The sequence below is a fragment of the Bacillus marinisedimentorum genome (genome assembly GCF_001644195.2).
In the GTDB taxonomy this organism is placed as follows: Bacteria; Bacillota; Bacilli; order Bacillales; family Bacillaceae_O; genus Bacillus_BL; species Bacillus_BL marinisedimentorum.
This window is the reverse complement of sequence record NZ_LWBL02000052.1, coordinates 1-44,161: the sequence shown is the minus strand read 5'-3', so window position 1 is coordinate 44,161 and position 44,161 is coordinate 1. Positions and strand designations below refer to the sequence as shown.

The window sequence follows — 44,161 nt, the reverse complement described above, 5'->3', positions numbered from 1 at the left end:
CAGAATATAGGCACGAGCCCCAGCCTTCCATACCTAAAACAACAAAGAGGCGAAAATACAGGCACGGGAACCGAATTCCTGTGCCTACAAGGAGAACAATCCAGCAATCCACGCAGTGCCCTTCAATGGCCAGCACCCAAATCGAAACCATTTGCGGGCTGCGGTTCTCTCCCTCCTGTTCATTTCCCCAGTATCCTCATGACTTCCGCTTAAATCCACTCAGTTATTTAATCCATTAACCAGTTTAATGGAATACGACCGTATTCAAAGTAAAAACCCATGTACTGATTGACCAAGTTTTCTTTACCGCTTTAAGGAAAGGAGGCGCTCATTAAAATCTTCAAGCACTTTTTGCCGTTCTTCATAGTCCTCACCATCGGCTTCTTCCCACAGTTCCAGGTCGGCTCCGCGGTCAATGAGCTCTATAGCGGTTTTGCGGACTTCTTCCTGAAGCTCATTTTTCTCTAGCTGCACTGCCGCGAGGCTGATGTAGACGATGGACATGACTTCCAGATCGTCTTCGATGCTGAACTCCTCCTCGTATTCTTCGGTTATTTTAGCTGTTGCTTCCTGAATCGTTTTGCCTTCTTCCAGATAGTCGATGAATTGATCCCGGACATCGCAGGCTGTGTCATCCTCAAATATTCCTGTTCCCCAAGCGCCCATGTTCTTTTCCTCCAATTTTCAAAAAGTGATGTTTTACTTTTGTGATTCTTTCAAACCGTATTTCTTGATGAGCATCGTGCCAATATATATCACCAGCAAAGCTGCAGTGACCAAAAATGTAAGCTCTGAAGCCGTCAGGGAAAGTGCTTCTGCTGCCTCCACCGAATAGGCAAGGGTGAAGGCGGTAATGAACTTTGCAATCGCAGCTATTGTCAGAAACCGTTTCGGCGAGACAGCGCTTAAACCCGCCCCAACGCATATGACTTCATCAGGGAGTACAGGAATGATGAATAAAAGGACAAGTATGGCTGTCTCATTCTTTGCCACATAGTGATGATATTGCTCCAATCTTTTCGTGCTGACGAGCCTTCTGATCAGCTTGAGTCCGCCGACTCTTGACAGATAGAACATGATGGTGATACCGGCTAAAGTAGCGGGATAAGCAAGCAGAAAGGCGGAATGCGAACCGAATACCGAGCTCCCGGCAACCACAGTGACCGCTTCCGGAATCGGCAGCAGGATCGGCTGGCCGAAGCTGATCGCAAAGAAGATGGCTTTTGCCGTATGCTCATGCTCCTGCAGCAGTGTTTCAACACCATATCTATCTGTTAAAACGAGGAAACTGCTTGCGTAGTAAATAAGGAAAACGGCGGCAATAACCGCAAAGTAATAAATTGCGGCCAGCTTTGCAATATTTTTCAGCGATCTTTTGGCTGATTTATACGAAACAATGGATAATGTCATGATCAAAACTGAAATTGCGATGGCTGTCAATTTATAAAACGGATTCAAAGTTGGCAATAATGCAGTTAAGACGAATATCGGAACGGCAATGAACGCACTTTGCAGAAGCGGCCATTTGTACCTGGTTTTTTGGCGTTGGATCTGCATGATTATCCTCTTTTCCAGTTCGTTGGGATTGAATATGAGAATCATAATGGTGGTTAATTTAAGGATTGTCCCTATAATCAGCCCAGGACAAAATTAAAGTGCGATCCACCAAAAAACCGCACCTCTGAACAGCAAAGTTGGCACTATTGAGATTATTATACTTCATTTTCCAGTTTTTCAGGAGACCGAAATTTAATCATCTGGCAAACGATAGTCACTTACTGCTCCTTTACATGCATATAATAAGGAAAATACGCGGATAGAAAGGGCATGAACCTATGGCAGTTGAAAACATTGATCATGAACAGCGGTTTGCGGCTGCATTGAATGTTCTGTCAGGGGCAAACGTATACAGCAAGAGTTTGTATAAGGCTGACTTTTTGCAAAAAGCTGCCTGGCTTTTTGAGGAAAAGGGAGGCGTAGAGATTTTATACCGGTATGCGCCGCAATTTGAGCCTGCCGGCGTATTCAGCGGCGGGGCCTGGGAGGATGCAGCCGCCCTGCAGCCCAATCTGGTGGAGGGGACCATTAAAACAGAGGGGCCAGGTTCCATTATCGAATGCCTCAGTGAACTGAGGATGCTCGCAATTGCAGAAGGCGCCTGTCAGCATCCGCGTGTCAGTGCGGTTGAGGCCGCGGCATTCCTTGAAAAAGTGCTGGCGCTGAATGTGGAAATGCTGTTTCCTCCCCAGACGGAAACGGCCAGGATCGGGCAGACCGATGCTGTTGTACGGGCTCAGCTGCTGTTTTCTTTTTTGGGAAAACATGTCCGGAATGAAGGTGTTTTCGAGAGGGTAAAAGAAGAGCTGGACCGGCTTGCCGTCCAGCGGCCCATTGACGTTTCACGGATTGAAGAGATGATCAGGTTTTTTGACAGGGCCCGGACAGCAGCATGTCAGGTTGTGTCTGAAGGGGATAAGTATATCTTCGCACTTCAACCGACTGCTCTGTCACAGCGAAAAAGTGTGAAAGAATACGAGCAGCAACTCGAGCAGCTGCATGAAACCGAATTGGTCCTCGAGGCGGAACAGTTTGCAAGGAGTATGAAGAAGACCGGAATCGTATCACCTTATCATGCGGTTTTTATCCGGAAGTTCAACAGGGTACAGCCGGTTATTGTGAAAAAAGCGTTTGGCCTTTCAGACAGGGGCGCGGCGTTTTTACAAAGTAAAAGTGAAGTAGTGGCCGAGTGGATTGAAAAAGCCGTATTTCCTGGAACAAAACAGGCCGTGTATGGGTTTGCCTCTTTCCTGGAAAATAAGGAGTTGACTGGGGAAATGGAAGGGCATCTCAGAGAGCTCATGAAACAGGAACTTTGCCCGGAAGTCCATCATAGGCTTGAGAGAATGTGTAAAACAAATGGGGATTGCGGACCGAAAGCTTATCTCCTTGCAGGATGTGCGAGCGTGCTGGGCCAGCCGCTCGGAGTTGCCCAGGGCATGAATCCGAGCTGCCAGTCCACAAGGGCGATCAGCTTATGGGCCCAGCATAAGCCTGAATTTCTTATGAAGATCACTGCCGGTGCTGCCATTTTCGGCCGTCTGGAAATGGAATTTGAAGGGGAACCGCTTATTTCCACACAGGCCGGAACCCAAGTTAAATTGGACGGCACGATTCCGCTTGATGCTGTTTCAGTAGTGCTGTTGCCGCTGCTGCATGATTTATATCAGCAAATGCTGAAGCGCTGCCTGTTTAAAACAGGGGATGTCCACCGCTGGGTCAATCCGGCATTTTATGGAGACTGGGTGTTGAAAGGGTTCTGCAGCAGGACATATGGTAATTTGGTTGACAGCGCTTTTACTGAACGGTTTATCCGGAATTATCATCCGGGTCAAAACCCATCTATTAAGGCAGCGCTGCCCCAGCCGGCCGGCGTCTTTATTACGGACCGGAACGGCAAGCTGCTCGGATATCACGCCATTTCGATCCAGCGGGTGGGAAAAGGTCCTGATGGCACAGACCGGGTTTATTTTTACAACCCGAACAACGACAGCGGGCAGGTATGGGGGCGAAACGCTGTCTGCAGCATCAAGGGGAGCGGAGAACTTGAAGGGGAGGCGTCCCTTCCGATTGAAGAGTTCCTTTCGAGCCTTTATGCCTTTCATTTTGATGGATGAGATATCATGAAAAAAATAAAAAAATGCCGATTTACACCGGCATTTTTTTCGTTGTTAAGGAAATTATAAAATGTAAGCGTTGTGGATAAAAAACCAGAAGAGAATCGTCCAGTTCCAGGCGCCAGCGGCTATCGTCATAAGCGGTGATCCCCTCCGGGAGGAAAGAGCACCTCCCTGCGGGAACCCCCGCTTATGTACGTTTCTAAGCGGGGGCCTTGCGCATTTGTTCTGAAAACTGTTATTCCCCCTGGCCGACCCTCTCTGATAGTTCTTCGATCTGTTCTTCAAGATCGGTGATGAGGCTGATGTTTTCTTTTAGTTTATCTTCATAGTCGACAATCCTGGAAAGCAGCACCTGGATTTGCTTTTCGAGCTGTGAAATGAGAGTTGTTTGGTTTTGCCGGCCCTTTTTGGAAACTTTCATTCCCCTGATATTCAAGGAACCGATATTTTTTCGAAGCTCCTCAATTCTCTTGATCATTTCAGTTTGTTCCTGCTCAAGCTTTTGAATTTCGTTTTGCCGGGCATTGTTCGCTTCGGCAAGAGACTTATTTTCACTGATGAGGCTTTGTACCTTCGCATCATCATCACCTTTGATTTCCCTGCGCTTTTGCAGCTCGTTTTCGAGATTTTTTATTTTATCATTCAACTGTTTGTTATGCCCCTGCAGATTGATGATTTCTTCCTGATAAACTTGAATTTGGAGTTGAAGTGTATCAAGGTCTTCTGACATTTGCTGCTCGCCGGGCTGAAATGCGGGTTCGCTTTTTTCCAAGGATTGAATCTGCTGCTCAAGTTCTTTTACAAGACTGGCTGCGTCGATCAGCTGGCTTTGATAATTTTCAGCCTCGTCTTTATAGTGGGAAACCGCTGTTTCAAGCTGTTCATGTTCAGCTAGAAGGGCTTTATGCGTTTTTTCATTTTCCAGCTGTTCTTTTTTATACGCGTCAAGTTCGTTTTGCAGCTCCTCCAATTGTTCTGCAAAGCGCTTTTCCGCTTCCGGTTTATCGCGGGAAGCGTCCTTTTCAAGTTTTTCATATTTTTGGAGGAGCGAATTATAAGCTTTTTCGTTATCCAGTTGTCTCTGTTTATATGCATCAAGCTCGTTTTGCAGCTGCTCCATTTGTTTTGCATAGCGCTTTTCCGTTTCCGTTATGCCTCGGGAAGCGTCATTTTCAAGTTTTTCAAAGTTTAGAAGCAGGGCGTTATGAGCTTTTTCGTAATCCAGCTGTTTCTTTTTATACGCATCAAGCTCGTTTTGCGTCTGCTCCAATTGTTGTGAATAGTATTTTTCCGCTTCCGCTTTTTCTGTATCGAGGATTTTGATTTTTTTCTCCTGCTCGTGCTGGTTTTCCTTGAAAGCTGCAACTTCTTTTTGATAGTTTTCAATTTCTTTTTCGCCGGATGTGTTTGTCTTTTTCAACTGGTTGATTTCTGCGGTCAGTTTTCTATGGGCTTGTTCCTGCGTCTGGAATTTTCCTTCATAGGCAGACAGCTTCTGCTGCAGACGGGCAATTTCTTCTTTATCGTTTTTTTCAACAGCTTTGCGGCGCTGGATATCATTGCTGGAGTTGTAAAGCCGGCTGTTTAACGTGTCAATTTTTTGTTCAAAGGAATTGACCTTTTTATACTGGGCTTCAAGCTTTTCTTTAAGCTGTTCCACTTCTTCGGAAAACGTTTCAGCTGCCTTTTTTTCGTTTTGTGCAGAGACGTTCAATTCTTCATAAGCTTTAGCCAGTTCTTTATATGCGTATTGGAGATTTTCATGGTCGGATTCGAGCTGTTCTGCCTGCCCGCTTTTTTCGTGGAGGGATTCCTCCAGGTTCTTAATCTGGCTGATGGCGGCTGCCAGCTGGTTCTTTCGTTCAGCGGCTGCTTTTTCCATCTGTTCTTTTTGATCGATCATTACTGCCAGTTCATTTTCTTTGATGGCCAGCTGATTTATGGTGTTTTTTGCATTGCTGCTCAAATCTTTCGTCTGTTGTTTATACTCCGCAAGCCGGCCATTTTTTGCATCGAGTTCTTCATTTAACATGTCAATCTCAGCATGCATAGCTTTGTTGGATTCAAGCTCCTTTTTGTGGGCTTCTTTCAGCTTCTGCATGTTCTTTTTCTGTTCGGTGTATTGATCCTGAAACCGTTTATACTCTGATTCCAGCTCTTGCTTATTGTCCGTTGTCTTTTTCAAGCGGGCTTCCAAGTCAATTATTTTGCTGCGGGAGGCTGCCAGCTGTTTTTCCTGTTCGGCGGCTTTTTGTTCAAGCAAGTTCATTTGTTCGAGCAGGTCCTTTTCTTTCAAGGTGAGCTGTTTTGTCATGTTTTCTGCAGAATGTTTCAATTGTTTATTTTCCTGTTCATATTGGGCCAGCTGTTCGTTTTTTGTTTTTATTTCTTTTTCAAGTTTGGCGAGTTTGCTCTTGATTGCTGAAGCTGTCTCTTTTTCTTTTTCATATTTTTGCTGGAGCATTTTCCGCTGCTTCACTGAATCCGTATGTTGTGCTGTAAGCCTGTGACTTTCCGATTCGAGCTCGCGGATTTTTCCAGCGGCATCTTTCAGGCTGGCTTCAAGTTCTGTTATTTTCTTTCGGGAAACTGCAAGCTCTTTTTCCTGGCCGGCTGTTGTTTTTTCAAGCTGGTCTTTATGTTCCTGCAGTTTGGCAGTTTCATCTTTCGCCCGAACCAGCTGTTTTTTATAACTGTGCAATTCTCCGGTAAGACTGTCGATTTTAAGAGACAGCCGTTTTTGCGTTTCTCCGGCTTTTTTCAGCTCCTCCTGGTCTGTCACTCTCTCTTTCCTTAATTGATCGAGTTCTCTTCTGGCCGCTTTTAAGGAACTCCCGTAGTAGCCTTCCCGTTCGGCAATCGCCTGGATTTTATCCTGATATTCCTCGATGGACTTCTCGTGACTTTCCTTTTCTTGAAGGATGCGCCGCTCATATTCGGATCGCTCACCGATGAGCCAGGCGTTTTCTTCCTTTAATTTATCGAGCTGGCTGTAATGGTAGTTTTCCTGGTAGTTTTTCACTTTTTCTTTATATTTGGCAAGCTCCGCTTTGAAATGGATAATTTTTTGCTGCAGCTGTACCGGATCGGACGTTTCGCCTGAACTTCGTTGCGACCGTTTCATTTTCATGAAGCATACCTCCTGTTAAACCTTCTGAAAAATGGGCTTTTTACTTATCTATATGTTCTAAGAAAGGGGAGGTGAACGGACAATTCAAATTGCGGTGATTTCCTAAAAAGAAAACTGGATGCGGTTGTTTGCGATGAACCGGTCTTTCCCATCGTTGAAGTAAACAAAGCCGTCGATTGTTGTATGTTTGTTGCCGTCAAGGGGATGCAGGACAACCTGGAAGTTGCGCAGGCTTTCCGTTTCACCCGGCTTGATATGCACAGGCTGAATCGGTGTGATCCAGTACTCGCCTTTTGCTTTTATCCTTTCCATCCAGTCTTCGTATACATATTTCCAGCCTTTTTTACCTGTCTGGCCCTGGGTGCTGAGGGTGTCTGTCATGGTAGGGGGAACAATCTGGCCGCTCAGGCCCGCCCCGTTAATCGGATCGATGCGGATGCAAATGATTGGAGCATACAGGTTTGAATGGCCAGTGTTTTTTATATTGAAATGACCGGTAATGATGTATTCCTGGTCTTCCGAGTCGGAATCAGGCGGGTAAATCGTGTAATCGAAAAATGGTTCAGCCTTGATGTTCTGTCCGCTAGCAGATGTTTCAGGTTTGGGGCGGCCTGGATTATTGCTGCCTGCTGTCTTTTTGACAGATTTCTTAGGTGATGATGCCGGACTTGACGATTCTGCACTGGACACTTCACGTAACAAGTTTTTTTTCATATAAACGGGAAGGAAAGCTTCCGGTGCAGCGGCCTGTTTTTCTGTGAAATACCGGATAAGGGCACTTGCCAGGCCGGCAGATGCTGTTTTTCCAAAGTTTTTTACAAGGGCGGCTGCAGGCGTACACTTTATCGTCAGGAGCGGGCTTAGGGCAGTTTTCGCTTTCACTCTCAAAAAGGAGACGGAAATCGCCTGGTTTCTCAATTCTTTATACAGCAAGTTTTTTAGCTTGATATCAAGTTCAGGCCTATGTTCAATAAGCAAATGTGTGTCAGAAGACGCTGTGTGGCCGGAGGCGATACTCACTATTAAGTCGAAGTCATTTTGTACTGTGTTGTCATTTGATATAGAAAATCCGTGGTTTGCCAGGGACATGCTGAGGTTCTCGGCAATTTCATTGCTGTTCCCGTCGGCAGTACTGCCTGTGCTTGATATAAAAAAAGTAAATTTTTTAAGAGATGGAGACAGGTCCAGGCGTTTTTCATCCTGGTTCCATGCAGTATCGAGTCCCTGCTTATTGCAAAACAACATAAATCCGGCCAGCGCCTGGTCTGAAATGACTCCTATTGACTCGCCGCTGAAAAAAATTGTGTTTGTCATCCCGGCACCTCTTTCCATTTAGCTGCATATTTCTAAATCATGTATATGATTCTCCTTTGCAATCATGAGTGGGTATCAGGCTAAAGCGGATTTCCGCTGTAAATGTGCCTTTGTCCATTACGGCTTAAATTCCAAAACCATATCATGGTAATGCAAAACCATTTATTAAGGAAGGATGAGTGAATTTGGCGACTATTGCAGAAGTTGATGGCGTGCTGCTCGTAATAAATGATGCAGCTGAAGAAAATTGCGTGACCTTGACTGTGTTCAACAACAGCGGAGGTAATTTGCAAAGAGTTTGTTTCGATACCCCTGTTGATGTTGAGGTGACAGATTTCCCAGAAGGATGGGAGCTCAGGGATAACTGCCCGTCATGTGATCCGATTGAGGGTCCATTTGACGTGAATTTGGAGAATCCGCAAGGGCTGCCGACAGGGGGGAATGTCACTTTCACGCTGTGTGCAGCAATGGAAGCAGACACTCTGGAGCCTGAAGACTTTGCAGGTGAAGATGTTTGTGTATTTGTAACTGGAATTACGGGAGCGCCGTGCAGATGCGGTACATTCCAGGAAAATGGAGGCCCGGATCCCGATGAAGAAGTAATCGAGTGCATCCGCGTACAAAAAGTGTACGACTGGGTGATGGATGCTATCGGCACTGATCAGGAAGTTGCAATTCCTGCAGGCTGCATGGAGGCAATAGAGGATGCAATCGAAGATGGAAGAACTCCTCTCACCGTTGAGTGCGAGGGGCTCGAACCGGGAACATTCCCGCTCCTCCCTAAACCGCAGCCAGAACCGGAAGGAAATGCGATTTGTGTCATTTCCTCCAATATCAGAAGGCTTGAAGGCAACCTGGCCGTTGTTAAGGCTGTATTCCGAGTAAGGCCGCTTGTCATCATCCTTGACTGTGAGGGAGAGGAAATTTGCAGGTTCCGTCCGCTGATCAACCTGTTCAGAAAGGTTGTTGTGTGTTTGCCGGAAGAGCTTACAACGGATAATATTCTCTGCCGCATCACACGTGTTACATGTGATGAGAACTTTATTGCGGATGTGGCGCCGGATCTTGGACTCCAGCTTGAAATTAACGTATGCTTCGAAATTCAGGTAGAAGCAGAAGTTAAACTGGAAGTTGTTTCAACCGGATTCTGCATGCCTCGTGACATTATCCCTGTACCGCCTATCAGCCAGGAGTGCCCTGACTTCACATTCCCTGAACAATGCTTTGGCGTGTTCCCTCCGATTGATTTAAATGGAGGCAATGGTAATGGTAATGGTAACGGAAATGGAGGGGCTCCTGCATAAAGACGGCGAGAGTGTCACCATGAAAGAAAAAGGGTAAGCAGCAAGTGAAGCCGGTGAGCCTGCAAAGGCTTCCCGGCTTTTATAATTCAGTCAATGTCAATCCATCTTCACATTTTCCCCATCTCTGCATATTTTAACAATAGAACCTTTCCCTTGAAGGTGGGAGCAGATATGAAGAGCAGTAATATTTTGCCGTTTCACAAAAGAGATGAGACGGTCAGGACAGAATTGGCAGCATCTGAAGTCTTAGCGAAAATGAAGGCACACCAGGACCGTGTGCGGGATATAAAAAATAATTTGCATGCCATGCAGCGAGAGGGCAAAGAGAATATCCATCAGATCAATGAAATTCTTTCTTCTCTGCATTCGATCAAAGCGGACAAAGAACAACCCTGGCAAGAAAAAGTGCATGGACACTTTCCAGATGGATCGCCGAGACTCCAGTATTTTCACAAGCAGGCAGATGAACTCCAGGGCTCGATTGAAGAAGTTAGGCATGAACGCAGACGATTGACACGAGAAATCCATGCGAAAGGCAAAGAAATAAAGCAATACCAGAAGGTAAATCAAGAACAGGTCTATCGGCTCCGGCATGCATACCGGTTATTGGATAAATCTCAGGATAATGAACGCGATCTGTTCAAGGCACTTGAAATGAAAAGAAAAAATAACAAGCAATTGACCCATAAACTTAGAACAAAAAATGAACAGCTCCAGCGGCTTATTAAAGAAGTAGAGCATCCTTCAATGGCGGTTTCCGGCAGTCAGACCGGTAAAGGTTCCGAGCATCGGAATCATTCACTGGAAAGAAGTCCAGACAGCAGGGTCATTCATTCCACTTACAACACGGATGATTTGCAGAATGTGAAAAAAGGAGGGTGGCTCGGTATGTTCGGGTTGTCATGGGGCAGCAAAGACAAGGAAACGGAGTGCATCGAAAAAACGGAACAGCTCACCGCTGAGATTGCCCGCCTCAAACAAGAAATGAAGGAACATAAGCAGCTGTTTGAACGAGTGGTCGGTGATATGCAAAAGCATGAACAAACCGGCAGGAATGAAGCGGTCAAGAAAACTACAGAGCAAGTAAAGCACGATAATAACACGATGGCTGACAGACAAATAAATAAGCAGGCAAAGAAAAAAGACACCCAGAAAAATAAGGCGGACAATCAAGCATTGTCTTCTTCAGGTAAAGGCAGGACCGATGGTTCAAAACAGGGAACTGCAGGAAAAGGCAAGCGGAAAAAACAGCCGCAAAGCGGAAAAACGTTTAATCCTTCTAAATATTTGAAATAAGCCAGATAAGCATTAGAAAAGAATAAAGATAAGGAGTGGTTTCGTTGACACCGGAAGAAACAAGAAAACTTTATCGCCAGCGCAAGGGCGGCACTTCCCCAAGGAGCAGGCGATTAAAAGGAAAGGCAGCTAACAGGAGCCAGGCAGCAGCGCCCCGCAAAACCGGCGGCTGCGGATGCAAGAAAAAGTAATTCCCTAAAAGTGATTCTAATTGGCAGGCTGCTTATCATAACATAATCAGCCATTACTTCATCGAACTCCCCTATGAAGGATGTGGGCTCTTTCCAGGAAAGGAAAGCCGGAATGAAACAACACTGTCAGATGAAAAACATCGCAAGGAGCCCGGTTCGTTTAAAATGGATGAAAGAAACACCGCGGTGAAACGCTGACAAACATTTATCTTCACATCCGACTGTCCAGCCATTCCCGTCTCTTTATGATCATAAGTGCCATTACCTGCAACAGCTCGCTTCATCGTTTCATCCGTTTATGGAAAACAAGCAGTGAGATGTTTTATATAAAAGGTGCAAACATGTCTCCGCTTCACTTTACAATTTATTAATGAGAAAATGCCTGAAGATCAGCAGAATCTTTGGGCCTTTTCATGAGCCGTTCCTGCATCGGTGTCAGACCACTTCAATTGAAAAGGAAGGATTCCATATGACCATCACATGGCTGGAATTTTTTTTGCTGTCTTTAGCTGTCTTCCGTTTGACAAGACTGATCGTGTTTGACGCGGTAACCGAGTTTTTAAGGCGCCCCTTCCACGAAATCGCATTTGAGGAACTTGAGGATGGCACAACTTCGCCTTATCTGGAAATTAAGGGAGCGGGGCTGCGCCACTGGATCGGGGAATTGTTGAGCTGTTACTGGTGTACGGGAATTTGGTCCTCCGTTTTCCTGGTGGCCGGGTACTGGTACTGGCCTGGTGCATTCCAGTTTATTATTCTTATTCTGGCAGGGGCCGGTGCGGCTGCTGTTGTGGAGACGGCCGTGCAGCGGATGATGGATTAAGGACAGTAGTTTAACCGGCTGATTCAGCCGGTTTTTTGTTGGCAGGTGCGAACTGGATGGTTAAGTATCTTACTTGGACAGTAAACCCCGGAAATTGGACAGTGAAAGGGAAAAACTGGACAGTAATCCATCCGACAAGCGTTTATTCCGGAACAGTCTAGCCGGTTTGACGCCATATCCGTGGGACAGAAAGTCATTTAAATAAGGACAATTCACGATAACGAAGTTTACTGGCAAAACCACCGGCTAAACTCTGATTGCGACAGGAGTTCCCACTGGCACAGTCCGTGCCAGCTCTTCCACATCCTTATTGAACATCCTGATACACCCCTTTGAAACCGCCTTTCCGATCGATGAAGGGTCATTCGTGCCGTGGATGCCGTAATGTTCCTTAGAAAGGCTCATCCACATCGTGCCGAACGGGCCGCCGGGGTTTGGAGCTTTGTTGATGATAATATAGTCTCCGGTAGGTGTGCCATGAAGAATGCGTCCGACAGCAATCGGATAAACTTTTACAATTTGCCCGTTCCGTCTTAACGTCAGTGTCCGCTTCGAAACAGATACAGTGATCTGGAAAGGAATTGATTCTGCCGGGGGAAAGCCCGGTATCACCAGTTTCTGACCTGGAAATATCAGGTTGGGGTTCACCAGCCGGTTAGCTGCGATTATTTCCCGGAGCGGTTTTCGATAATCGCGGGCAATTTGGGAGAGGATTTCCCCGGGTTTTACAGTATGAATCATCAGCTGCTCCTCCTTTGCGTAAGTCACTTCACCAAAAGTGCTGTCTTAGAATTGCTATGCAAGCACCTCGGAATAACGCCAACGGAAAAATAAAAAGAGGGATTCCCCCATCCGCACCGTACTTAAAAATAGAGGAGGAAACATGTTGAAATTATACGGAGACTTTTCGAAACAGGATTGGCTTGACATCTTAAAGTTGGAAGAAAAGGAAGTGCCCGGAACTTTCATTCTGCACGGGGAATGGGAGCATGCCTGGAATCTGGAAAAATGGCGTGAAATCCTGGCCGGTAGTTGCAAAGAGACACACTGGAATACGGTTATCGGCCGGTATGAAAAGAGGCAAGTCGGATTTGCCAACGTGTTTGGCGGCCCGATGGCCGGTTCCATTGCCCACCAGTTTGCTGCAGCGGGCACAGAACAATTCATTCAGACGGGCTATTTCGGCGGACTGTCCAACAAAGTTGATTATGGAGATATTTTAATCGTGACAGCTGCTGAGATGCAAGATGGTGTATCGCACTGGTATTTGCCCGGTGAGAGAATCGTAAAAGCGGATGAAGTTCTTGTCAGAGAAGCAATCCGTTATTGTGAAGAAAAAGGATATACATATGTAACCGGATCTGTCATCACGACCAGTTCCCTCATGACAGAGACGTATGACATGGTTACAGGATGGTCGGCGAGAGGCCACATTGGGGTTGATATGGAGACAGCCGCCACTTTTGCTGTCGCTGAAAAGTTCACCAAAAAAGCGATTGGCTTTCTGAATCTTTCTGACCATCTTTTAAAAGGGGAGCATTTGTACAACAATCAGGAACTGCGGGAAGAGGTTGAGGAGGAAACGGATGAGCGCATCAGGGAACTTGCGCTGCATCTCGCTCAATTATCTTAGGGTGCCTGTCTAAGAATCGTCAAAGGGAGTGGAAGATGATGAAACTTGAGTTTTTGGGAACCGGCGGAGCAACGGTCATTCCGCGGCCGCTTTGCAGCTGCCGCGTGTGCGCAGAAGCGCGCGATAAGGGCGTGCCATACAGCCGCACGGGTCCGGGGTTGTTTGTGCACGGTCCGGATTTATTAATAGACACTTCAGAAGATATTAGCATTCAGCTGAATCGGTCACAGGTAAAATCAATTAAAGGGGTCATCTACTCACACTGGCACCCAGATCATGTGATGGGGCGGAGAGTGCTTGAATCAATGAACGCCGACTGGGTGAACTATCCGCCGAAGCACACGAGTACGGACGTTTATCTGCCCGAGCAGGTCACGATTGATTTTAAAGAGCGGCTGGGCAGCGCCGATCACTTAAACTTCTTTTCGTATATGGGCTTCATCGAGCAGCATGAACTGAAAGATGGCGACACAATATCCTTGAACGGGTATGACATATATCCGTTCCGGCTCGCTGAAGACTATGTGTATGCTTTTCTCGTTACAGAAGGGGAGAAGCGGGTCTTGATTGAACCGGATGAACTGAATGGCTGGCAGCCGGATGACAGCATGAAGGGGGTTGACCTTGCTGTGCTGCCGATGGGGCTTGCTGAATACCATCCCCTGACCGGTGAGCGTGTGTTTGCGGAAGATCATCCGGTGCTGAAACTGGAAGCCACTTTTAAAGAGACACTTGCCATCATCAAAAAACTGCAGCCGAAGCGGACAATTTTAACACATGTCGAGGAAATTGACGGCTTAAGCTATGATGATTTGAAAGAGGTAGAGAAGCAATTGAAGGCGGACGGCCTTGATATTGAATTTGCTTATGACACGATGGTTGTTGAAGTGAAATAATCGTGATCCGTGCCGTGATATGAAGAACGATCATTTCAATTCGTTCCATCCCTCTTGCTGATTTGCCTCTCTGTTTTTTTGGCGGAGAGGTGTTTTGTCCGTATTAGAGTATGAATTATTGCCAGGAAACATATCACGAAGTGGCCAATTTTATGAATATAAAATCATACAACTATGCTTCTGTCTTCACCTGAAAACTCGCCTGCCGGTGAGTTTTTTTGTTGGGGTGCCGGTTGTTATGGCGTGAAAACAAGGAGTTACGGCGTGAAATCCGGCCTGAACGGCGTGAAACAGTCGATCCGGCGGGAAAGTCGGGCACTGCAGCGTGAAATAAGGGATATTACGCGTGAAACTCACACAGTTCGGCGTGAAAGACACGCAATCCCGTGTGAAAGAGCATCACCCTCATCCCGGCTGTTCGTGTACGGCGTGAAAAACCGAGGATAAGGCGTGAATGAACAGTCATCCGGCGTGAAACACGTGAGCATGAACGTAAATAAAACATGCCTGGTCAGTTGGACACCGGCCAGGCAAACAAAAGTTTATAAAATGGGTGTAAAACAGAAGCTAAAAGCTGTTTCCTTCTTGTTTCAGGCAATATCCGGCTCAGCAGGCTTCAATTCCTTTTCCAGCCGCTGCCTTTTCGATTTCCGGAAGTACAGCAATTCATAGACTGTCGGAATGACAATTAAGGTAAGCATTGTGGACACTGCGAGTCCGCCGATGACGACAACTGCAAGGCTCTGGGAAACAAGGCTTCCCATTTCCGCTTTTCTGAATAACAGCGGCAGCATCGCAAATATCGTTGCGGTTGCTGTCATCAATATCGGCCGCATGCGTGTCCCTGCTGCTTCCAGGATGGCTTCGCGGATAATCATCGTTTCTTCGTTCTGCTTGACACGATCAAGCAAAACGATTGCGTTCGTCACAACCACACCGATTAACATCAATGCCCCGAGCAGGGCGGTGATATCGACAGGAATCCTGCTGACGATGAGGCCGAGCACCGCTCCGATGGTGGCAAGCGGCAGTGAGAACAGAATGGCAATCGGTGCCCGCAGGGTTTTGAAGGTGATGACCATAATTAAATAAACGAGACCGATGGAAACGCCCATGGTGATGAAGAGATCGGTGAAGTCTTCCGCTTGCTGTGCGGAAGCGCCGCCGACAAGAACGTCTATGCCATCGGGAATATCCATTCCTTCTCCAGGTTTTGCACCTTTGATCACATTGTTGATTTTTCCAGAAATGACTGACAGCTTTTTAGGGTCAATCGCTGCTGTTATCCGGATATAAGGGTCTCCTTCTTTGTGAAGGACCTGTGTGGATTTTTCTTCGCTTTTTATAGCAGCAATGCTTGACACAGGCACTATACCCGCCGGAGTCGCTAACTGGATGTTTTCCAAATCATCCTTTGTTTCCGGTTTAATGATCGGTTCAAGCATAACAGGTGTTTTTGTGCCTTCCATGTTAACGGTTCCGATCGGCATTTTATTGATCATCATTCCGAGCTGCTGGGATACTTGCTGAGGATCGGCGGTGCCGGGCTTGATGTCAAACGTGTATACCGTTTTTTTCTCGTCTTCGTTTGTTTCAAGCTTTTCAATGCCGTCAAAGCCTTTTATATTTGTTTGGATGGCGGCAGCGGTTTCTTCAATTTCACTCAAATTGGCGCCTGCAACATCGATTGTGATTGCACTGCCGCTGCCGCCCATGAGAGATTGCATAGCGGCTGTCAGTTTGGCATCGGAATAATACGGCTGCTGGGCACGGACATTTTTCATGAACGTTTCAGCATTGGCGCCTTTTTCCATGATAATCGTATATACTACAGTCGTCGGAGAGCCAACGTTCCCGTATTGCGCCATCTCGTCACTGTTTCCCATCTGGGTGAAGACATACTTTGGTCCGTCCTGGTCAAGAAGAAAGGCTTCCATTTTATCCGCTTTTTCGGTAATTTCAGCTAGCGGTTTGTTATTCGGATAGGCCAGTGATACATTAATGATTTCAGCATCAGAACTGTCTATGGCACCTTTCGGCATCATGAAATAGGCGCCGATTGATCCCGCAAATAACACAAAGGAAGTGAGCAGGATAACCCATTTATGGTTCAATGACCAGTTTAAAGCCCCGATAAATCGTTTTGGTGCCTGATGGACTGGCAGGCTTGCATTTTTCAAAAGTCCAGCACTCATAAGCGGCACGACCGTCAAAGCCACAACGAGTGATGATAACAGTGAGTATGAAACAGTCAGGGCGAACGGGAGGAAAAATTCCTGCAGGCCGGCGCCGACCAGACTGATCGGCAAAAATACTGCGACTGTAGTGAGAGTTGATGAAGTGATGGCCGATCCCACTTCCCTTGTTGCGCTGACAATCATTTTAACGGAAAACTCTTCATGTTTCTGCATGCGCCTGAAAATATTTTCAATCACGACAATACTGTCATCCACAAGGCGGCCGACAGCTACTGCAACTCCGCCGATGGTAAGTATATTAAGGGTGATGCCTGATTGGGATAAGAGAAACAAAGTGAAACCGAGTGACAGCGGAATCGACACAATCGTGATAAAAGTTGACCGCAGATTTCGCAGGAAAAACATGATGACGAGTGTGGCGAACAAGGCCCCGAGCAAGACTTCCCGCATCATGCTGTTTACAGAATTGACGATCATGTCAGCAGTTGCAAAGAAGACGGTTACCTCCGCTCCTTCGTATTTTGCAGTCAGTTCTTCGGCAGTTTTCTTTACATCCTCAACAACTGCGACAGCATTTGAATTGCTGTCTTTCGTAACTACGGCAACGAGCGAATCTTCACCGTTAAGCCTGGTGATTGTCCCTGTCTCATTTTCTTCTGTATTTATCGATGCTACATCCCCCAGCTTTACGCCCGGTGCCACACCAACATTCTTTAAATCATCGAGCCCATCGAGTGTTCCGGCCACTATTATATTACTGGTTTTGCCGTCGATGGTACCCTGTCCGACAGCGGCAGTGGTGTTTTGTCCTTGAAGCGCCCCAAAAATGGCTTCAGGGGTAAGTCTGGCTTTGGCCAGTTTTTCTTTTTCGATTTCTACGGTGACGGCAGAATGATTTTTCCCGTAAAAAGCGACACTGCCGATTCCATCAATATCTTTGAAAGCGGGTATCATCTTTTTATTGGCGAGTTCGAGGTTTTCTTTCGTCAGCCCGTCTGCAAAACTGATGGAAATGTCTGCAATCGGTATCATGGTTGTATTTAATTGAACAATATGAGGCTTTGCCGTTCCTTCAGGGAGCGAGATTCCATTCACCGCTTCCTGGACTTCTGTTTTTGCCTGCTTCATATCGGTTCCCGGTTCAAACATGATATCAACCTTTGAAAAACCGTCCCCTGTGGTGGAATAGACTTCCCGTTTGCCTTTCACGGCAGTAACCGAAGTTTCAATCGGTTCAGTTACTGTATTGACCATCGATTCCACATCATTCCCCTGACCAAGGACAACAACGGTCACCTGGGGATTGTCTGCTTCAGGGAGAAATTCCATCGGCATCGTAAAGTAGCTGACAACTCCTAAAATTAGAATAAGTACGGTTGTAAGACTGATTGCAGCTTTGTTGCGGAACGCCCACTTTGTTAACCAAGACATGCTAAAACTCTCCTCTCATGAATGCGCGGAAAAAGACAGGATGAGAAGGGTATGAGTCCTGAAACTTCTTCCGTTAATTAGTATATTTGACCTAAAAACGGATTTCCTTTTTTAAAATTCCAATAAATTTGTCTGAAAATAGACAATTAGGATTATTATTTTTTGACGATATTGATGAAGCAATTAAAATTCCTGCATAAGAAGAAGCGTATTAATCATTTTGGAATTCTTAAAAAACATCATTCAGCCAGAAACCGGCCGATTTGACGGCAATTATATAGTCTTTAAGAACTATAATTTGCTTGTTCAATATAGAGCAAATACTCCTATTGATATATTTTAGAATTTTCAGACAAAATCATTGATTTCCTGAGTTCCGCTTACGTATAATGGTAAATAAATAGAAAAGGAGGCGAGCCGAATGCAGGCCAAACGAAAAGGACTTGATGTGACCACCCGGGTTTACGGCAAATTGGAAGATGGCAGCATGTGCTTGTTTCTGAACAATGAAAAAATCGGCAGGATGGTTTATACCGCCGAAGGGGCGGAATATCATATGAATGAAGGCTATCTTTTCGAAGAAAACAGGATCTACCGATTTGAGGAGCCTGAGAGGGAACCGGTCATTCTTCAATATGTCGAAGGATGCGACCAGGGTTGGTGCTAAGAACAGTGCGAAAGCGCTGTTCTTTTTAATAGTTAAGGAAATTATAAATTTTAAGCGTTGTGGATAAAAAGCCAGAAGGGAATCTTCCAGCTCCAGGCGCCAGCGGCTATCGTCATAAGCGGGGATCCCACCGGGAGGAAAGAGCACCTCCCTGCGGGTACCCCGCTTATGTGTACGCCGCTAAGCGGGCGCCTTGCGCATTTGTTCTGTGTTCCCGGAATGTGGACTTATATAGGATTCAAGTCCTGAAGGGTGAAGATATTTGAAACCGACAGCTGAAGGAAAGGGCGGCAGGGGTGCCTGGAAACTGAAGGGAGGCGGAAGGGGATTTCCGATCAGAGGGACGCTAATCTCATGAGAGGCTGTGAATTCTGGATGAGAATGCAGGCGGACATCTTACATTTCCAATCTGGTTTGCATAACGTATACATGTAGCTAGACAGGAAGGAGGAAGAAGAGTCCCGATGAACGAAGATATCCAGAATTTGATAAATAGGCTTATTCAAATAGAACATGTTTCGAGTACGCTGTATCTCGCCATGTCGGCTTATATGGACCGGATCAATTACACCGGGATGGCGAGCTGGCTTAGAGCACAGTCAAATGAGGAGCGGACCCACATGCTTGTTCTCATAGATTATTTGAATGATAAAGGCGGAACTGTGAAGCTCGAAGCGGTCCCCGCCCAGCAGGATGATTTCGGGAGCCCTTTACAAACATTTAAACAGGTGCTGGCCCATGAACAGTATGTTACGAACGGGTATCGGCGGGCATATAACTTTGCTGTACAGGCAGACCCGCAGGCCGCTGTCATTATAAATGACTTTTTGAGGGAACAGATCGAAGAAGAATCACAGTCACAGCGGATTGTTGACCGCCTGGCGCTTGCTTCTGACAATCCGGCAGCGCTGCTGGTCCTGGATCAGGAACTGGGGCAAAGAATAAATGGGGCGGCAGCACAGCTTTGATAAGATCAGGTAAATGTGGGGAAACACAGGGGGAAAGGATAAGCCTTGTGAATGATAAATGGTTCTGTTTACGTGGAGCAGTAATGCTTGCTTTCCTCTAAACTGCCCAGCTCTATAGACGAATAATTTCATTGCAAGAAAGCCATAACGTAAAAAATCCGAACTAATGCGAAACTCTATTTAGAGCTTCGCAAGATAGTTCGGATTTTTCTTTGACTCAAATACGTTTGTCCAAGCCTCTTTTTGTATTGATTATAATGTTCTTTGATATGCAATTATCGGTGCTTTTAATGACCGCATTTAATTGCTTTTTCGCCTTTTTCCACGATATCGGTACTTCATAGGTGAATGAGGCTTGTCTTAACAAAATATCTTATTAGTCAAAAGATCTTGAAAGATTGGCCATCTCAATCGCAGTGGAAGCGGCATCCCAGCCTTTGTTGCCTGCTTTTGTGCCGGCTCTTTCAATCGCCTGTTCAATCGTATCTGTCGTAAGGACGCCGAAGACGACCGGAAGGCCTGATTTCATTGAAGCGGCGGCGACACCTTTTGCGACTTCGCTCGATACATATTCGAAATGCGGAGTGGACCCGCGGATGACTGTTCCAAGCGTGATGACGGCGTCATATTTGCCCGTATCGGCCATTTTTTGTGCGATCATCGGAATTTCGAAGGCGCCCGGCACCCATGCGATATCGATATTCTCATCTTCAACACCGTGGCGGATGAGTGCATCCTGTGCACCGCCGAGAAGCTTGCTAGTAATAAATTCATTGAACCGGCCCACCACGATACCGACTTTCAGCCCAGTTCCTACCAGATTTCCTTCATATACGTTACCCATTAAAATTCCTCCCTTGATTATCCAATCGTTTATATATTTTGTGCTGCATGTTAAATTGAGTTGGAGTTGCCCATTTTAAAAATGAAGCATATGGCCAAGCTTTTTGTGCTTCGTCCGTAAATACTTCTCGTTTTCCTCCTTGAATTCCATCTGAAGCGGAATTCGCTCGGTCACTTCCAGCCCATATCCGCTGAGACCTTTGATTTTACGCGGATTGTTGGTAAGGAGCTTCATCTTTGAGACGCCGAGGTCACGGAGGATCTGGGCCCCGATGCCATAATCACGGAGATCAGGCTTGAAGCCGAGTTTTTCGTTCGCTTCGACGGTGTCATATCCTTCTTCCTGGAGCTTGTATGCTTTCATTTTATTTAAAAGGCCGATGCCGCGGCCTTCCTGGCGCATATAGAGCAGCACACCGCTGCCGGCTTCTTCAATTTGGGTCAGGGCAGCATGGAGCTGCGGTCCGCAATCGCACCGGAATGAGCCGAACACATCGCCTGTCAGGCATTCGGAGTGTACGCGCACCAGCGTCGGCTCCTGCGGGTTGATCTGGCCTTTGACAAGGGCCACATGCTCTTTATCATCAAGTGCGTTGGAATAGCCGTATGCCCGGAAATCCCCGAACTCGGTCGGCAGCTTGATTTCAACTTCGCGCTGGACGAGTTTGTCTTTCTGATTCCGGTACTTGATTAAATCTTTGATCGTAACCATTTTTAGTCCGAATTCATCCGCGATTTCCCGCAGCTGGGGTACGCGGGCCATTGTGCCGTCCTCATTCATGATTTCACAAATGACGCCGGCAGGTTTTGCATCTGCCAGCCTGGCCAGATCGACAGCCGCCTCCGTATGGCCGGCCCTGCGCAGGACGCCGCCTTTTTTGGCGACGAGCGGGAAGACGTGGCCCGGCCGCTTGAAGTCAACCGGTTTGGCTTCTGGATCCAGCATGTTTTTAATCGTTGCGGAACGCTCGTACGCGGAAATGCCGGTTGTGCTCATTTTATGATCGATGCTTATAGTGAACGCAGTTCCGTGCGGATCCGTGTTGTGTGAAGTCATCGGGAACAGTTCAAGTTTGTCAGCAAGATCTTTCTCAATCGGGGCGCAAATGAGCCCCCGGCCGTGTGTGGCCATGAAGTTGACGACATCGGGTGTGGCCTTTTCGGCGAGAGCGATGAAATCTCCTTCATTCTCACGGTCCTCATCATCACAAACGATGACGACTTTTCCTTCTTTTAAATCGTTCACTGCATTTTCAATTGGATCGAACACGGCGAATCTCTCCTTTACATAAAACCGTTATCGGCCAGAAAATCCATTGAAATACCTTGCTTTTCTGGTGACGGCTTCTTTTCAGTTTTTGCTTCCAGAATCCTGTTGACGTATTTGCTGAGCATGTCGCATTCTACATTAACAGTGTCTCCCTTTTCCTTGGCACCCAATACGGTATGCGATCTGGTGTGAGGAATGAGGGAAACGGTAAAGCTGTGTTCAGTCAAGCCGAAAATCGTCAGGCTGGTCCCGTCTACGGAAACAGACCCTTTCATCATCATATAGGTGAGGAGACTGTCATCTGCCTCGATTTCATAATAGACCGCATTTTGATCGGCATTCTTATTTATAATCTTGCCGGTTCCGTCGATATGGCCCGAGACAAAATGGCCGCCGAAACGTCCGCCTGCTGCCATCGCGCGCTCGAGGTTCACTTTCGAGCCTGTCGTCAAGTCTCTCAGATTGGTGGCCTTCACTGTTTCAGGCATGACGTCGACGGTAAACCGGTTATCCGTGAATGATGTGACAGTCAGGCAAACGCCGTTGACTGCGATACTGTCGCCGAGCCGGACATCTTCCAGTACTTTTTCGGCGCCGACTGTAACAGCGATGGCTTCACCGGAACCGCGGATGCTTCTTATAGTGCCGATTTCTTCTATAATTCCAGTGAACATATTAATCCCCTCCTGATGGAGCCGGGTTTTCAGGAACTGCGATAATCCGCAAGTCCCGGCCTATTTGTTTAACTTCTTTGATTACAAGAGGCACAGTATCGCTCATTGAAGCGATTCCTTCGCCGCCAAAGGAGGAAGGGGCCGCTTTCCCGCCGATCAATTTTGGCGCGATATAGGTAATCACCTGCTGGAATGCCCCGGCTTTCAGGAAGCTGCCGTGAACTTCTGAGCCGCCTTCAACAAACAGCGATGTGATTTCTTCTTCCGCCAGTGTTTTCAGGACTTCTTCAATCTTAATCGGCTTTTGAGGCATTCGGAAAATGCGGATGCCGTTATTTTCGAATCGTTCGGCTTTCTTGGCGTCACTGTCAGCGCCGGTGAAGATCCAGACAGGAGCTGCAGTGTCAGTAACAATCAAGCTGTCTTCCGGTGTTCTGAGGCCGCTGTCCAAAATGATGCGGACCGGGTTTTTTCCACCTTCAGGAAGCCGGGTGGTGAGGGTCGGATTGTCTTTTAAAACCGTGTTGACCCCGACAAGGATTCCGTCATGCATATGCCTGAACTGGTGGACATCCTCCCGTGCCTCTGCGCCGGTGATCCATTTGCTCTCACCGGTTACGGTTGCTGTCTTTCCGTCCAGGCTTACGGCTGACTTGAGGGTGACGAACGGCTTTCCTGTGCTTATATAGTGGAAAAATATTTTGTTCAGTTCGTCAGCCTCTTCTTTCAGCAGTCCGGTGTCGACAGTGATTCCAGCTTTTCGCATCCGCTCGATTCCTTTACCGGCAACCTGCGGATTAGGGTCGGTCGTCGCCACGACGACCCGTTTCAAGCCTGTTCTCACAATGAGATCGGAACAGGGCGGGGTCCGGCCGTAATGGCTGCATGGTTCAAGCGTGACATAAAGCGTTGCATCACGCGCCTCCTCACCGGCCATTTTCAGGGCGTGGACTTCAGCATGCGGTTCGCCCGCTTTAAGGTGCGCCCCCATGCCGATGATCCGGCCATTTTTAACTGCGACTGCACCGACAACCGGATTTGGAGATGTCTGTCCGGCCGTATTCCTGGCCAGATCAAGTGCAAGTTTCATATATGCTGTATCATTCATTGCGCCGTCCCCTTACTTGATAGTGAAGATTGATTTCGGATGAATCTGGAATGTCTTTGAAATGACTGTTTTCAGGGTATAAAAAAGCCCGGATGGAATAAAACATTCCAATCCGGGGCAGTCGTACAAAAGCATTACAAAGCAGAGGGGTAAAAAAGGGTATACTTCACCCATTAAAAAGCCCTCGCTTTAAAAATTCCTTCTCCCATCCAGACTTTCACTGTCGGCTCTGGAGTTCCACCAGATCCACCGTTTGCCGTATGCGCCAAACGGGTCACGGACTTAGAAGCACGACGCTTCATCACCGCCGGTTGGGAATTGCACCCGACCCCGAAGGAAATTGTCATATTCGTTTGTTCCATATTATACAGGAATCCGAATGAAAAGGAAAAGAGAAGAAATTATGAACGTTTTTTATTTCAGAAAAATAAGCGGCAGAACCGGGTGGGGCAGCCGCTTATTGGAAGGATCGATTTATATGTCCTGGTCATCAGGGGATTGGGGAAGGTTATTTGCGAGCCATTCGAGCGATTTTTCCGCATTGAGGAAGCCTGCTCCATGGATATATGGATCGATGACTACCGGAGTGGGATTGTCGGCGCCGTTTTTAATTGAATCCTTTATTAAATCGGGAAGTTCCCGTTTCGAATTAAAAGAGTCGGCCGTTATGCCCTGGGAATGCAAATATTCAAGCAATAGTGCTGTGACACCTGCGCAAAGCGGGGTTGCCATTGATGTGCCCGATAAGCTCATATAACCTGTTCCGACCCGAGCCTGTTTCTGCAATTTATCAAGGTATGAACCGGGTGACCGAAGTGAAATGATATTTACGCCCGGTGAAAGTAAATCAGGTTTTGATGCGCCGTTTATCGTTGGTCCCCTGCTTGAAAAGCTTGCAGCAACATCATCAGTGCGCAAAATCGAGTTGCGGTCATCCGATGCACCGACGGTCAAAATCATCTCGCTTGTGCCGGGACTTGCGATTGTTTCGTAGTCTGGTCCGGAATTACCTGCGGCAGCATAGATGACTATGCCTTCTTCCCAGGCTTTTTCCACGATTTTGACCATCGGATCTTCTCCTGGCATTGCAGTGGAGCCAAGTGACAGTGAAATAATGTCAATTCTTTCATCTGTGCTGAACCGATTGAAATCCATGCACCATTGAACCCCTTCCATAACGGTGTCCAGTGAGCCCGATCCGTGTTTATCCAGGACCTTTACACCTACCAGATTCGCTTTATAAGCAGGTCCGGCAAAGTTACCGGAAGCGGCGGCATCTCCGGCACAATGGGTGCCGTGTCCATTGTCGTCATACGCGTTTTCGATACCGTCTCTGCCGTTGACCAGATCTTTGAAAGCGATGATCCGGCTGCTGATATCTTTATGCGGATGGATCCCTGTGTCAATGACGGCAATTGTCGTGCCCGCACCGGTCAGATTTCTTGCCTGATTGATTTCCCGGGCATTTGCGGAGAAGACGGCAACATCTAGCAGGGCTCTGACTTCCCTGTTCAAAAACACTTTCCTGATATGTCCGCATTCCATGAATTCTTCCAGCGCCGCCGATGTTACCTGACAGCTGCATGAATGGACAGCAGGGAAGTGTTTTAGGACTTTGCTGCGGAAATTTTTCTTGCATATATGTTCAACAGTTTGTAAACCAGATGCATATGCGGCTTTTTCATCATTGAATTCTACGATTACTGAAATCTTTTTCGTGCGTTTCAAAAAACCTTCCAACGAGCGATGCAGGACACACGGTGTCCAGTGAAAAGGCCTATACATATCGATCAGCTTCTTGCGTAACTCCAAATCAAGCCGATGGGCATGCTGGCGCACCATCTTAATCATTGAAAATCCAAACATCGCCTCACCTCCTTGAGTGTTATTCTCTCTAGCAGGATATGGCCAGCCGGAGAAAAAGGAGGCGGTGTCTGTCCCGTTGAAAGGGTCCATTTTTTATTAAAAATTTATATTAAGTTTTAAAAAAAGTTTAAAAAGAATGTTCTGTTAAACGCAGAATCCAAGCGGCGCCCTTTACCCTGTGCCAGCCAATCGGACCCGGCAAAATCCGTGCAGTTCGAGTCGCTGGTTCATTAGCGGGAAGCGGGAAGATTTCCCGAAATGACGATCCCAAAGAAGTTCATTTTCCGTATGGATGATTAAGTTGAGGGCGGCTGTTTATGAGAAGGGCAATTTCTATGCTGGCACATATCTTTCTGTTATAATTAAAACTTCGGATAACATTCGCACAGACAATCTAAAAGGAGATTTTCCATGAATCATAATTTGCCGTTTACCATTGATAAAACGGAAACATTTTTTGACAGGCTCGGTGATTATATCGGGGATGTTTTTTATGACATTTTGCCGGAACACGGTTATGAACTGCGTGATGAACAAATTTATATGGCCTTTCAGATCGAGCAGGCCTTTAAAAATAAAAGCGTCGTTTTTGCCGAGGCAGGTGTCGGCACCGGGAAGACATTTGTCTACCTGATTTATGCCATCATGTATGCGCGCTATACGAGAAAGCCGGCCATCATTTCTTGTGCTGATGAGACACTTATTGAGCAGCTCGTCAAAGAGGGCGGCGATATCGAAAAACTTGAAAAAGCACTCGGGCTGACTGTTGATGTACGTCTTGCCAAAGCCCGGGAACAGTATGTTTGCATGCGTAAATTGGACCGGCTTGTTGACAGGACGGATGATGACGGCATTTTACAGGTATACGATACGATTCCCGACTTTGTCGGGGAAACATCAGCTTCCATGAAGTCATTCACCCGGTATGGCGATCGAAAGGAATATCCATGGGTATCAAATGAAAAATGGCAGTCAATTGCATGGGATCCGCTCCAGCAGTGTTCGACATGTGACCTTCGCCACCGGTGCGGCCAGACACTGAACCGCGACTATTACCGCCGTGCCGGTGATTTGATCATTTGCTCCCACGATTTTTATATGGAGCATGTGTGGACGAAGGATTCCCGCAAACGTGAAGGACAGCTGCCGCTCTTACCGGAAGCAAGCTGTGTAGTGTTTGATGAAGGACATTTGCTGGAATTTGCGGCCCAAAAAGGCCTGACCTACCGTTTCCACTCTGCAACACTGGAAAGGGTGCTGACTGGTTACAGCAGCCAGGATATAAGGGAAGAGTCGCTGTATTTGATTGATGAAATCCTTGAACTGCATGATGAATGGTTCGATTTGTTCAGTGAAACAGCAGAAACGGTGGAAGGGTCGAACCGGAAAAACCTGGCCCGTACTGATGCAGTACTTGATTTGGCCCGCCGTCTCCATAAAAACGTACAGCAGCTCCTCGACCAGCTTGTGTTTGATGCCGAGCTGTTTATTGCCGATGACTACCAGGTGAAAATGATTGAAGAATACCTGGAGTTTTTCAGCTATGGCCTGTCGGTTTTCCTGAAAGAGAATGAAGGGATCTTTTGGCTCGAAGAATCAGATGCCGGACTGTCGCTTGTCATCATGCCGCGCCTGGTGGAAGATATTCTCGAAAAAGAGGTGTTTTCCAAACCGGTTCCATTCATCTTTTCTTCTGCGACATTGTCGGATGCCGGTGATTTCTCATATGTGGCCGGAAGCCTCGGCATAAACGATTATTCTTCATTAACAGTTGCTTCCCCGTTTGATTATGAGGAGCAAATGGAACTATTTGGCCACGTTTCCGACACAGAAGCAGAAAAATGGAGTTATATTGGCGAATCGCTTCGCAGCCGTAAAGGAAAATCGCTTGTGCTCTTTTCTTCCGCAGAGGAGATGAGTAGATTCAGGGAGCAGGCTGGGGTACAATCGTGGCCGTTCAATATATTATATGAGGGCGACCGGGAAATCAGTGAAACGGTCCGGCATTTTCAGATGGAAGAGGCGACTGTACTTTGCTCATACAGCCTTTGGGAAGGTCTTGATGTTCCAGGAGCCTCACTGTCACAGGTAATCCTGTCATCGCTCCCATTCCCGCCGCATGACCCGGTTTTTCAGGCGAAACGCAAGCATGCCGGCAATCCGCTGCAAGAAGTGGATCTTCCCTACATGATTCTCCGCCTGAGGCAGGGTGTCGGCCGCTTGATCAGAAGCAGCGAAGACCGCGGAGCTGTTCGGATTGTGATGACAGGGGAAGAGCGCGAAACATATCTTGATGAAGTGAAAAAAGTGCTGCCGATCGAGCTGGAGTGGGAGTAGGAAGCCGGAAACCGCTGTCAGGCCGTTCTGTACAACAGGAGGAATTGTTATGGAAGATTTTGTGATCAGGGATTCGCGGCCTGAAGATCTGCAGGGCTTGATGGAGCTGGACCTGCTTGTCTGGAACAAAACAAAAACTCCGGCTGTCATCCAGTGGGATTCGGTTGATGAGTATGCGGCGGCCCATCCGGCCGGGAGCCAGCTTGCGGCTTTTCATAATGGAAAGGTTTGCGGATACGCGCATTTTCATTCACCGACTCCGCTTCTTTCAAACCAGCATGTGGCAGAACTGGCGGTTGCTGTTCATCCCGGCTGCCAGGGAATGGGAGTAGGGAAGCAGCTGCTTGAAACTCTTGTTGAAAAAGCACGGTCCGATGGGAAAGTGAAGCTTGCTCTTAGAGTGATGGAAACGAATCAAAGTGCCGTAGAATTTTACAAGACGCTTGGTTTTGCTGAACAGGGCCGGCTTATAAAAGAGTTTTTCATTAATGATCAATATGTGGATGACATCCTGATGTATAAAATAATAAATCCAACATAACGAAAGCCCGGGCAATCGCCCGGGCTTTCGTTCTTTCAGATGAGCTGCTTCCCTTCCTGGGAAAGAGCGTACAATATGGCGTGTTTTAAGGTGGAGAAGCATTGGAGATCATTCACTTCTTCAGTCTGCGATCTGATCATTTCCATACTTAATTCAGGCGATATGCCCACAAGGATCGTTTCAGTTCCCATTAGTGAGACAGCAAGGGACAATTTATTCACAAGTGAGCCGAACGTATAATTGATTGCTTCGTCTAGTCCGGTCAAATCGAGGATAATATACTTCGGCTTGACTTTCGGCAGATTTGTGAGAGTGCGGTCCAAAAGGTCTTCAGCCCGTGTTTCATCGTACTTGCCAAGCATTGGAATAACAGCGATATGGTCAAGGACAGGAATCATCGGGGAAGAAAGTTCACGAACCATTTCCTGTAATTCTTTTGTTCTTTGTTCAACAAGCTGTTCAAGTTTAAAAATTTCGTTTTGTTCCTTTTCCCTGATGAGGGTATGAATGTTTTCAGCAGGTGTGATCGTTGAAGGGAAATACATAATCTCATCATATTCATCGCCAAGAAGCTGACTTTTGTTCATTTTGAACCAGATCTTTTCATCAAGAAGCCCGCTGATGACACCGGCATAGTGTGCAGCAAGGAATGTTGTTGGCGTTTTTCTGTTCTGCTGCTTATTGATTTTGTATTCCCAGCTGTTTTTCAGGCGGATTATTGCCGTATTGTCGGTTGGATCAAATTTATCTGTTTCTATGTAACCCCAGCCCGCAGCAGGATAGACCTTTTCCAGTATGGAAAGCACTTTATGGACACTGGAACCATCACCAAAGAAGTCGCTTACAATTTTACCCATCCGGAAACCGGCTGCTTCAAAGACAAGGGAAGCGGACTCGTCCCCTGAAACTTCTTCAATCGAGTCAAAAAAAGATTTCATCGCAGTGTCGATCCAAAAAAGGACAGCGTCACCGCCCATAAACTTAAACTCACCTTCATCCAGTTTCCAATCGAAACTGGATGGACCTACCTGCAGGCTATATTCATTTTTATTTTCATTGGACATTTCCAGCCCCCCTTATATATCAATCTGCATAAACTGACGCCGTCAAAAAATTGTGTATATAACTATATTAGTGACAGCCCGGGCAGAATGTCAAAGGGTTACCCTCTATACGGCAGAGGAAATGATTCGGAATGAATTATTATTTGGTAACATAAGAAGCGATCGCTTTTTGCACTTCGTAGATGCTTTTATCCTTTCGGAACTGTTTTGAAATCGGCTCAGCAGTGCTGGAGATCCAAATTTTCAATTCTGCATCCAGATCAAAACTGCCTGCTGTTTCAACGCTGAAGTGAGTAATGTTTTTATATGGTATGGAATGGTATTCGACTTTTTTTCCTGTCATTCCTTGTTTATCGATCAAAATCAGGCGTTTATCTGTAAAGACCATCATGTCACGGATGATCTTAAACGCTTTTTCGACTCTTTCTGTTTCGGTGACAATTTGTTCCAGATCCTCCTCAACTGATTGCAAATCGACCTCTGAAGCATTGCCCATCAATCCATCTAAAAAACCCATCATGAATTCCTCCTTAACTTGCCCTGTTTTCACTTTTTATTCTGGTCATCATGCTCCTGTCTCCATTGTGAATGATAGTGGGGGAAAATGGAACTAGCATGCTTATATTCCACATCATGCCAGTCCATGTTATGATAAATTGGTATTTTACAATATTGGAGGAAACAAAATTGAACATCTTTACAGCAGCTAAGAGATACAGTACAACTGGTAAAATGCTGTTTTCTGCGGCAGCACTCGTGCTTGCCCTCCTCATCGCCGTAACGGGATGTGCCGGTGAAGGGGTATCTCCAGAAACGGACGGAAAGATTCCCCCGGACAATGGAGATGGGAGCAAGGAAGCACAACAAGAGAAACCGATTCCCAATTCTCCTGAAGACAGCAGCAGTGATAATGAAGCGGAAAAAGAAGTTTATGATAAGCAATATATTCCCGCGTCCATTACAAGGGTTGTAGACGGCGATACGATGAAGGTCGAGCTTGAAGACGGCCGCAAAGAAACACTCCGCCTGCTTCTTGTTGATACCCCTGAATCCGTCCATCCTGATAAACCGGTCCAGCCCTTTGCACAGGAGGCATCCGATTATGCGAAAAATACACTTACAGGCAAAAATGTGGAGCTTAAAATTGATGTGAGTGAACGGGATAAGTACGGACGCCTGCTTGTTTATTTGCATGTAGATGGGTATGATTTCAACAAATCGCTGATTCAAAAAGGCCTTGCCCGTGTCGCATATGTATGGGCGCCAAACACATCCCGGGCTGATGAATACTACGAAGCACAGAAAATCGCCCGGCAGGAAGGCATAGGGATCTGGTCGATTGAAGATTATGCGAGGGAAGACGGCTTCAATGATAATGCTGCCGTTCCCGGGCAATCAGAAGAAGAAGCTTCTGCCGGAAGCGGACAGGTCATTGCAGGCACAAACACGAATGAAGAGTCCGATTCCAGCACGAATACAAATACCGGTTTGAGATATGACCCTGACGGTCCTGACCGTGATTGCGGTGATTTTTCAACCCAGCGCGAGGCACAGGCTTTTTATGAAGCTGCCGGCGGCCCCGCTGCGGATCCGCACCGGCTTGACGGCAGGGACGGAGACGGGATTGTTTGTGAGAGTTTGCCGTAATTATAAAGAGCGTGAAGTGATGTGATGGGCCGCCGGGGAATTGCGGGCGTTGGCGCGAAAAAACCGGGATGCCGCGTGAAAACGTGCACCGCGCCCCCGCGGGCCGTGGCGTTGGCGTGAAAACCGATCTATATGGCGTGAAAAGTACCAGTTTGCGCGTGAAAACGGGGGTTTGGCGTGAAACAGCGGCAGGTCAGCGTGAAAAGAGGAAGGTACGGCGCGAAAAGCAAGCTGTTTGGCGCGAAAAAGGCGGGATGCCGCGTGAAAACGTGCACCGCGTCCCCCGCGGGCCAGTAGTTGGCGTGAAAACCGAGCTATATGGCGTGAAAAGCACCGGTTTGCGCGTGAAAAGGGAGGTTTGGCGTGAAACAGCGTCAGGTCCGCGTGAAAAGAGGAAGGTACGGCGCGAAAAAGGCGGGATGCCGCGTGAAAACGTGCACCGCGCCCCCGCGGGCCGTGGCGTTGGCGTGAAAACCGATCTATATGGCGTGAAAAGTACCAGTTTGCGCGTGAAAACGGGGGTTTGGCGTGAAACAGCGTCAGGTTAGCGTGAAAAGAGGAAGGTACGGCGTGAAAAGCAAGCTGTTTGGCGCGAAAAAACCGGGATGCTGCGTGAAAACGTGCACCGCGTCCCCCGCGGGCCAGGAGTTGGCGTGAAAACCGAGCTATATGGCGTGAAAAGCACCGGTTTGCGCGTGAAAGTCCAAGCTTCAGCAAGAAAACAGAACCTCTATGTTGGTTATTATGTAGAAAAATAAAATTCACAACAGAAATCACAGGGTAAATGTGCAACTTTTAAACAACTAATACTTATAAAAAACGCGGAGGCTCTATATTTTGAATTTGTATTCAACTTAGAGCTTTTAGTTTAAGTGTATTTTTAAAAGAGTTTATTTTCCTATAAAATAGACTGTGAAGATGAAAGTATTCAATATGAATACGGATAATGGAATTAACGAAGTAAAGATAGATAGAACCATTTTTGTTATTTTGCGTTCTGCATTCGCTTTCACTAAGAAGAACAGCGATGCAATTACTAATAAATATGTAGACAAAGTTCCCGATAATAATACACTCTTTTTTAGTTCCCCCGTCAGCCACGCCAAATCTTCCACATTAAAAACCACGACTAAACTTATAACGGCTGATGACATTGAGGCTGTAAACCATTTAGTGAATTTACTCATTTACATTACCATCCCCTTCTGGTTACGCAGTTTGGCATCATTATTATTAAGTGTAACGTTTTACACATCCATAAATTTATTTTAACAATAAACTTTTTGCCTTTGTAATAACATCTTAAAAATATGTAATGCTCGTGCCTCAAAAACAATATGAAACAAGCGAATTTGTGTGCTAATCCGCTTGTTAATACACTTATTATTATCTCTCAACCGAACTGCATATTGAACCCGGCTGGCTCTTTTTCCGCAAAAATTATATCCACGGAATATAACTTACCGGATTGACGGTTACTGCATATCTGAATAGGTTGTTCATCGTACTGTCAATTCCCATGAAGGAAATTGATGTGAGCATGTACATGGCTTTGATTGTATTGAACTGGGAAAGTTCAATGACATAGACGATGCGGTCAGCCATCTCTCCGATTTGCCCCTCCGTCCACAGGATGCGGTCCGCCATAAAACCGATCTGATCTTCCGTATAAAGGACACCGCGCAGGGATTGCGTATAAGTGTCAGCCCCCAGCTGTCCTACGTAAATAATTGCATCACTGTATGCCATTTTCATCACCTCTCATGCTAATTTATGCCGGGGATTTGTCCGGGGTGCTATGACCGGTAAACGAATCAAAGAAGTAAAAGCGCCGGATTGACAGCTATGCCAATCAACATTAAAATTAAAAGTAGGATATAAGGCTTTTCACCTACTCTATCATACATATTTTGGTAAATGAATTAGCAACGGACACCTGGGAGAGCTTCATGAAGGGCTCTCCTTTTTTGTTGTTAAGGAAATTATAAATTTTAAGCGTTGTGGATAAAAAGCCAGAAGGGTATCGTTCAGCTTCAGGCGCCAGCGCCTATCGTCACAAGCGGTGATCCCCTTCGGAAGGAAAGAGCACCAACCTGCGGGTACTCCAGCTAAGCGGGCGCCTTGCGCATTTGTTCTGGTTTAAATGTTTAATGAAGGGAGGGCTGCTGCTGTTGGGTCCGCGTTTTCAAAAAGGAGGATGCAAGATGAGGAAATGGATTGTAAGTTCAGGGTGCATTGCTGTCATGCTGCTGTTTGTTACAGGATGCCAGACGGCAGTAAGCGGGGAGACGGAGGAATCGGATATTCTTGTTGAAAAGGATGAAGCCGTGGAGCTGGAAGTGGAACTGAAACTGGGAGCCGGAGAACTGGCAGTTTCAAGTGGTGCCCGTGAGTGGGTGGAAGGTACTGTTGTATATAACCACAAAGATTTTGAGCCGGAAACAACATATGATTCTAGAGGGAAAAAAGGAAAAGTAGTGATTGAACAAAAGAAACAGAGCCTGGGCAATATTTCGGTTGGCGATATAAAAAACGAATGGAACATACGGCTCAACAAAGAAATTCCGATTGAATTGGCCGTGAATTCCGGGGCATCCGACACAGAATTGGATTTGAGCGGCTTAAATCTTTCCGGCCTGGAAATCAATGCGGGTGTCGGTGATATATCCGTAGACCTTTCAGGCGATTGGCCGCAAAGTTTTGATGTCACCTTCGAAACCGGCGTCGGCAAGACAACCGTCATTTTGCCAAAATCGGCAGGTGTGAAAATCGAAACGCATAAAGGAATCGGCGAAACGAATATTGCCGGTTTCATCTCTGAGGGAGACGGCGTATACGTCAATGATGCTTACGGTAAAACAGATGTTCAAATTGAAGTTGAGGCCAATCTGGGTGTCGGGGAAGCAAATTTTGAATTAAAATAAAGTGAAGGTCCCGGATCACTAGTTAAAGTGGTTGGGACCTTTTTATGATTATGAAACTTCAGGGGCTTTCGGATGCCCGGAAGTTTTTTCCTGCTTGATGCCAGGCTTATGGTTTTTTCCCCAATAGGTGGCAAGCAGCGGCCCGGAAATGTTATGCCAGACACTGAACAGGGCGCTGGGTACAGCTGCCAGCGGTGAAAAATGTGCGGCTGCAAGTGCGGCGCCAAGTCCTGAATTTTGCATGCCTACTTCGATTGAAATTGCTTTTGAATCCGAGTGATCCATTTTAAATAATTTTGCGGCCCAGTATCCGATGAAAAGGCCGATCAAGTTATGCAGCATAACAACTGAAAACAGAAGAAGTCCTGTTTCTGCTATTTTTTCTTTGCTGAGGCCGACGACCGCTGCCACGATGGCGACAATCGCAATAACGGAAATGAGCGGAAGGATTTCTGTGCTTTTTTCCACAGTTGATTTGAATGCCAGTCTAACGAGAAGACCAAGAATGATCGGTATGATGACAATTTGGACAATTGATAAGAACAGGCTGCCTGCAGAAACCGGCAGCCATTTGCTTGCTAGCATCAGCGTGATTGCGGGCGTCAGTATGGGAGCAAGCAATGTTGAAACAGAAGTGATGGCGACTGACAGTGCTGTATTCCCCTTTGCGAGATATGTCATGACGTTGGATGCTGTACCGCCGGGACAGCTGCCGACAAGAATGACCCCCGCTGCAATTTCGGGAGGCAATTCCAGCAAAACAGCAAGTCCGTATGCGACAAGGGGCATGACCACAAACTGCGCGCCCACGCCGATCGCCACTTTTTTCGGCTGCTGTGCGACAGCCTTGAAATCGCTGAACGTCAGGGTCATGCCCATGCCGAACATGATGATGCCGAGTAAAATCGCTATGTACGGCCCAATCCAGGTGAATCCTTCCGGATACAGAAAGCCGAGGACAGCAAATAACAGAACCCAGACAGCAAAGGTGTTTCCTGCGAATGTACTCGCTCTGGCAAGTGATTTCAAAAAAATCCCTCCTAAAGTTTTAAATCCCATTATACGTACAATTCTGAATATTTCAATACTGAAATGCAAAAAAGCATTAAAGGATACACTGAGGTGAAATGTGACTGAAAAGGGGCAAAAAAAAGGCCGTTATATGAACACTATTGCCTGGGTGGAAACATCGCTGTTTTTCATTTCAACTTTCTGGTAAATTTGACGTAAGTTATGGAGAAAATGACTGCTTTATATTTTTACATAAGGAGAGGGATATGATGAAGGAAATCGAAGTAACTGCCGCAGGTTCTGAAAAGAAGGGATGCGGCTGCAAGAACAAGCATAAGCATGGAGGACATGGAAAGGGAAGCTGCAAAAGCAATCATGAGGGGCATCACCATAAGCATGGCGGGGGAGGATGCGGCTGCAGCCATAAACATGATGAAAAAACTGCTGAGTAGGAAGACATATCTCAGAGTAAAGTAAATCCGCCGGAATCTCGTAATAAACGTCAGCTATAAGGCGGACGAATGGGAATGCTGGCAGCGATATTCCTGAACATGTTACAGGAGGCGCGAAACAATTAGTTATAGAAACAATTAGCCGGGTATCGTCCTCTGGCGAGAGCTGGTTCAAATGAGAGGAACGGTCAGTCAAGAATCGTTATCTTTTTGTATAACAATCCGGCATACTTTAGAGATGGTACCCGGATAAATTTCGGTCTAACTGCCAGTTTTCAGAAAAATTGTTTTTTTTGTGCAACAATGTGCAGGTCACCCTATTTTTTGGCGGTTCGTATGGTACAATGGAAATATCAATAAGGTTATCAGGAGTGGACGAGAGATCTGGCTCTTTGACTCCACAGCAACCTGCCGAAAGGGACAAGGTGCTCCAACCAGCAAAGCTGCGCTTTGAATGATGGCAACGGAGGAAACTCTTTTTGCGCCAAAGCGAAAAGGGTTTTTATTTTCTCCGGAAACAGGATTCCTGTTTCGTTATCATACCTCTCTTGATACCTTGACCATATTCTCAAGGGGAGATTCTTGATGAACATCAATGGAACCGCACGAGGGCACATGGCGAAAAGTATGACGCCGGCCAGGTTCATCGGACATGTGGTGAATTTCATGGACCGGCAGCTTAAAGAGTTTGATGCTCATGCAGAAGCAACATTGAATCCGTTTTACAACCGCTTTTATGTCAAAGTTCTTTATGAAGGGCGTTATCATATCCTTTCCTTCTCGGATGAGTCGGTAAAAGGGTACCAGAGAAGAGGCCCTTACGCGCTTGACCGCGAAATGTGGAACAGCCTTTTTGACAGGGGATTGTATATCCCGGTAAAAGGCCGCTACTTGACAATGATGTACGCAGGATAATGGTATGTATTGAGCAGGCTGCAGCAAACAGCCTGCTCTTTTTTTTAGACTGGTTCCGGCACCCGCACGTGAAGTGGAGGAGGGATAATCCATCCTTTTTCTTTGTTGAGGCGGAGCATCCGGGCACCGAATTGCGCCTTATTCAAATGGAATTGGCCGAACATCATGGCAATGTCCTCACGTGTTGCCTGCCCCATGGCCTGGCTGCACGCGACAAGGCCTTCCGCCAGATTTTTGGAAAGGGCCGCGCTTATTTCCGGGTCGTTGATTCGTGCCCCCGCCGGGATTTGGTCAAGGCTGGCTTCCGGGCGTTCAGGCGGTACAGGCGGCAATGCAATGCCGTTTTCTTTCAGAACAGTTTCCACTTGTTCGATTTCCGGCTTCGAACTGCGAAGCATTTCATCGATCAAGTTACGGAGATCCTCATCCCCTGTATGGTTCATGTAAGTTTGAAGTGTGGCGACACCCGCTTTTGAAGCTGCATAGTAGCTCCACACCGCAAAGACTTCTCCATAATGAAGTGGCTCATCGGTTTGATTTCCGCTCAATACTCCCATAACGACACTCCTTAATGTTTTTAAATTCATGAAAAGGCTCCTTCGTGCAAGTGAATAGTGTTGCACGCATATATCTTTTGCGTATCGGGTGTTTTTTATCGAAGGGATTAAATTACAAAGAAGTAAAAAAGTACGGTTGACAATTTGTAGTTAGGTGCGTACACTGTCAACAAGATGTTTGAATATTCAAAAGCGGTATTCAAACATGCAGGAAAGAGCAGAGTACAGAGCAGAGCTGAGAATGAGAAGATGAGTTGAGGACAGTATAGAAGAGGAAAAGAGCAGAGTTCAGGAAGTGATCAGGGGCGGAGTGTGCCCATATTTCATCTTTTTTTATCCTCCATTTTTTACCTCAACCCCTCATTCTCCATCAACAATGGAGAGGTGAGTCTATGCATTCCTATTCCTTACAATCCTTTTTACGTGATGCTAAAACGCATCACACCATTCCTTTATCAACCGGTTTTTACAGTGACACACTGACGCCGGTCCGTATTTTCCAGAGCCTGGATGAAGAAGCGGCATTTTTGCTTGAAAGCAATGAAGACGGCCATGAGCGGTCCCGTTTTTCGTTTATCGGCTTAAAACCTTTTATGGAAATCCGCGAGAACACTGGAACTTTTCAAGTTGAAGAGTTAGAAACAGGGCATATCGTACAGATGCCTTCTTTTAAAGATGCTTTTGATTATGTACAGAACAAGCTTATAGTCAAAACACCCGGCATCAATGCTTCTTTTTCAGGGGGCGGCGTTGGTTATATGACTTATGAAGCAGTTGCCGATTTCGAAAAGATTCCGTTCCCGGTCACAGACCCTCATCCCCGTTACCGGTTCATTTTTTGCACAGACCTCATCACCTTTGATCATAAAACAAGGGAAGTGACGGTTGTCCATTTTGCCCGCTTAAACGGAAACGAAACAAGAGAGGAGCTTATAGACGCATATAAACAGGCGGAAAAGGAGGTCGGGGCACTCCTCGATAAATTGCGAAATCCGCCTGTCATGAACGAATCAGTATTGCTCCAGGATCATTTCCGCGTTACGGCAGGGCACGTGGAAAGCAACTATGAAAAACATGGATTCATGGCAGACGTGAAGAAAATCAAGGACCATATTATTAAAGGTGACATCTTCCAGGCGGTGTTATCACAGCGTTTTAAACGAAAGGTGACAGCGGCCGGTTTTGATATTTACCGGGTGCTCCGCATGCTGAATCCTTCGCCGTATTTGTTTTATTTGCGGATCGGGGGACGTGAAGTGATCGGAAGTTCGCCGGAGCGACTCGTCGGAATCGAAAATGGCATGATTGAAATCAATCCGATCGCCGGAACGAGAAGAAGGACCGGGGACCCTGACCGTGATGACTTGCTTGCAAAAGAACTGCTGGCAGATGAGAAGGAGCTGGCCGAGCATATGATGCTCGTTGATCTTGCCCGGAATGACGCCGGAAGGACAGCGAAGTACGGATCGGTAAACGTACCGTTACTGGCTGAGATCGGCCGGTTTTCCCATGTTATGCATATTGTCAGCAAGGTGACAGGGGAGCTCCGCAGCGATGTTCATCCGCTTGATGCACTTGCGGCCGCCTTTCCCGCTGGAACGGTTTCCGGCGCTCCGAAAGTGAAGGCGATGGAAATTTTGTGCGGATTGGAGCCGACGGCACGAGGCATCTATTCCGGCGGCATCATTTATGCAGGATTTGATGGGAATGTGGATTCATGCATTGCAATCCGGACAATGGTGGTGAAAGACGGGGAAGCCTCTGTCCAGGCCGGTGCCGGCATTGTGGCTGACTCCGATCCGGAGAAAGAATACATGGAAACGATCCATAAAGCAAGTGCGCTTTTGGAGGCGCTCGATATAGCTGAAGAATTGTTCGGGAATAACGAGAAAGGGGAGGAGCTAATTGCTGAGAAACGTGCTTGACAGGTTATTGGCAGGAGAACATTTAACAGAACAGCAGGCATTTGCTGTCATGGATGAAGTGATGGGCGGAAATGTACTGCCGACCCAGCTGGCCAGCATTTTGACTGTACTTCGGTTCCGCGGCGAAACAGCTGAAGAAATCACAGGGTTTGCAAAAGCGATGCGGGGACGGATGGCAATCCTCGATTCAAAGGAGCTGGATGTACTGGATACGTGCGGCACGGGCGGTGACGGACAGTCTACGTTTAATATCTCAACTGCCTCAGCGATTGCGCTCGCCGCACTCGGTGTCAAAGTCGCAAAGCATGGGAACCGCAGTGTTTCCTCTAAAAGCGGGAGTGCAGACGTACTTGAAAAGCTTGGAATAACGGTTGATAACGGACCGGTAAACGGAAAGCAGTCCCTGCTGGAAAAAGGGATGGCCTTCCTGTTTGCGCCTCATTATCATCCAGCGATGAAACATGCGGCCGCAGCCCGGAAAGAAATCGGTTTCAGGACAGTCTTCAATGTGCTCGGCCCGCTTTGCAATCCGGCGGGAGCTAAAAGGCAGATCATCGGAATATATGACACAAACCTTGCGGAAAAACTCGCCAGAGCGCTCGATAGGCTCGGCACAGAGCGGGCGATGTTTGTCACCGGGCACGACGGGCTTGATGAAATATCCATCTCCGGTCCGACAGATATCGTGGAATTGAATGAAGGCAGGATTGAAAGATACGTTTTCCATCCTGAAGATGCTGGAGTGGAACGGGGCAGCTTGTCTGAAATCCAGGTTGAAAATCCCGCGGAAAGTGCACAGCTCATCAGGGGGATTTTTGCTGGAAATGCCCCCGGGTCTCCAGAAAACATTGTATGCCTGAATGCCGGAGCAGGTTTGTACATTTCCGGAAAAGCAGCCTGTATCGCAGAAGGCGTCCATATGGTCCGTGATGCCATCCAGAGCGGGAAAGTCAACGAATATTACCTGTCCATCGCCGGGAGGGAAGTCAACCATGCTTGAAAAAATAGTAGCGAAAAAAAGGGAGGAGCTGCAGAATTTTGTCCTGCCTGAACAACGGGATGTTGAACGGGCATCACTTATCCATTCCATTAAATCGTCAGCTAATCCCGTTTCAATCATAGCCGAAGTGAAAAAGGCATCTCCATCAAAAGGCGTCATCCGGCCTGATTTCGATCCGGCCTGGATTGCCGGGAGATATGAGGAAGGAGGTGCAAGAGCTGTTTCCGTTTTGACGGATCGCCACTTTTTCCAGGGGGACCGTTCGTATCTTACTGAAATTAAACAAAAGGTGAGTATCCCGGTGCTGAGAAAAGATTTCATCATTTCACCAGAACAAGTTGAAGAAAGTGCACGGATTGGCGCCGACGCCATCTTGCTTATCGGTGAAGCGCTTGAACCGGCCGTCCTTTTTGAACTTTTCAAGCAAGCGGAAGAAAAAGGGATGGAAGCACTTGTCGAAGTGCATAGTGCGGAAACACTGGAAATGATTCTGTCGGTATTTCAGCCGCCGCTCATCGGAATAAACAATCGTAATTTAAAGACCTTCCATACTGATTTATCGCAGACGGAAAAGGTTGCAGAGATGGTTCCGGAAGGTTCTATGCTTGTAAGCGAAAGCGGCATATTTTCTTCGGCTGACCTTGAACGTGTTCATCGGGCAGGGGCGGAAGCGGCGCTGATCGGTGAGTCGCTGATGAGAAAACCGGATCCGGGTGAAGCAGCCGCGGTTCTGCTTGGGGGTGTGCGTGTTGAACCGGCCGCTCGTTAAGCTTTGCGGAATCAGATCACTGTCCGATTTAGAAACTGCTGTACCTTTCAATCCTGATTACATTGGATTCATTTTTGCGGAGAGTAAGCGCCGCGTCAAGTCCGAGGATGCCAGGCGATGGCTTGGTCAGTTCAGTAAGGAAGAGCTGCCGAAAGCAGCCGGTGTCTTCGTGAATGCAAGTGACAAGGAAGTTATCAGGACGGCTGCAGAGATCCCGCTTGATGTTGTCCAGCTGCATGGCGACGAATCTGCGGAGCGCGTTTTCCGTATGAAAAGCGAGACAGGCCTCCAAGTCTGGAAAGCACTTCGCCATCATGAAGCCATACTCGATGAAATGAAGGGTTATGAAGGTGCTGCTGATGGCTTTGTCATTGATGCATTTGTCCGGGGGGCAAGGGGCGGCACCGGAACATCTTTCAACTGGGATGGCGTACCGGACCTGTTAATGGAGGCAAGGAAGCAAAAGGTTCCATGTTTTATTGCCGGAGGGATACGCCCTGATAATGTGGAAAAGCTGCTTGCTTTTGAACCGGACGGAATTGATGTATCAAGCGGAATTGAAACAGATGAACAGAAAGACGTTTTGAAAATCGGAGAGCTGATGGGGAAGGTGGAACACTATGAGTATAAGTTATCCTGATTTGCAGGGCAGATTCGGCTCATTCGGCGGCAAGTTTGTGCCGGAAACGTTAATGGGCCCGATAAAAGAGCTTGAGGAAGAATTGAATATAGCTATGAAGGATGAACGATTTCTGGCCGACTACCGCCATGTACTGCAGCATTATGCCGGAAGGGAAACGCCGCTTACATACGCGGATAAGCTGACGGATAAGCTGGGCGGCGCAAAAATATATTTAAAACGCGAAGACCTGAATCATACAGGTGCCCATAAATTGAATAATGCCATCGGCCAGGCGCTGCTTGCCCGCCGGATGGGCAAGACAAAAATCATTGCTGAAACGGGAGCAGGCCAGCACGGTGTTGCAGCGGCAACCGTTGCGGCAAAGTTCGGGCTCGAGTGCAAGGTGTTCATGGGTGAAGAAGATATTGCCCGCCAGCAGCTGAATGTTTTTCGGATCCAATTGCTTGGAGCGGAAGTCGTGCCGGTTTCAAGCGGGAACAGGACGCTAAAGGACGCAACAAACGAAGCAATCCGCTACTGGGCCGCACATTGCGACGACCACTTTTATTTGATCGGTTCAGTTGTCGGCCCTCATCCTTATCCGAAAATGGTCCGTGATTTTCAGCGGGTGATCGGGGATGAGACGAAGCGCCAGTTTCTTGCAGCTGAAGGAAAACTTCCGGATCGCATTTATGCATGTGTAGGAGGCGGCAGTAATGCAATCGGCATTTTTTATCCCTTCCTGAAAGACGGAGTGGAACTGATCGGTGTCGAAGCAGCAGGACGCGGGATTGATACTGGCGAGCATGCCGCTACGCTTGCCCGTGGGAATCAAGGTGTCATTCACGGCTCGCTTACTTATCTTCTCCAGGATGAAAACGGGCTGATCACCGAACCGTATTCAATTTCTGCAGGCCTTGACTATCCGGGTATTGGACCCGAGCATGCCCATCTGCATGAAAGCGGACGGGCCAGATATGAACAGGCGACAGATCAGGAAGCGCTTGATGCCTTATCTCTGCTGGCACAGGAAGAAGGTATCATTCCAGCTCTTGAAAGTGCACACGCCTGTGCGGCTGCTTTTAAGGAAGCGTCAGAAATGTCCTCTGGCAGTTCGATCGTCATCAACATCTCCGGCAGGGGAGACAAAGACATGAATACTCTATTCCGAACATTTGAAGAAGGAGGGACAGCACGTGCAGCCAGCCGTTGAAACGAACAGAAAGCAGATGAAAAAATCGGATTTGTTCATCCCGTTTATCATGGCAGGTGACCCGGCGGCGGACACGACCATTGAGATAGCACACTCGCTCGAGGAGGCAGGGGCAGATCTTCTTGAATTGGGCATTCCTTATTCAGATCCCCTTGCCGACGGTCCTGTCATTCAGGAAGCCGCCAACCGGGCTCTGGCAGGGGGCATGACCCTGCGCAAAGCAATTGATCTTGTCCCGCTAATGAGGCAAAAGGGTCTTTCCATTCCGGTTGTCATTTTCACATATTACAATCCGGTTCTACAGCTGGGAGAAGAGCGGTTCATTCAGCTGTTGAAAGAAAAGGGTGCAAACGGCCTGCTTGTGCCTGATCTCCCTTTCGAAGAAAGCGGGACGTTAAGGAAGCTTGCAAAGGAAGCGGGACTAGAGTACATTTCGCTCGTTGCACCGAACTCCAACGATCGGATTCAAAAAATAGCATCACAGGCGGAAGGGTTTCTGTACTGTGTTTCTTCACTCGGTGTAACAGGGGAACGGTCGGGATTGAATGAAGATGTCGGCGCTTTTCTCGAAATTGCAAAAAAACATAGCCGTGTCCCGGTCGCAGTCGGGTTTGGTGTATCAAGCCCTGACCAGGTAAAAATGCTGAATCGCCACTGTGATGGAGTCATTATCGGAAGCAAGATTGTGAAAATGATTAAAGAACGGTCAGCTGCTTTGCAAAATCCGGAATTAAAAGAAGAGGCGCTGGCATCATTCAGAGAAGATATCAAACAATTACTCGGACGAAAATGAAACAATTGTTTTTTGCTGAGATGACATGAGATGAGAAGAGACGAGGAAGGGGAGAGAAGCAAAGTGAACATATTCGTATTGGATAACTACGATTCCTTCACATACAATCTCGTGCAATACATCGGTGAAGCAGGCCATGATGTGACAGTGAGGAGAAACGACAGGATAACTGCAGAAGAAATCAAGCGGTTAAATCCCGACCTCCTCTTGCTGTCACCGGGCCCGGGCCGCCCGGAGGAATCAGGAATTCTTCTTGAGGCAATTCGAACGTTAAGAGGTACAGTGCCGATTTATGGTGTGTGCCTCGGCCACCAGGCAATCGCTGAAGCCTATGGAGGGGAAGTGATCCGCGCAAAACAACTCATGCATGGAAAGACGTCCCTCATTTATCATGATGACAGGACGATTTTCAAAGGGCTTCCGAATCCTTTCCGGGCGGCCAGGTATCATTCTCTTATCGTGAACAAAGGCAATTTGCCGCCGTCACTTGAAGTGTCGGCATGGACAGCGGACGGTGAAATCATGGGACTCCGTCATGCTGCCGACATGGTGGAAGGCGTGCAGTTCCATCCCGAATCGATTATGACAGAACACGGCCGGCAGCAGCTTTCATTCGGCAGTTTGGCCGGTGTTGTAGAACCGGCGGGATGAGCTGGCGGAAAGCTGAAGAAATGAGACTGAGGAAAAGTCATGTTCAGTCTGGAAAATGAGCAGGGCGGGTGAAACTGGTGAAGGCTCTATGAGTATGCTTTGGTATGATTAGCTGGTTCAGCAGATGGGGTTGTGGGATGAATAGCGGTTTGATTGGAAACCCGGCCACTGATGGAGTTTTTGAAGGTTCGAGAGGCGTGGAACCCGTTCACTGGGATGCGGTGAGAACCCGGATGGGGTGAAAACTCGCCGTGCCGTGTAATCCAGAAGGGCGTGAAAACATGACCATATGGCGCGAAATCCCGCCCGAACGGCGTGAAACGAACCGTATGGCGCGAAATCCCGCCCGAACGGCGTGAAACGAACCGTATGGCGTGAAATTTTGCTGCTGCGGCGCGAATGCCGTATGAATCGGCGTGAAAAGTCCCGGGTTTGGCGTGAAACTCGAGAG

38 protein-coding genes and 2 riboswitches are annotated in these 44,161 nt (G+C 47.2%); of the genes, 22 read left to right on the top strand and 16 right to left on the bottom strand.

The window, feature by feature from the left end; all coding sequences use genetic code 11:
• Positions 1–303: 303 nt before the first annotated feature.
• Positions 304–666: a DUF4259 domain-containing protein gene (locus A4U59_RS16000; RefSeq protein ID WP_066174657.1), complete on the bottom strand. Its 363-nt coding sequence runs from the start codon at positions 664–666 to the stop codon at positions 304–306.
• A gap of 33 nt (positions 667–699) precedes the next feature.
• Complete coding sequence (locus A4U59_RS15995) at positions 700–1,557, bottom strand: TVP38/TMEM64 family protein (RefSeq protein WP_066174654.1); 858 nt, start codon at positions 1,555–1,557, stop codon at positions 700–702.
• A 278-nt stretch (positions 1,558–1,835) separates the two neighbouring features.
• On the opposite strand from A4U59_RS15995, the gene A4U59_RS15990 reads away from it, so the two are divergent.
• On the top strand, positions 1,836–3,674 hold the full coding sequence (locus A4U59_RS15990) for a hypothetical protein (protein WP_066174651.1): 1,839 nt from the start codon (positions 1,836–1,838) through the stop codon (positions 3,672–3,674).
• A 238-nt stretch (positions 3,675–3,912) separates the two neighbouring features.
• Here the strand turns inward: A4U59_RS15990 and A4U59_RS15985 are convergent, their stop codons facing one another.
• Both A4U59_RS15985 and A4U59_RS15980 read right to left on the bottom strand, forming a co-directional pair.
• Entirely contained in the window at positions 3,913–6,807 is a 2,895-nt protein-coding gene (locus tag A4U59_RS15985) for a coiled-coil domain-containing protein (RefSeq protein WP_066174648.1), read from the bottom strand.
• A 102-nt stretch (positions 6,808–6,909) separates the two neighbouring features.
• Complete coding sequence (locus A4U59_RS15980) at positions 6,910–8,121, bottom strand: hypothetical protein (RefSeq protein ID WP_066174643.1); 1,212 nt, start codon at positions 8,119–8,121, stop codon at positions 6,910–6,912.
• Between the two features lie 185 nt (positions 8,122–8,306).
• Between A4U59_RS15980 and A4U59_RS15975 the strand changes: the two genes are divergently transcribed.
• From A4U59_RS15975 to A4U59_RS15965, 3 genes are all read left to right on the top strand, one after another.
• Complete coding sequence (locus A4U59_RS15975) at positions 8,307–9,425, top strand: BMQ_0737 family morphogenetic spore coat protein (RefSeq protein ID WP_066174640.1); 1,119 nt, start codon at positions 8,307–8,309, stop codon at positions 9,423–9,425.
• 171 nt (positions 9,426–9,596) lie between these two features.
• Positions 9,597–10,721, top strand: a complete 1,125-nt coding sequence (locus A4U59_RS15970; RefSeq protein WP_066174637.1) for a hypothetical protein — start codon at positions 9,597–9,599, stop codon at positions 10,719–10,721.
• 660 nt (positions 10,722–11,381) lie between these two features.
• A complete protein-coding gene (locus A4U59_RS15965; protein WP_066174634.1) occupies positions 11,382–11,735 on the top strand; it encodes a DUF1360 domain-containing protein in 354 nt (117 codons plus the stop codon).
• A 246-nt stretch (positions 11,736–11,981) separates the two neighbouring features.
• Here the strand turns inward: A4U59_RS15965 and A4U59_RS15960 are convergent, their stop codons facing one another.
• Complete coding sequence (locus tag A4U59_RS15960; RefSeq protein WP_066174631.1) at positions 11,982–12,476, bottom strand: L,D-transpeptidase family protein; 495 nt, start codon at positions 12,474–12,476, stop codon at positions 11,982–11,984.
• A 142-nt stretch (positions 12,477–12,618) separates the two neighbouring features.
• Between A4U59_RS15960 and A4U59_RS15955 the strand changes: the two genes are divergently transcribed.
• The gene (locus A4U59_RS15955) at positions 12,619–13,368 is read left to right on the top strand and encodes a phosphorylase family protein (RefSeq protein ID WP_245680573.1); all 750 of its coding nucleotides are present in this window, start codon (positions 12,619–12,621) and stop codon (positions 13,366–13,368) included.
• A 38-nt stretch (positions 13,369–13,406) separates the two neighbouring features.
• Positions 13,407–14,264, top strand: coding sequence for an MBL fold metallo-hydrolase (locus A4U59_RS15950; RefSeq protein WP_066174663.1), 858 nt, complete (start codon positions 13,407–13,409; stop codon positions 14,262–14,264).
• 590 nt (positions 14,265–14,854) lie between these two features.
• Here the strand turns inward: A4U59_RS15950 and A4U59_RS15940 are convergent.
• Positions 14,855–17,893 carry an efflux RND transporter permease subunit gene (locus tag A4U59_RS15940; protein ID WP_066174625.1) on the bottom strand — a complete coding sequence of 1,013 codons (3,039 nt, stop codon included), beginning with the start codon at positions 17,891–17,893 and terminating at the stop codon, positions 14,855–14,857.
• 421 nt (positions 17,894–18,314) lie between these two features.
• On the opposite strand from A4U59_RS15940, the gene A4U59_RS15935 reads away from it, so the two are divergent.
• Together A4U59_RS15935 and A4U59_RS15930 are read left to right on the top strand one after the other, a co-directional pair.
• Positions 18,315–18,560 carry a YusG family protein gene (locus A4U59_RS15935; protein WP_066174622.1) on the top strand — a complete coding sequence of 82 codons (246 nt, stop codon included), beginning with the start codon at positions 18,315–18,317 and terminating at the stop codon, positions 18,558–18,560.
• Between the two features lie 464 nt (positions 18,561–19,024).
• Positions 19,025–19,528 (top strand): ferritin, encoded by a 504-nt coding sequence (locus A4U59_RS15930; RefSeq protein ID WP_066174620.1) that lies wholly within the window; start codon positions 19,025–19,027, stop codon positions 19,526–19,528.
• 376 nt (positions 19,529–19,904) lie between these two features.
• Here the strand turns inward: A4U59_RS15930 and ribH are convergent, their stop codons facing one another.
• The 5 genes from ribH to A4U59_RS15905 form a co-directional block, all read right to left on the bottom strand.
• Positions 19,905–20,372 carry a 6,7-dimethyl-8-ribityllumazine synthase gene (gene ribH / locus A4U59_RS15925; protein ID WP_066174617.1) on the bottom strand — a complete coding sequence of 156 codons (468 nt, stop codon included), beginning with the start codon at positions 20,370–20,372 and terminating at the stop codon, positions 19,905–19,907.
• A 75-nt stretch (positions 20,373–20,447) separates the two neighbouring features.
• Positions 20,448–21,641, bottom strand: coding sequence for a bifunctional 3,4-dihydroxy-2-butanone-4-phosphate synthase/GTP cyclohydrolase II (locus A4U59_RS15920; protein WP_066174614.1), 1,194 nt, complete (start codon positions 21,639–21,641; stop codon positions 20,448–20,450).
• Positions 21,642–21,655: 14 nt separating this feature from the next.
• Positions 21,656–22,315, bottom strand: coding sequence for a riboflavin synthase (ribE, locus tag A4U59_RS15915; protein WP_066174610.1), 660 nt, complete (start codon positions 22,313–22,315; stop codon positions 21,656–21,658).
• 1 nt (position 22,316) lies between these two features.
• Positions 22,317–23,423, bottom strand: a complete 1,107-nt coding sequence (gene ribD / locus A4U59_RS15910) for a bifunctional diaminohydroxyphosphoribosylaminopyrimidine deaminase/5-amino-6-(5-phosphoribosylamino)uracil reductase RibD (RefSeq protein ID WP_066174607.1) — start codon at positions 23,421–23,423, stop codon at positions 22,317–22,319.
• Positions 23,424–23,616: 193 nt separating this feature from the next.
• Positions 23,617–23,765, bottom strand: a riboswitch (FMN riboswitch).
• Between the two features lie 132 nt (positions 23,766–23,897).
• A complete protein-coding gene (locus A4U59_RS15905) occupies positions 23,898–25,289 on the bottom strand; it encodes a S8 family peptidase (protein WP_066174604.1) in 1,392 nt (463 codons plus the stop codon).
• A 411-nt stretch (positions 25,290–25,700) separates the two neighbouring features.
• Here A4U59_RS15905 and A4U59_RS15900 point away from each other — a divergent pair, with 411 nt between their 5' ends.
• Together A4U59_RS15900 and A4U59_RS15895 are read left to right on the top strand one after the other, a co-directional pair.
• Positions 25,701–27,626, top strand: coding sequence for an ATP-dependent DNA helicase (locus A4U59_RS15900; RefSeq protein WP_066174601.1), 1,926 nt, complete (start codon positions 25,701–25,703; stop codon positions 27,624–27,626).
• Positions 27,627–27,675: 49 nt separating this feature from the next.
• A complete protein-coding gene (locus A4U59_RS15895) occupies positions 27,676–28,167 on the top strand; it encodes a GNAT family N-acetyltransferase (RefSeq protein WP_066174599.1) in 492 nt (163 codons plus the stop codon).
• A 35-nt stretch (positions 28,168–28,202) separates the two neighbouring features.
• Here the strand turns inward: A4U59_RS15895 and A4U59_RS15890 are convergent, their stop codons facing one another.
• The gene (locus A4U59_RS15890; protein WP_066174596.1) at positions 28,203–29,231 is read right to left on the bottom strand and encodes an STAS domain-containing protein; all 1,029 of its coding nucleotides are present in this window, start codon (positions 29,229–29,231) and stop codon (positions 28,203–28,205) included.
• 139 nt (positions 29,232–29,370) lie between these two features.
• Positions 29,371–29,748, bottom strand: coding sequence for a PH domain-containing protein (locus A4U59_RS15885; RefSeq protein ID WP_066174593.1), 378 nt, complete (start codon positions 29,746–29,748; stop codon positions 29,371–29,373).
• A gap of 170 nt (positions 29,749–29,918) precedes the next feature.
• Between A4U59_RS15885 and A4U59_RS15880 the strand changes: the two genes are divergently transcribed.
• Positions 29,919–30,878 carry a thermonuclease family protein gene (locus A4U59_RS15880; RefSeq protein ID WP_157888207.1) on the top strand — a complete coding sequence of 320 codons (960 nt, stop codon included), beginning with the start codon at positions 29,919–29,921 and terminating at the stop codon, positions 30,876–30,878.
• 116 nt (positions 30,879–30,994) lie between these two features.
• Positions 30,995–31,426 (top strand): hypothetical protein, encoded by a 432-nt coding sequence (locus tag A4U59_RS15875; protein ID WP_157888206.1) that lies wholly within the window; start codon positions 30,995–30,997, stop codon positions 31,424–31,426.
• An 892-nt stretch (positions 31,427–32,318) separates the two neighbouring features.
• Here the strand turns inward: A4U59_RS15875 and A4U59_RS15865 are convergent.
• A complete protein-coding gene (locus A4U59_RS15865) occupies positions 32,319–32,627 on the bottom strand; it encodes a hypothetical protein (protein ID WP_066174583.1) in 309 nt (102 codons plus the stop codon).
• Positions 32,628–33,082: 455 nt separating this feature from the next.
• Between A4U59_RS15865 and A4U59_RS15860 the strand changes: the two genes are divergently transcribed.
• Positions 33,083–33,802: a toast rack family protein gene (locus A4U59_RS15860; RefSeq protein ID WP_066174580.1), complete on the top strand. Its 720-nt coding sequence runs from the start codon at positions 33,083–33,085 to the stop codon at positions 33,800–33,802.
• 48 nt (positions 33,803–33,850) lie between these two features.
• On the opposite strand, the gene A4U59_RS15855 is transcribed toward A4U59_RS15860, so the two are convergent.
• Positions 33,851–34,831: a bile acid:sodium symporter family protein gene (locus A4U59_RS15855; RefSeq protein WP_066174577.1), complete on the bottom strand. Its 981-nt coding sequence runs from the start codon at positions 34,829–34,831 to the stop codon at positions 33,851–33,853.
• Between the two features lie 321 nt (positions 34,832–35,152).
• Here A4U59_RS15855 and A4U59_RS21865 point away from each other — a divergent pair, with 321 nt between their 5' ends.
• The gene (locus A4U59_RS21865; RefSeq protein ID WP_169823987.1) at positions 35,153–35,290 is read left to right on the top strand and encodes a hypothetical protein; all 138 of its coding nucleotides are present in this window, start codon (positions 35,153–35,155) and stop codon (positions 35,288–35,290) included.
• Between the two features lie 334 nt (positions 35,291–35,624).
• Positions 35,625–35,729, top strand: a riboswitch (SAM riboswitch).
• A gap of 121 nt (positions 35,730–35,850) precedes the next feature.
• Positions 35,851–36,180: a hypothetical protein gene (locus A4U59_RS15845; RefSeq protein WP_066174571.1), complete on the top strand. Its 330-nt coding sequence runs from the start codon at positions 35,851–35,853 to the stop codon at positions 36,178–36,180.
• Positions 36,181–36,224: 44 nt separating this feature from the next.
• On the opposite strand, the gene A4U59_RS15840 is transcribed toward A4U59_RS15845, so the two are convergent.
• Positions 36,225–36,767 (bottom strand): DUF3231 family protein, encoded by a 543-nt coding sequence (locus A4U59_RS15840; RefSeq protein ID WP_066174568.1) that lies wholly within the window; start codon positions 36,765–36,767, stop codon positions 36,225–36,227.
• 362 nt (positions 36,768–37,129) lie between these two features.
• Here A4U59_RS15840 and trpE point away from each other — a divergent pair, with 362 nt between their 5' ends.
• The 7 genes from trpE to A4U59_RS15805 are packed head-to-tail and all read left to right on the top strand — an operon-like array spanning position 37,130 to position 43,710.
• Positions 37,130–38,662 carry an anthranilate synthase component I gene (gene trpE / locus A4U59_RS15835; protein WP_066174566.1) on the top strand — a complete coding sequence of 511 codons (1,533 nt, stop codon included), beginning with the start codon at positions 37,130–37,132 and terminating at the stop codon, positions 38,660–38,662.
• Positions 38,643–39,662, top strand: coding sequence for an anthranilate phosphoribosyltransferase (gene trpD, locus A4U59_RS15830; RefSeq protein WP_066174564.1), 1,020 nt, complete (start codon positions 38,643–38,645; stop codon positions 39,660–39,662). Before trpE ends, trpD begins: the two co-directional genes overlap by 20 nt.
• Positions 39,655–40,431, top strand: a complete 777-nt coding sequence (gene trpC, locus A4U59_RS15825) for an indole-3-glycerol phosphate synthase TrpC (protein WP_066174561.1) — start codon at positions 39,655–39,657, stop codon at positions 40,429–40,431. The genes trpD and trpC overlap by 8 nt, the downstream gene beginning before the upstream one ends.
• Positions 40,412–41,071 carry a phosphoribosylanthranilate isomerase gene (locus A4U59_RS15820; RefSeq protein ID WP_066174558.1) on the top strand — a complete coding sequence of 220 codons (660 nt, stop codon included), beginning with the start codon at positions 40,412–40,414 and terminating at the stop codon, positions 41,069–41,071. Before trpC ends, A4U59_RS15820 begins: the two co-directional genes overlap by 20 nt.
• Complete coding sequence (gene trpB, locus A4U59_RS15815) at positions 41,052–42,266, top strand: tryptophan synthase subunit beta (protein WP_066174555.1); 1,215 nt, start codon at positions 41,052–41,054, stop codon at positions 42,264–42,266. The genes A4U59_RS15820 and trpB overlap by 20 nt, the downstream gene beginning before the upstream one ends.
• A gap of 16 nt (positions 42,267–42,282) precedes the next feature.
• Positions 42,283–43,059 carry a tryptophan synthase subunit alpha gene (gene trpA / locus A4U59_RS15810; RefSeq protein WP_066174660.1) on the top strand — a complete coding sequence of 259 codons (777 nt, stop codon included), beginning with the start codon at positions 42,283–42,285 and terminating at the stop codon, positions 43,057–43,059.
• 30 nt (positions 43,060–43,089) lie between these two features.
• Entirely contained in the window at positions 43,090–43,710 is a 621-nt protein-coding gene (locus tag A4U59_RS15805) for an anthranilate synthase component II (protein ID WP_066174552.1), read from the top strand.
• Positions 43,711–44,161: the final 451 nt, after the last annotated feature.

Bases quoted from the DNA above. Each gene is read 5' to 3' on its own strand.
- A4U59_RS15990 (WP_066174651.1), top strand. From the start codon at position 1,836: ATGGCAGTTGAAAACATTGATCATGAACAGCGGTTTGCGGCTGCATTG.
- A4U59_RS15960 (WP_066174631.1), bottom strand. From the start codon at position 12,476: ATGATTCATACTGTAAAACCCGGGGAAATCCTCTCCCAAATTGCCCGC.
- A4U59_RS15930 (WP_066174620.1), top strand. From the start codon at position 19,025: ATGAACGAAGATATCCAGAATTTGATAAATAGGCTTATTCAAATAGAA.
- ribE (WP_066174610.1), bottom strand. From the start codon at position 22,315: ATGTTCACTGGAATTATAGAAGAAATCGGCACTATAAGAAGCATCCGC.
- A4U59_RS15995 (WP_066174654.1), bottom strand. From the start codon at position 1,557: ATGCAGATCCAACGCCAAAAAACCAGGTACAAATGGCCGCTTCTGCAA.
- trpB (WP_066174555.1), top strand. From the start codon at position 41,052: ATGAGTATAAGTTATCCTGATTTGCAGGGCAGATTCGGCTCATTCGGC.
- trpC (WP_066174561.1), top strand. From the start codon at position 39,655: ATGCTTGAAAAAATAGTAGCGAAAAAAAGGGAGGAGCTGCAGAATTTT.
- A4U59_RS15885 (WP_066174593.1), bottom strand. From the start codon at position 29,748: ATGGGTTTTTTAGATGGATTGATGGGCAATGCTTCAGAGGTCGATTTG.
- A4U59_RS15865 (WP_066174583.1), bottom strand. From the start codon at position 32,627: ATGGCATACAGTGATGCAATTATTTACGTAGGACAGCTGGGGGCTGAC.
- ribD (WP_066174607.1), bottom strand. From the start codon at position 23,423: ATGAATGATACAGCATATATGAAACTTGCACTTGATCTGGCCAGGAAT.
- A4U59_RS15980 (WP_066174643.1), bottom strand. From the start codon at position 8,121: ATGACAAACACAATTTTTTTCAGCGGCGAGTCAATAGGAGTCATTTCA.
- A4U59_RS15955 (WP_245680573.1), top strand. From the start codon at position 12,619: ATGTTGAAATTATACGGAGACTTTTCGAAACAGGATTGGCTTGACATC.
- A4U59_RS15890 (WP_066174596.1), bottom strand. From the start codon at position 29,231: ATGTCCAATGAAAATAAAAATGAATATAGCCTGCAGGTAGGTCCATCC.
- A4U59_RS15895 (WP_066174599.1), top strand. From the start codon at position 27,676: ATGGAAGATTTTGTGATCAGGGATTCGCGGCCTGAAGATCTGCAGGGC.
- A4U59_RS15860 (WP_066174580.1), top strand. From the start codon at position 33,083: ATGAGGAAATGGATTGTAAGTTCAGGGTGCATTGCTGTCATGCTGCTG.
- A4U59_RS15985 (WP_066174648.1), bottom strand. From the start codon at position 6,807: ATGAAAATGAAACGGTCGCAACGAAGTTCAGGCGAAACGTCCGATCCG.
- A4U59_RS16000 (WP_066174657.1), bottom strand. From the start codon at position 666: ATGGGCGCTTGGGGAACAGGAATATTTGAGGATGACACAGCCTGCGAT.
- A4U59_RS15970 (WP_066174637.1), top strand. From the start codon at position 9,597: ATGAAGAGCAGTAATATTTTGCCGTTTCACAAAAGAGATGAGACGGTC.
- A4U59_RS15905 (WP_066174604.1), bottom strand. From the start codon at position 25,289: ATGTTTGGATTTTCAATGATTAAGATGGTGCGCCAGCATGCCCATCGG.
- A4U59_RS15805 (WP_066174552.1), top strand. From the start codon at position 43,090: ATGAGAAGAGACGAGGAAGGGGAGAGAAGCAAAGTGAACATATTCGTA.
- trpA (WP_066174660.1), top strand. From the start codon at position 42,283: ATGAAAAAATCGGATTTGTTCATCCCGTTTATCATGGCAGGTGACCCG.
- A4U59_RS15950 (WP_066174663.1), top strand. From the start codon at position 13,407: ATGAAACTTGAGTTTTTGGGAACCGGCGGAGCAACGGTCATTCCGCGG.
- A4U59_RS15935 (WP_066174622.1), top strand. From the start codon at position 18,315: ATGCAGGCCAAACGAAAAGGACTTGATGTGACCACCCGGGTTTACGGC.
- A4U59_RS15900 (WP_066174601.1), top strand. From the start codon at position 25,701: ATGAATCATAATTTGCCGTTTACCATTGATAAAACGGAAACATTTTTT.
- A4U59_RS15940 (WP_066174625.1), bottom strand. From the start codon at position 17,893: ATGTCTTGGTTAACAAAGTGGGCGTTCCGCAACAAAGCTGCAATCAGT.
- A4U59_RS21865 (WP_169823987.1), top strand. From the start codon at position 35,153: ATGGAGGACATGGAAAGGGAAGCTGCAAAAGCAATCATGAGGGGCATC.
- A4U59_RS15845 (WP_066174571.1), top strand. From the start codon at position 35,851: ATGAACATCAATGGAACCGCACGAGGGCACATGGCGAAAAGTATGACG.
- trpE (WP_066174566.1), top strand. From the start codon at position 37,130: ATGCATTCCTATTCCTTACAATCCTTTTTACGTGATGCTAAAACGCAT.
- A4U59_RS15965 (WP_066174634.1), top strand. From the start codon at position 11,382: ATGACCATCACATGGCTGGAATTTTTTTTGCTGTCTTTAGCTGTCTTC.
- A4U59_RS15840 (WP_066174568.1), bottom strand. From the start codon at position 36,767: ATGAATTTAAAAACATTAAGGAGTGTCGTTATGGGAGTATTGAGCGGA.
- ribH (WP_066174617.1), bottom strand. From the start codon at position 20,372: ATGGGTAACGTATATGAAGGAAATCTGGTAGGAACTGGGCTGAAAGTC.